This is a genomic window from Streptomyces sp. NPDC054961 (genome assembly GCF_053609145.1).
This window is the reverse complement of record NZ_JBSGWY010000016.1, coordinates 1-49,794: the sequence shown is the minus strand read 5'-3', so window position 1 is coordinate 49,794 and position 49,794 is coordinate 1. Positions and strand designations below refer to the sequence as shown.

Genomic DNA, 49,794 nt, shown 5'->3' with positions numbered 1-49,794 from the left:
GGGGTCGCTCTCGCCCGCGCCGGCGCGCGGCGGCGCCGGGGCCGCGGCCCGCGGGGGCGCCCCGCCCCCGCGGGTCGGGGGGCGGGGGGGGGCGCCTGGTGCGGGCCCGCCGGGACGGCGGGACGCCGGATCGCCGGATCGGGTCAGACGGCCGGGACCTGTCCGGCCGGCTGCGCCGCCGCACCGGCCTCCTGGGAGGGAGCGGCTTCCTTGGAGGCCGCCGTCGAGGTGGCCCCGGCCGGGGTGCCCGCCGGTACGGACCCGTCGGTGGCCCGGGGGCCCTGGCGGCCGCGCAGGCCCACTCCGCTGATCAACGCGACCAGGCCGAAGGCCACGGCGCCGATGGTGAAGGTGAGGGTGAAGCCGGATTCGGCCGGCAGCGCGGGAACTCCCGCCGGGAGGTGGTCGATCGTCTTCGACGCCAGGATGGTGGTGACGATGGCGCTGCCGATCGCGCTGCCCGTGGAGCGGGAGATCGAGTTGATGCCGTTCGCGATGCCGCTCTGGTGGTGCGGAACGCTCGCCATGATGACGGCGGGCATCGCCGCGTAGCCGAAGCTGACGGCCGCGCCGACGATGAGGCCGGCGCCGATCACCGAGGCGGTGTGGCTGTGGTCCAGGGCCAGCCAGCCGAAGCCGGCGGCGCCGAGGGCGGCGGCCAGGGCCAGGGCGACGCGCGGGCCGCGGTGGCGGACGATCTGGCCGCCGATCGGGGAGGCGAGCAGCGAGACGATCGCGCCGGGCAGCAGGAACTCGACGGAGGCGCGCAGGATCGAGGCGTCGAAGCCGTAACCGGTCAGGGCCTCGGGCATCTGGACGAGGTAGGAGACGCCCAGGAAGTTCGCGAACATGCCGAAGCCGACGAGGATGCCGGCCAGGTTGGCCATCAGCACCGGACGGTGGACGAACATCCGCATGTCGACGAGGGGCTCGCGGACCTTGAGCTCGGTCAGGACCCACACCGCGGTCATGACGGCGGCGCCGGCGAAGCTGCCCAGCGTGCGGCCCGAGGCCCAGCCCCACTCGTGGCCCTGGGAGATCGGCAGCAGGAGGAGCAGCAGGGCGATGCCGAGGGTGAGCGCGCCGAGGAAGTCCGTGCGTCCGCCGGTCTTGTGCCGGGTCGCCGGGACCAGGAAGACGACGGCGAGCAGGGCGAGCACCGCGAAGCCGGTGGCCATCCAGAAGGCGTTGCGGTAGTCCGCCCCGTCGCCGGAGGTCAGCAGTCCGGTGGCGACGAGCGCGAGCCCGCTGCCGAACGCGAGCGTGCCGCTGACCAGGGCCATCGCGCCGGGAAGCTTCTGCGGGCGGACCTCTTCGCGCAGGACGGAGAGGGCGAGCGGGAAGATCGCGGTGGCGGCGCCCTGGAGGACCCGCCCGAGGATCAGCAGCGGCAGCGAGGAGGCCAGCGCGGCGACGACGGACCCCGCCACCATGACGCCGAGCACGGCCACCAGCGTCGGCTTCTTGCCGTGCTGGTCGCCGAAGCGGCCGAGCAGCGGGGTGAAGACGGCGGCGGACAGCAGCGTGGCGGTGGTCACCCAGCTCACGTTCGCGGTGGTGGTGCCGAGGTCGTTGCGGATCAGGCCCAGGATCGGGACCGGCAGCGTCTGCATCATCGACACGACCATGGCAGCCAGGCTCAGGGCGAAGACGATGACCGTCTCGTTCCGGTGCCCGCCGTCCTGTGCGGTGGCGGTGGCGGAGGGGGTGGGGCTCATCAGGGAGGACCTTCTCAGTGCTTCAGATCACAGATGTTTGACTTCATCAACTACTTCGACTGCATCAGACGGTAGACCTCAATAGTTCAGATGGTCAAGTAAAAGGTTGATAATATGAAGCACCTTGAGTACGCTCGCAGCATGAGCGCCACCACCGATCACGCCGTCCCGACCAAGCTGGAGCTCCTGGAGCTGCTCGCCGCCATCGGCACCGCCCAGTGGCGCGACTTCGCCGCGGCCGCCGCCCGCCACGGGCTCACCTCCACCCAGGCCAAGGTCCTCGCCCAGCTGAAGGGCCCGCTGCCGATGCGCGGCCTCGCCGCCCTGCTGGTGTGCGACGCGTCGAACGTCACCGGGATCGTGGACCGGCTGGAGGCCCGCGAGCTGGTGCGCCGCGAGCCCGACCCCGTCGACCGGCGCGTCAAGAACGTCGTGGCCACGGACGCCGGCCGCGACGTGATCCGCCGCGTGCGCGAGGAGATGCAGGCCACGCACGGCGCCCTCGACGTCCTGGACGACACCGAGAGCGCGACGCTCCACGCCCTGCTGGAGCGGCTCCGCCCGACCCTGGAGAAGGACGCCTGAGACCGCTCTGCCCGAACGCGCTGGCCAGGGGAAACGTCACCTGACAGACTGCAACGGCTTCAGAACACTCCAGGAGGACACATGTCAGAAGAAACCGACACCCCGCAGAACGAGTCGCCGGCCGAGGAAGCCAAGCGAAAGTTCAAGGAGGCCCTGGAGCGCAACGCCGCCAATGCCCAGTCCCAGCAGTCGCACCAGAGCCGGGCGAAGATCCAGGGTTCCGGCGGCAACGGCCCCGGTGGCAAGAACAAGAAGGTCCGCCGCAAGACCGGCTGACCGCGGCGCGGTCGCGGTGACGCGACGGCGCGACAGCCGGCCTCGACGGGGTCAGGGACCACACCCGGTCCGGATCCGGTCGAGGGCGGCGCCCAAGAGAGGGCACGCACCCGAAGAGGGGCACACGCGCACCCGGGAGAGCGCACGTACGCGCCCGGGAGGAACGCGCGACGCGTGCGGGGAAAACGCACGCGCACGGGGAACGCACCCGTACGGGGATCACGCCCCCGACCGGCGGCCTTGAGTCAATCGGCCGATACCGGATGTCACCTGCGGGGCGGACTGTTGCGCCAGTCGGGTGACGGGCGATAACCCTCGGTGTCCACGGCAGTTGAGCAGCTCGTCCCGCCGAGGGCAGCTATCTCATGCGACCGTGCGACAGAAGAAGGATCCCCCACATGCTCAAGAAGTTCATGGCCACCGCAGCCGCCACCGCAGCCGTTCTGGGTGCCGGTGCCGCCGCAGCCTCCCCGGCGATGGCGATCGGCAACGACCACGGTGTCAACACGGTCAACGGCAACGAGGCTTCGCAGATCTACGGCAACCAGGAGACCAGCGGCAAGATGAGCCCGCAGCTGTCCGCCATCCAGGGCTCGCTGAACAAGCTCTGTGTCGGCCTGCCCGCGAAGGTCAACGCCCAGTCGATCCTGGCCGCGATCAACGTCGGCGTCCAGGACATCAACGTCCTCGCCAACCCGCAGAACCAGCAGTGCGCCGAGAACTCGACCCAGGCCAAGGGCGACGACTCCGCCTCGCACATCCTCGACAACATCCCGGTCCTCTCCGGCAACCTCTCCGCCGGCAGCTGACCCACGGCAACCGCGCCCGCGCCACATCCCCCGGGGTGTGGCGCGGGCGCGTTGTTTTGGTCTAGACCTTGACAGGTTCAGACCATTTTCGATTCAGTGGCCGTAGTCGTCCCCAAGAACACCCACGACAACTCCCCCCACTGAAGGAGCACTTCCGTGATACGCACCCTGCGCCGCCGCGCACTGTCGATGGCGGCCGCCGCCGCCGTCACCGTCGGCCTCGCGATCGCCCTGCCCGCCTCCCCCGCCGCCGCCGCTCCGGCCTGCGCCGGCGCGTGGGCCTCCTCCGCCGTGTACACCAATGGCATGAACGCCTCGTACAGCGGCCACAACTGGCAGGCCAAGTGGTGGACCCAGGGCGAAACGCCGGGGACCACCGGCCAGTGGGGCGTCTGGGCCGACCAGGGGGTGTGCGGCGCCGGAGGCCCGGTCGACCCGGACCCGGGCAACCCCTCCGGATTCGTCGTCAGCGAGGCCCAGTTCAACCAGATGTTCCCGAACCGGAACTCCTTCTACACCTACAACGGCCTGGTCGCGGCCCTGTCGGCCTACCCCGCCTTCGCCCACACCGGTGACGACACCGTCAAACGCCGCGAAGCGGCCGCCTTCCTGGCCAACGTCTCGCACGAGACGGGCGGCCTCGTCCACATCGTCGAGCAGAACACCGCCAACTACCCGCACTACTGCGACACCAGCCAGCCGTACGGCTGTCCGGCCGGGCAGGCCGCGTACTACGGGCGCGGCCCCATCCAGCTGAGCTGGAACTTCAACTACAAGGCGGCCGGGGACGCGCTCGGCATCAACCTGCTCGCCAACCCCTACCTGGTCGAGCAGGATCCGGCCGTCGCCATGAAGACGGCGCTGTGGTACTGGAACACCCAGAACGGTCCCGGCACGATGACGGCCCACGCGGCCATGGTCAACGGCGCGGGCTTCGGCGAGACCATCCGCTCCATCAACGGCTCCCTGGAATGCAACGGCGGCAACCCGGCGCAGGTCCAGAGCCGGGTGAACTCCTACCAGAGCTTCACCCAGATTCTGGGCGTGACCCCGGGCAACAACCTGAGCTGCTGAGGCAGCGGCCTACGGAGCCGCCCGGCCGCCGAGCCACCCCCTCAGCGCGCACGCAGCGTGGTGGCCAGCTGGGCGCGGGACCGGACGTCGAGCTTCTGGTAGATCCTCGTCAGGCGGGCCTCCACCGTCTTCACGCTGACGAAGAGCTTCGCGGCCGCCTCCTGGTTGCTCGCGCCCTGGGCGACGAGCAGCGCGAGGCGGGTCTCGGCCTCCGTGAGGGCCGCCAGGGCCGGCGTCCCCCCGTCCTCGCCCGAGGACGCGGACGGGGCGGGCGACGGCTCGCGCGCGAGCTCCGCCCAGGGGGTGGCGCCCGCCTCGGTGAAGGCGTCGGCGGCCGCCCGGAGCGCGGCGCGCGCGGGTGCCCGCCGGCGTCGGCGACGCTCCACCCGGGCCAGGGCGAGCAGCGTTCGGGCGCGCTCCAGCGGGAGTTGGAGGAGCGCGAAGCGCTGGGCGGTGGCCTCCAGCAGGGCCACCGCCTCCTGCGCCTCGCCCTGGGCGGACAGGCACAGCCCCAGGGCCCGGTCGAGGGCGGCGATCACGCTGGTCCGGCCGAGCGCCAGGGCCGTCGTACGGACCCGGGCCTGCAGCTCAGCGGCCTCCTCGAGGGCGTCGGCGGCGACCAGGGCCTCGGCGAGCTCCCCGTGCCAGCGCAGGATCGAGGGGTCCACCACCTGCTGGGCGGCCTCCAGTTCGGCGACCCGGCGCAGGGTGGCCACGGCCTTGGCGGCCTCGCCGGTGGCCAGTTCGACCAGTCCCAGCGCGTGCAGGCTGCGCGAGAGGAAGACCTGGTCGTGCTCCTCCTCCGAGGCCTGGATGCCGCGCCGGGCGTATCCGGCGGCCCGCGCGAAGCCGCCGCCCATCGCCTCGGCCATCGCGGCGACGTACCAGGCGGGGCCGGGCGAGAGTCCCGCCTCGATGGTGAGTTCCAGGGCGTCGCGGGCGTGCGTGCGGGCGGCCGCGCACCTTCCCCCGCGCAGTTCGACCTCGGTGAGGCTGCGCAGCACCTCGAAGACGTCCTCGGCGGATCCGGTGCGCCGCACGGCGGGCAGCAGCACGAGCAGCTGGCGCCGCGCGTCGGCGAGCCGGTCGTCGAAGAGGGCGTGGCGGACGGCCAGGTACTGCGGGGCGTTGCGCATGCCGAGCGGTACCTCGGGCGCGGGCAGGGCGAGCGCTTCGGCGAGGATCTCCTCGGCGTCGCGGTCCCCGAGGATCCGGCCCATGCGGGCCCGCACGGTCAGGGCCATGGCCTCGGCGACCTGGTCGCCTCCGGCGGCGGCCAGGACGCCGGCTTCGGCGGCGGCGTCCCGGGAGCGGACGGGGTCGCCGTCGCTGAGGTTGTGCTTCCAGGCGGTCCGCAGCCGGACGGCGGCCTGCAGCGCGGGATCGCCCTCGGCGTCGGCCGTGGCGTGGGCGAAGGTCTCGTCGAGGGCGCCGAGGGCCTGTCCGGCGGCGTCGATGACCGCGAGCCGGGCGCGGACCCGGTCGGCGGGCGAGGAGTCACGGGCCAGTACGGCGCGCGTGGCGCGTCGGGCCAGGTCGGCGCGGCCGGCCCAGCCCGCGTCCTCGGCGGCCCCGACGAGCCGGGCCAGTTCATCGCCGGGCAGGTGGCAGGGGGTGCGGTCGGCGGCGAGCAGGCCCAGTTCGGCGGCGAGCACCCGCTGGCCGCGACGACGGCAGACGGTGGCGGCCTCGGCGATCTCGGCGGCGAGCCACTGGTCGGGGGTGTCCACGGCGAGCGCGCGGTGGCGCAGGGCCTGGACGGGGTCGTCGACGGCGGCGGCGAGCGCCGCGTGCCCGGCGGCCCGTCCGGCCCAGCCCGCGTCGGCGGCCAGCGCGGTCGGCAGGGCCCCGGCCGTGAACCGGACCGCGCCGTCCTCCTCCACGGTGACCAGCGCGGCCCGTTCGGCCACGGCGAGCTCGGCCTCCGCGTCGGGGCGTCCGGCGCGGCGCAGCATGGCGGTGGTGGGGCGCGCGGCGAGGGCCGCGAGGAGCAGGGTGCGGCGGGCCTGGGCGGGTACGACGCTGAGGAGCCTGCGGGCCACCTCGCGGGCCTGGCCGGAGACGGGCAGCGGATCGGCGTGGTGGGCGCCGCCGTCGCGGGTCCCGGCGGCTTCGGCGAGGGAGTGGCCCAGGGCCAGGGCCAGGCGCGGGTTGCCTCCGCTGGCCTGGTGGATCCGGCCGGCGAGGCGGGCCGGGAGGCCTCGGCGGACCAGGAGTTCGGCGATCTCGTCGGTGCCGAGCGGAGGGACCCGCAGGTGGGGGGCGCCTGGTCCGCAGAGCGGTTCGGCGAGGGGGGCTCCGCCCTGGACGCACTCGGCGGCGAGGACCCGTACGCCCGGCGGGGTGAGGCGCAGCGCGAACCGGAGCAGGTCGGTGCTCTCGGCGTCGAGCCACTGCGCGTTGTCGAGCGCGAGGAGGACCGGGCCGCGGGCGGCGAGGGTGCGCAGCACCTCGACCACGGCGAGACGCAGGGCGACGTGGTCGCGGCCGGCGCGGGGTGCGTCGGTCTCCCGGCGCAGGAGGGCGATGGCGGTGCGCTGGGGTCCGGAGAGCTGCTCGAGGGCGGCGGCGGGGACGGAGGCGAGGAGGGCGGCGGCGGAGGCCTCGGGTATCCACCGGTCGGTGGCCTCGGGGGCGAGGCGGAGCACGGTCTCGTGGCGGAGCGCGGCGGCCTCGGTGAGGGCGCGCACCACCTCGGTCTTGCCCGCGCCGGCGGGTCCGGTGAGCAGGGCGCGTCCGTGCGTGGTCAGCGCGCGGTCCACCGCCTTGATCAGTTCACCGTGTCCCACGGTCGTGTCAGCGTGCCCCGTCGCCGCCACCACGCGCAGCCACCAGCCTCTCGGGTCCCCGTTTCTGTGCCCTTCCTGTGAGACGCGACAATACGAGGTCGGATGCCCGGCGGGCCCGGATTGTGACGCAGAATTCAGCCAGGTGACGGGAAAACCCGCAGGACCTGCCGATACGAGGTGTATCGGCAGGTCCGGCGGGCTGCTTGGTCCGTACTATCGCCCCGTCAGGGCGACCGGGTGTCCGGAATCACGGGGCTCAGAAGCCGAGGCTCCACGAGTCGATCTTGCCGGTGTCGCCGCCGGCGTTGTCGTTGACGCGCAGCTTCCAGGTGCCGTTCGCCACCTCGGAGGAGGCGTTGACCGTGTAGGTCTGGTTGATGTTGTCGGTGCTGCCGCCGGCGCGGTTGTGGAGCGTGTACACCGTGCCGTCGGGGGCGACCAGGTCGACCTTGAGGTCACCGATGTAGGTGTGGACGATGCTCACGCCGACCTTGAGGGCGGCCGGGGCGTTGCCCGTGACCCCGGTGACGGTGATCGGGCTCTCCACCGTCGTGTTGTCGCCGATGGCGAAGTCCGCGGTGTTCTCGAAGGACGGGGTGGCCGGGGTGGAGGTCACCGCGGTCACCGTCGCGGCCGCGTCGGCGAGGCCGGAGCCGCAGCCGCCGGTGCAGGTGCCGGCCAGCGGGCGGGCGTTCGCCTTGATGGCCGCCTCGATCTGCGCCGGGGTCAGCGAGGGCTTCGCGGCGGCGAGGAGCGCGGCGAGGCCGGCGACGTGCGGGGCGGCCATGCTCGTGCCCTGGTAGGGCTTGTAGATCTCGGCGCCGGGGGTGGTGGTGCCGGAGTTCAGCGAGGAGAGGATGCCGTTCTCGGGGGTGGTGACGGTGCCCGGCGTGTCGGTGGCGCGGCGGGTCTCGCCACCCGGGGCGGCGACGTCGATGATCGCGCCGAAGTTGGAGTAGAAGGAGCGGTCGCCGGTGCGGTTGCTGGCGGCCACGTTGATCACGTTGTTGCAGCTGGCCGGGGTGAAGCCGGCGGCGTCCGCGTTGCTGTTGCCCGCGGCCACGACGACGGTGGTACCGCGGCCGACGGCGGCGTTGATGGCGTTCTGGTAGCTGCTGGTGCAGGCACCGGAACCGCCGAGGGACATGTTGATCACCTTGGCGGGGGTGGCGTTCGCCGGGACCCCGGCGACGGTGCCGCCCGACGCCCAGGTGATGGCGTCGACGATGTCGGAGGTGGCGCCGCCGCACTTGCCGAGGACGCGCACGGGCTGGATCTTGGCGTTGTACGCGATGCCCGCGACGCCCTTGGCGTTGTTCGCCGCGGCCGCGATGGTGCCGGCGACGTGGGTGCCGTGCCAGGAGGAGTCACTGGCCTTGGAGCCGGCGCCGCACTCGTCGGCCGCGCTCCAGTCGCCCTGGTCCGCCGGGTTGCTGTCGCGGCCGTTGCCGTCGCGGGCGGCGCTGGAGGTGGAGATGAAGTCGTAGCCGGCGACGATGTTCGCGGCCACGTCGGAGTGGGCGACGTAGCCGGTGTCGATCACGGCGACGGTGACGCCGGAGCCGGTGGACTTGTCCCAGGCCGCCTGGACGTTCATGCCGGCGACGGGCTCGAAGAGGTCCCACTGCTTGGCGTACTCGGTGTCGTCGGGGGCGACGGCCAGGGCGTACGCGCGGGAGTCCGGCTCGACGTAGGCGACGTCGGGGTCGGCGCGGAACTGGTCCATGACAGCGGCCGCGTCGGCCGGGGCGGTCGCACCGCCGAGGCTGACGAGGGCGGCGCCGGTACCGAGGCGGCGCTCGAACGTCGCCTTCTTCGACGCCTTCTTGCCCTTGGCGGTCGCGTCGTCGGCGGCCGCGGTGTTGGAGCCTGCCTCGGCGGCGGAGGACTTGTACCCGACGATGAGGTTCTCGACGGGGGCCGCTCCGACGGGAGCGGCCGGGGCGACGGACGTCTGCGCGGCGCCGGGGGCGGGATCCGCGGTGGACAGCGCCATGGAGGTGGTGGCTGATCCGGCGAGCAGGGTGACGGACATCGCCACCACGGATATGAGCCTGCGTCTGGATGCGTGCACGGTGTTCCCCTTCGCGGGCCGCCACGGCCGGCGGGCCGCGGCGACCGGTTGGTGCAGTGTGGGAGGTGTACGTACCGGCGGCCGCGGGACCGGAACGGGCTTGGTCGAACCCGTCCGGCCACCGCTGCTCACCACGTTGCCCGCCGCGTCGTCGGGGCGGGGCAACGACGGTTCCGGCGACGTTCCGACCGCTCGCCTTCGCACCATGTGGGGTGGGCACGGGGGCAGTTGGGACGGGGAGGATCGCCGGTGGGCAGACAGTAGGCAACGCGGAGATGAACTCGATACGGGGAAAACCCTTGTCCGTCCCCTCCCCGACCCCTGCCCGGGCCCTCCCACGCCCCTTCCACACCCCCTGACCAGGCGCTTCCGGACTCCCGCCCGGCCCCTCCCGGGCCGTCCGTCCGGCCCCTGCCGCCCCTCCCACCCCTCCCGCGCCGTCCGTCCGGCCCCTCCCCGGCCGGGTCAGGCCGGCGGGTTGAGCTTGCGGAAGTACGTCCAGCTGGTCTCGTTCGGCTCGGTCCACTTCTCGGGCGCGTGGGCGAACTCCGGATGGTGGGCCGCGACGTACGCGCGGGTGCGGTCCGGCACCTCCTCGTAGGAGGCCAGTTTGCGGCCGCGACAGTGGAAGGTGAGTCCGCCCGCGCGCTGGCCCTGTTCCATCCAGGGCAGCCAGGGAGACATCCGGGTCCAGGACATGCTGGACGCGACGCCGGGCGCGTCGGTGGTGAGCACGGAGGCCGGGGCGAAGAACTGGAAGAGCTCCAGGGCGCGGTAGGTGTCGTCGGCCGAGTTCTCCGGGTACTGCTCGACGGGGAGCGGGGAGGGGTAGGCGAGCGGGATCTCCAGGCTGAAGCAGACCTGGTCGCCGAGCGCGGTCACGGGCACCGGGAAGGGACGCCAGCGCTGGTTCGCGGGATCGTTCCAGACGTGCACCACCGGCTTGTCCTGCCAGGTCTCCAGGATCTCGCGGGTCTGCGGGTCCAGGTAGAACGCGGCCTCGCGGGTGAGCAGTTGGTAGGTGCCGGGCGCTTCGTCCTCGACCAGCCGGGCCACGTTGAGGCCCTCGAAGCCGAAGAGGCGCCGGTAGGGCTCGCCGGGAGCCCAGGAGTAGACGTCGCCCGTCCACCAGAAGGTGACCTCGCTCCCGTCGAGGGAGGCACGGGTGCGGGCGAGGGCCTGGAGGAGATCTTCAGGAGTCATACCGGGAACTGTGCGCGGTCCGCCCGTGCCGGGCAAGGACCCGGTCGGCCATGCCTCACGCCCACCCCGTGGACGCCGGGTTGACGGACGCGGGGCGGGGCGCAAACGTGACCCGCATGGGGAACGAACGCCGCCTGCTCACGCTGCTGGTCTTCCTGGTCCTGGGGGGCGGGCTGACCGCCGCCGTGCTGGGGGCCGCACGGGCGGGCGCCGTGCGGGCGCCGGCGGCGGAGGCGGCCGGTCCCCGGTCCGGGGACGGCGTCGACATCCGGGAGGTCCCGCCGGGACCCGCCGAGCCGGCCGCGAGCGGGCCGGAGGCCTCCACCGGCCGGGTCTCGGTGGAGTGCGGGAGCAACGCCCCCGGTCACTACAACGAGGACAACCTGGTGGTCTCGCCGGGGCTGCGCTCCGGCGCCCACCACACGCACGCCTACGTCGGGAACCTGTCCACGGACGCCTTCTCCACCGAGGCCTCGCTGGACGCGGCCGCCACCAGCTGTCCCGGCGGCGACCGCTCCACGTACTACTGGCCGGTGCTGCGCCGCACGGACCGGCCGGGCACGCGGGCGCACGAGGGCTCGGCGGGCCACGGCAACGCGGGTGAGATCCTGCCGGAGGCCTCGGTCTCGGTGGAGTTCCTCGGCAGCCCGGTGAGCAAGGTGGTGGCGATGCCGCGCTTCCTGAACGCGATGACGGGCGACGCGGCGGCCTTCACGGCGGGCACCGAGGCCGACGTGCGGGCCCGGTGGGGGTGTTCGGGCTTCCCCGGCCGGTTCACCACCCGCTACCCCCGCTGCCCGGCGGGCGAGCGCCTCACCCGCACCCTCGTCTTCCCCAGCTGCTGGAACGGCCTGGACACCGCCAGCCCCGGACAGCGTTCGCACCTGGTGTTCCCGGCGGCGAACGGGGTCTGCCCGCAGGGCACCTTCCCGGTGCCGCGCCTGCGGATCTCCCTCGCCTACGCGCCGCCGCCCGGAACACCGGTCGCGCTCGACTCCTTTCCCGAGCAGCGGCACAGCCCGAAGACGGACCACGCGATGTTCGTGAACGTGATGACCGGGGCCCGGATGGCGGAGGTCGTGGACTGCCTCAACCAGGGGCGGGCCTGCCGCACCTGAGCGGACCGCGCGAGTGACGCAGGTCACGTGAACCGGGGGCGGGCGGGCGGCGTGTTCCGACCGCACCACGCACGCGAGGAAGACGGAGAGGGTGAGATGGCCGGACCACTGTGGCCCCGCACTCGGCGGGGCTCGACCGACGAAGCGCTGATCAAGTCGGTGTACGAGGAGCACGGTCACGCGCTCCTCGCGTACGCCACCCGGCTGACGGGAGACCGGGCCGCGGCCGAGGACGTCGTCCAGGAGACCCTGATCAGGGCCTGGCGCCACTCCGAGGTACTGGTCAACGGGAAGGGCTCGGTGCGCGGCTGGCTGCTCACGGTGGCCCGCAACATCATCACCGACCGCTACCGGGCCAGGGCGGCGCGGCCGCCCGAGGTCGCCGGCTCCCCTTCCCGGCCCCCGGTGGAGGCGGACCACGCCGACGCGGTGGTCGACACGATGACCGTCCTGGGCGCCCTCGACCGGCTGTCACCGGAACACCGGGACGTGCTCACGAAGTTGTACTACCGCCAGCTCAGCGTCGCCGAGACCGCCGACGCCCTCGGCATCCCGGCGGGCACGGTGAAGTCGCGCTCGCACTACGCGCTCAAGGCGCTCCGAGAAGTCTTCAGCGAAGGAAAACGAACGGGCAGGCCCTCCCAGCAGCCCGGCGGACTGCAGGAAGTGGTGGCATGAACCGGGAGCGGCACGAGGAGGAACTGTTGGGCCCGTACGTTCTCGGCGTCCTGGACGCCGCTGACGTCCGGCGGGTCGAGGAGCACGTGGGCGGCTGCGTGCGGTGCCGTCAGGAGGTGACCGCGTTGCGCGAGATGGAAGCGGCGCTGGGCGAGGTGCCGGCCGAGGCGTTCCTCGACGGGCCGCCCCAGGGCGGGGACCTGCTGCTCCAGCGCACGCTGCGGCAGATCCGCCAGGAGGCGGACGGGAGGCGCAGGCGCCGGGCGGCGTTCACGGGACTGGCCGTGGCGGCCTCGCTGACCGCCGTGTTCTGGGCCGGAACCCAATGGGGCGCGGGCGGCGCCGAGGACACGGCCCTGCCCCCGCCTCCGCAGCCGACGCCGACGGCCTCGGCGCAGCCCTCTCCGCCGCCCGCGGGGACCAAGGTGGCCTCCGCGACGGACGCGGATTCGGGCGCGACGATGACCGTGCAGGTGACACCGGCCGCCAAGTGGGTACGGGTGCACGCGGCGGTGACGGGGATCCGGCCGGGCGAGCGCTGCCGCATCGTCGTGGTCTCCCGGGACGGTACGCGGACTACGGCGGGCGGCTGGGTGGTGGGCACGGCGGAGCACGGCGAGGGCAAGGGCGCGGCGCTGGACGGCTCGGCCGCGGTCGATCCGGCGAACGTCCGGGCGGTGCTGGTGGAGAACGAGTCGGGACGGACCTTCGTATCGGTGCCGGTGGCCGCGTAAGCGGGCCACCGGGCCACCGGGCCGGAACGTGACGGAGCCCGGGAGCATGTCCAGCTCCCGGGCTCCAGCTTGCCACCCAATTGGCACACCGGCGGCGTTTAAGAGCCGCGGATCATTGTGAGATCGACGTGTTCTGCCTTTGAACTACAGCGCCACGAGAGAGGCGCCGGGGGGACTTGAACCCCCATCCGTCGATGTTCGTCCGCGCTCGGTCGATCCGGTGTTCGGCGGCGAATACTGAGACTGGAGCGAGAATCTGAGATTGACGGGGCCGCCTCTGCCGGGCTTGGGCCACCCCCGCACGTGTGCGGGGAGAGGGATTCGAACCCCCAACTGACACCCCTTCATCAGCTTCAACATCAGTTTCAGCTTGCGCTCATCGCGCACCCCCCGCTCGCGACGGGGGGCGAATGTGGGGCTACCTGAAGAGGTAGCCGAACACCGCGTCGCCGACCCGCTGATCGGTGACCTCGGTGTTGTTCGCCTCCTCGCGGGCGAACTTGACGGCCTGCTGGAGCTTCTCGACCCGGTCGAGGAGCTCGTTGACCCGCCGGGCGGGCAGCGCGCCGGAGAACTTCACGGTGGTCCAGTAGCCGACCGGCACGTCCTCGTAGTACACCTCGACCTGCGCCGGGTGCTTCTCCGTCGCCTCGGCCTTCACGTGGTTGCGCGGGACCTTCTTCGTGCGGATGGTGCGCACCGGCTCCGTCTTCCAGGAATCCGTCGAGGGGTCCAGGTTCCACGACTCGGAGGCGTCGAGCACCGGCAGCTTGCGCACGAAGGTGTGCAGGTCGGTGAGCTGCTTCTCCAGGAACAGCAGGTACGGGACGGGTACCTGCGCCAGCAGGACCGTGCCGTCGACGACCACGTCCGCGACGGCCGAGCGGTTCGCCCAGTCCTTCGTCGCCGTCACGTCGAAGAGCCGCGTCAGCGTCCCGGCCGTCGCCCGCAGGGCGTCCTCGGCCTTGATCTGCACCCGCGTGGACTCGGGCGGCAGCTGCTCGCCCTCCTCGTCCTTGGGCTGGTAGGTCCGGGAGATGCCGGCCAGCAGGGCGGGCTTCTGCACGTCCTGGTGAGCCTGGGTGAGCTCCTGGAGGGCCTTGGACTTGACGCCCTTTTCGACTGCGATGATCTGATTCAGCTTCGGCACACGGCGAACCTAACAACCCCGCCCCGTACGCACATCCGAATTATTCGGCGGCGTACGGGGCGTCGGTGCGCCGGGCGGTGTCAGGCCAGGCGGACCGGGAGGTCGAAGAGGTCGTTCTGGGTGAGGATCGGCTTGTTGCGGAGCTCGGCCGGGGCCACGGCCAGGGTGAGCTGCGGGAAGCGCGCGTACAGGGCCGGGAGGGCGACCAGGGCCTCCAGGCGGGAGAGGGCCGCACCCGGGCAGACGTGGGGGCCGTGGCCGAAGGAGATGTGCCGGTTCGGCGTGCGGGTGACGTCGAAGTCGCCCGCCGTCTCGCCGAACTGGGCCTCGTCGCGGCCGATGGCCCCGAAGGAGACGATCAGGCCGGCGCCCTTGGGCAGGATCCGGTCCCCGACCTCGACGTCCTCGGCGGCGAAGCGGATCAGGACGTGCGAGGTCGGGGTGGACCAGCGCAGCGTCTCCTCGATGACGTTCTCCCAGGGGACCTCAGCCTTGAGGACGAGGGCGCGCTGCTCGGGGTGGGTCTCCAGGGCGACGACCGCGTTGACGATCAGGCTGATGGTGGTCTCGTGGCCGGCGGCGACCATCAGCTGCAGGGTGTTGGTGATCTCCTCGGTGGTGAGGTGGTCACCGTCCTCGGAGGCCTCGATGAGGGCGCTGGTGAGGTCGTCGCCCGGGTTCTCGCGCTTGGACTCCACGATGCGCCCGAAGAGCGCGCCGAGGTCCGCCATCATCTGGGGGACTTCCTCGGGCAGCGTCTGGGTGGAGAAGAACTTCTCGAACAGGGCCTTCAAGCGCGGGTGTTCTTCGGCGTCCACGCCCATCAGGTCGCTGATGACGTTCATCGGCAGCGGGTACGCGAACTGCGCCTTGAGGTCGACGCTCTCGCCGGCCGGCAGCGCCGCCAGCTTGTCCAGCATGCCGGTGGTCAGCGCCTCGATGCCGGCGCGCAGCTTCTCCACCCGGCGCACGGTCAGGGCCTGCGCGACCAGGGTGCGCAGCCGGCGGTGCTCGTCTCCGTCCACGGTCAGCATGGAGCGGCCGGGGTTGGCGAGGCCGATCAGGGGCCAGTCCAGCGGGATCTCGCCGCGCTGCCAGGCGCCCCACACGTTGATGTCCTTGACGACGCGCGGGTCGGTGAGGAGCTTGCGGGCTTCCGCGTGGTGCGTGACGGCGTACACGGCGACGTCCCCGGGCAGGACCACCTGGACCAGCGGGCCGGCGGCGCGCAGCGCGGCGCTCTCGGCGTCGAGGTCGGCGACGAAGGGGTCCAGGGTGATGGGCGCGGGGCCGGCGTGGTCGATCGGGCACGTCATCGGTGGGCTCCAAGGGCGGGGGTGGGGGTGTAGGTGACGGGGAGTTCGGTGAGACCGCGCAGCCAGGGCGAGGGGCGGCGGGTCAGGTCCGAGGCGGGCACGGCGAGGTCGACATCGGGCAGCCGGTCGAGGAGGACCTCGATGCCCGTGCGCGCGATGACTTCCGCGACCTCCTGGGCGGGGAACGGGCAGCGGTGATCGCCGTGCCCGAAGGAGAAGAAGGCGTTGTTGCCGCCGGTGAGGGCGCCGGCGTCGGTGCGTACGTGCGGGTCGCCGTTGGCGGCGGCGAGACCGAGCAGGACGAGGTCTCCGCGGCCGATGCGCTGTCCGCCGAGGTGGGTGTCGCGGGAGGTCCAGCGGCCGGCCACGTTCTGGGTGGGGGTGTCCTCCCAGAGCACCTCGTTCATGGCCTCGCCGACGCTGTGCCGGCCGCCCGCGAGGGAGGCGGCGAAGCGGTCGTCGGTGAGCATGAGGCGCAGCGAGTTGCCGATCCAGTCGGCGGTGGGCTGGTGGCCCGCGGCCATCATGACCATGAGGTCCTGGGCGACCTCCTCCACGCTGAAGCCGGCCTGGTTGGCGAGCATCCGGGAGGCGACGTCGGGGCCGGGCTCGGCCAGTTTGGCGGCCAGCAGCGCGAACATCGACTCACCGAGGTGGCGCTGGCCGTCGAGTGCGCCCTCCCGCCCGTTGATCATGTCGTTCATGGCGGTGACGAGGCCGGGGCCCTGGGCGTCGGAGAATCCGTAGAGGCGGGCGAGGACCCGCAGCGGCAGCAGCATCGCGTACTCGCCGACGATGTCGCACGCGCCCTTGCCGCACAGCTCGTCGATGAGCTGGTCGGCGAACCGCTCGGCGTGGCCCTTGAGTTCGAAGGGGTCCACGGCCTCGAGGGCGTCGGAGATGACGGCGGCCCGTTCGCGGTGGCGTTCGCCGACGGTGTAGAGGATCGACGGCTGCTTGCGGCCGATCATGGGGAGCAGCGGCCAGTCGGCGGGGATGCGGTCCCACTGGTTCCACAGGTCGGAGTCCCGGGAGAAGAGGACCGGGTCGCTGGTGACCTGGTGCAGTTCGCGGTAGCCGAGGACCAGCCAGGCCGGTACGTCTCCGTCGAGGACGACCGGGGCGACGGCGCCGTGGTCGCGGCGCATCTCCCGGTACAGCTCTACGGGGTCGGTCTGGAACCGGGGACCCCCGAGGTAGACGGGCTGGTGCTCGGAGGCGGCGGGGCAGGTCACGGGGTGGGCTCCGGGGTCTGGGACAGGGGGCTCGGCCGGCTGCTCGGCCGGGTGCCCGACAGCGCGGTCTGCTGGAGGTGCTGGACGAGGGAGATCAGGACGTGCTTGCTGGACTCGCGGGAGCGGGCGTCGCAGAACACGAGCGGGACGGCGGCCGGCAGGTCGAGGGCTTCCCGGATCTGCTCCTGGGTGTGCTCGGGCCCGCCGAAGTCGTTGCAGGCCACGACGAAGGGAGTGCCGTGGTGTTCCAGCCGGTCGATGGCGTACCAGGAGTCGGCGAGGCGCCGGGTGTCGACGAGGACGACCGCGCCGAGGGTGCCGGAGAAGAGCCGGTCCCACAGGAACCAGAACCGCTCCTGGCCGGGGGCCCCGAACAGGTAGAGCACGTTGTGGGCGTCGAGGGTGATGCGCCCGAAGTCGAAGGCCACCGTGGTGGCGCTCTTGCCGGCGACCCCGTCGGTGTCGTCGACGGCCTCGCCGGCCTTGGTCATGGTCTCTTCGGTGTTCAGCGGACGGATCTCGCTGACGGAGCGGACCATGGTGGTCTTGCCGACGCCGAACCCGCCGACGATGACGATCTTCAGACCGTTGTCGGCGGTGCTGCGCAGGGCCGGACGGGGCTGGCGCGGTTCGACCGCCGCCGCGGGCACCGCGGCGGGGATGATCACGTCAGAGGTTGCGGAGTCCAACGAGCACCTGCTCCAGGATGTCGTAGTCGGGAAGGTGGTGCGCCGAACGCGGGTGCCGGGCGCTGATCCGTCCGGTACCGAGCAGGTCGGCCAGCAGGATCCGTACGATCGACACCGGCAGCCCGAGCTCGGCCGCGATCTCCACGACCGCCGTCGGGGACTGGCACATCCGCAGGATCGCCGCGTGCTCGGACTGCATGCCGGGCACCGGATCGCATTCGGCGACGACCAGGGTGACCAGGTCGAAGACGTCCGATCCGGACCGGCTGCGGCCACCGGTGAGGGTGTAGAGCCGGTCCGGGGAATCGTCCCGTCCCGGCCTGGGCCGGCTCACCCCCGGGGCCTGGCGATGAGGTGTTCGCCGAGCTGCTCGACCAGTTCGGACATGTTGTGGCCGACGAGGCCCGCGTCGGCGTCCTCGTCGGCGACGAGCGCGAGGTGCGCGCCCTCGCCCGCTTCGACGATGAACAGGATCCCGCCGTAGAACTCGGCCATGGCGGAGCGGACCCCGCCGGTGCCGTCGCCGAACTCGATGGACGCGCCGTGGGACAGGCTCTGGATCCCGGCGGCGATCGCGGCGAGCTGGTCGGCCTGGTCGACGGACAGCTCGGGCGTGCGGCACAGCTTGAGTCCGTCGCGGGAGAGCACGAGGCCGTGGCGGGCGCCCGGTGTGCGCTCCAGGAGGCCTTCCAGGAGCCAGTTGAGCGTCTCGTCGGTGGTGGAGCCGGTCATGATCGCGTGTTGCCTTCCAGGTCTGTGGTCTGCGCGGGCTGCTGCTCTTCGCCGGTTCCGGCGGCCCCGCCGGGGGCTCCGGCGGCGCGGACGGCCTCGCGGAAACTCCCGAAGCGCGCCGCGGACCGGGACGCCCCGGTGGGCGCGGCCGTCGTACGGGCTTCCGCGGCGGCCGCGTCCGGGCCTTCGGGGTGGGCCGCGGCCATGGTCCGGCCGCGGCGGCGCCGGGGCAGGCCGCTGTCGCCGAAGTGCGGGTGCTCACCCGTGGATTCGGCCTCGCCGGGTCCATCGGCACCGGAGCCGTGGGCGGCCTCGGGCTCGACGGGCGGGGCGGGCACGCCGGGCCCGGGCCCGACGGGCGCCGGTCCGGTCTCCGCGGCGGGTACGGCTTCGGCCGCGGGGGCGGCCGCCTGGGCGGGGATCGCGGGAGCGGGCGGGGGGACGGCGGTCCCGGGGGCCGGGGCCTGCGCCGGGCCGCGGCTGATCAGCTCCTGAGGGAGCATCACCAGCGCGCCCGTGCCTCCGCGCGCGGAGGGCCGGAAGGAGACCGTCAGTCCGTGCTTGCGGGCGAGGCGCCCGACGACCGCGAGACCGAGCCGGGTGCCGGACAGCCCGGCCAGGTCCAGCGACTCGGCGGTCACGGCCTGTTCGGCGCGGCGCAGCTGGAGCTCGCTCATGACGAGGCCGCTGTCCTCGACGGTGATGATGATCCCGGCCGGCACCTCTTCCACGTAGACGTGGACCTCGGCGGTCGGCGGAGAGAAGTTCGCGGCGTTGTCGAGGAGTTCCGCCAGCGCGTGCATGACGCCCTCGGCGGCGTGCCCGGCGACGGCCGCTTCGCTGGTGGAGTGCAGCCGGACCCGCTGGTAGCCGCCGATGCGGCCCATCGCGCCGCGCAGGATCGACTCCATGACGATCGGCTTCGCCCAGCGGCGGCCCGAACGGGCCCCGGTGAGGACGGCGATGGAGTCGGCGAGACGGCCGGCCTGAGCGGTGCGGTGGTCGAGGTGGAGGAGGTCGGTGAGGACGTCCTCGTCGGCGTGCCGGTGCTCCATCTCGCGCAGGTCGGCGAGCATTCCGGTGGCCAGGGCCTGCATCCGGCCGGCGGCGTTGGCCGCGGCGGCCATGGCGGCGGCCCGGCCCGACTCGGCGCGTCGCAGTTCGCCGCCGAGCCGCTCGCGGGAGGCGCTCTGGGCGGTGGCGAGGCCGTCGAGCTCGGCGGCGTGCGCCACCGTCAGCTGGTCGAGCACGGCGGCGTGCTCGCCCACGAGGCGGGAGCGCTCGGCGGTGTGCGCCGCCGTGTCGCGCGCGGCGTCGGCGACCATCCGGGCGATGTGCCCGTCACGGGCGACGAGTTCGGCGGTGAGTCCGGAGATCCGGCTCCGGTACGCGCGGGCGGTGCGGGAGTACCAGGTCACCGCGAAGGCCGCGACGGAGAGCAGCAGCACGCCGGCGCCGGAGAACCAGGCGAGGGGGGTGGTGATGGACGACGGGGCCGCGGCCACCGCCGCCGTGGAGAACGCGCCACCGGCGACTGCGGTGATCAGCAGGGCCAGCGCGGAGGGGCGAAGGGGGGAGGGCGACGCCGTCATCAATCAAAGCCTCATACCGGGCGTAAAGGGAGGAGAAGGTTCCTGCTAACAAGGCATCACTATAGGAGAGTTACTGATCGCTTTGGGCAGTCCCTGCCAAGTTTTTCACTCCATTATGGCCGATTAAGATCTCTCTATAGCCTTTTGCGTACGCCAGGAACCGCGTGACGGGCGGCCGGCGACCGCGCGCGAAATCCGTTTTCCCCCCTCCCGTCCCCCGGACACACTGACCCCATGTCGCGCATCACCGAACAGCTGCTCAGCGCCGTCGAGCCCCTCCCCCACCGGGACCGCCTCCGTCTCACCGCCACCACCGCCCGGGACCTCGCGGCAGCCGGCGAGCTGGACCCCGTACTGACCGAACTGGACGGCATGGGCCGCTACGAGCGGCGGCTGGCGGCCCTCGCCGCGTTCGCCGGCCGGCGGACCGGGCACCTCGCCGCGCGGCTCGCCGACCCCGACCCGGTGGTCCGCGGCTACGCCCTGCGGGCCGCCCGGACCGGGCTCGTGTCCGACGAGGCGATCGTCGCGGCGTACCCGGACGCCTCCGCCGACGTGCGCGACGAGCTGGCGCGTACGGCCCGCCGCAGCGGACGCACGGCCCTCGCCGAAGCCCTCCTCCCCCAGGTGCGCGCGCGGTGGGGAGACCGCGAGGCCGCCGCTCTGCTCGCCGGCTGCGGAACCGGGGCCGCGGCCCGGCTGCTGCCGGAGCTCGCGGACCGCGTCACGGACTGGGTCCGCCTCGCCCTGCGCCACCCCGGGCCGGTCCTGGACCAGGCGGAGGCCGAACTCGCCGCGCTCCCCTCCGAACTGCGGGACTCCTGGTGGACCCGCCGCTCCCCCGGGCTGGCCGCCGCCGCTCCCGCCGAACCGCTGCGCGTGCTCGGACTGCTGGAGCGGTACGGGCCCGCCGCCCCGCCGCACGCCCTGCGGGACCGGCTCGGCCTGTTCGCCGCCGCCGACGCCGAACGCCTCGTACGGTGGCTGATCGATCCCGCGCGCGAAGACCCGCGGTACGGACCCGTCCCCGCGGCCTCCGTGCTGCGCCGTCTCGTGCGGGCGGACCCGCCGTCCCTGCACCTCCTCGGGCGGCGCTGGCTACGCCGTCCCGAGCGGCTGGCCGCCCTGTTCAAGGCCCTCCCGCCGGGCCGCCGCGAGACCTTCTACGACGAGCTGACGCAGGGCCTCGCCCCCGATGCCCGGGATCTCGCGGTCGTCCTGCACCCGCTGCTCGCGCCCGAGCGGCGGTACGCCGAGGCGCGGCTCGCCGTGGCCCGCGAACGCGCGGCGGGACTGCCGCCGGGGGCGCTGCCGGGCTCCCTCGTCCATCTCCCGGTGGCCGAGGCCCGTCCCGAGATCCTCGCCGCGTGCGCCGGGCCCGACGCCGAACGGCGGGCGGACGCCTGGGCGCTGCTCGTCGCCCACGCGGAGGTCAGCGGCGAACCCGGTGCGGTCGCGGAGGTCCTCGCCCTGATCGCGGTCCGGCTGCGCAACGAGCGCGACCCCGTACGCTCCACCGTGCTCACGGCGCTGGCGCGACTGCCCGCCACCCTGCTGGATTCCCCGACGGCCCCCGGCCACCTGGAGGCCATCGCCCTGGACGCCCTCCGGGCCCGCGACTCCTCCTTCGCCACCCGGTCGGCCCTGCGCACGCTCGTCCTCGGCGTGCTCGACGAGCCCGCCGCCGGGGCCGGTCCGCTCGACTGGGCCCTGCGCACCCTGCGCCACCTCGTCGACCACCTCGGCGGCGCCCTGCTCGGCGGGCGCTCCTGGCCGCCGGGCCACGGACGGGAACCCCAGGTGTTCGAGGCGCTGCGCCCCTGGGCCGGCGGCGCCGCCGAGAAGGGCGACTTCGGCCCGCTGCTCAGACTCGCGGGATTCCTCGACACCACGTCCGCCCGGCTGCCCGGACTCCAGCGGATGCTCGCCGACGCCCTGGACCGTTGCGGGGACGAGGACGCCCCCGCGCTCGCCCGCGCCTGGCTGGCCGACCGGGCGACGCGCGAGGGGCGCACGGTGGAGCTGCTGGCCCGGGAACCCTCCGCGGCCGCGCTGCGACCCGTACGCGAGGTCCTGTCGGCGCGCCGCACCGATCTGCTGGACGTGCTGCTCGACGAACGCCCGCCGTACGGGCGGTTCCTGCGCGAGGACTCCGCCCGGCCGCTGCCCGTCCTCGCCCGGGCGTCCCGGTGGCTGCCGCGTCAGCAGGAGGCGGCGGCCCGCCTCGCGGCGGCGGCGGTCCGGGACGGCTCCGGGACGTCGTACGAGCGGACCTCGGTGCTCCGCGAGGCGGCCCTGATACCCGACCACGGCCTGGCCCTCGTCGGAGCATGCGCGCGCGGAACGGACATCGTGCGGGCCGAGGCGGCGCTGGCGGCCGCGGCCCGCACGGTGGAACCGGCCGCCGTCCTGGACGAGCTGCTCGCGCACGCCGGCGACGACCGCGCCCGCGTGGCTCTGTACGCCGCCGAACGGGCGGCGGCGGCCACCGCGCCCTCCGCGCTCGCGCCCCGGCTCGAGGCAGTGCTCTTCGGGTCGGCACTGCCCGGTGCGGCACTGCCCGGTGCGGCGCCCGACGGGGAACGGCCGGAGGCGGGCCGGGGTGCGAAGGTGACCAGCCGCAAGGAGGCCGCCCGGCTGGCGGTCCGGCTGCTCCCGCCGCGGCACGCTGCCGCGCTGCTGGGCCGGATCGGGCGCGACCCGGGCAGCCACCCCGATCTGGTGGCCGTCGCCATGCGGCTGGCCGTCGGACTGCTGCCCGACCCCGCGGCCTGGGAGCTGCTGGAGACCGCTTCCTCCGGTCCCCTGCCCCGTCGGCTCGCACTCGCCCACGCCGATCCGCTGGACGTGCCGCAGGAGCACCGGCCGCGCTACGCCCGGCTGGTGGCGGCGTCGGTCGGCGGGTTCGGCGAGGACCGGGAGGAACTCCTCTCCCATGCCTACCTGAGCCTGCCGAAGTGGGCGGCGTACGCGACCGAGGTGGCGGACACCGTGCGACGGGCGGTCTGCGACCTGTCGCTCCGCGAGGCGTCGTGGACCACCACGTCGGCCCTCGCCCGGATCGCGGTCTCGGACCTGCCCCACCCGGTGGGCGGCGCCGAGCCGGGCAGCCAGTTCCACCGGGCGGTGGCGGAACTGCTGGACGTCGTACGGTCCGGCGCACAGCCGGACACGGAGCCGGACCTCGACCTTCCGGCCCTGCGGCGGCTACGCGGCCTCGCCACCCGGCCGCCGCTGGCGGAGAGCCCCTCCGTGCGCGAGGCGGTGATCCGCCAGCTCGCCGACGAGCCGCTGCTGACCGGGGCCCGGGTGGCGTTGCTACTGCACGCCGTCGACCTGCGGGCGGACCCGGCCGATCCGCAGGGCCTGCGGGCGGCGTTGGGGGAACTGGTCACCGCCCTCCGAGGCCGGCCGGGTCTGGCCCGCGCGACCGCCCGCGACCTGAAGTCCGGATACGACCACGGGGATCCGCTGCCGGATCCCGCATCGGTCCTGGAGTGCGTACGCGGCCTCGCGTCCGACGGCGGCGCGGAGGCCGGGCTCTTCGCCGCCGCGCTCACCGCCGGCCTCGGCCGGCTGCACGGCTGGCCGGCGCCGTGGCGGGAGCTGCTGCGGGAGCTGCGCAGGCACCCGGAAACGGAGGTCCGCGACGCGGCGTTCGAGGCGGCCACACGGGAGGACTAGCGCGCCGCGTCGTCGGGAAGGCCGGCCGGGGCGGTCGGGGCGGTCGGGACAGGGGTGAAAGGCCTGTCGCGCCGGGCGTCCATGGGTCAAACTGCCGCCACAACGGGACACGAGGAGGGCACGTGGAACGAGGTCTCCCACGGACGCGGGCGATCGGCCCGGGCACGTCCCTCGCGGCCGTGGTCACGGTGCTCCTCAGGAGTCTGCCCCACCGGGCGGCTTCGGCCCTGTCCCCCGCCGCGTTCGTCCACCGCGTGGTGTGGTTCGCCGCCGTCGTAGCGTCCACGGTCGCGACGTTCGCGGTCATCCGGCTCCGTGACCCGTCCTGCCCGCCGGCGAAGTAGGGGCGGGGGCGCGGTGACCGGGCCTGCGCGGACGGACCGATCATCACATTGCGGTCCATGACATCCTGTGACGTCACAACTCGCCGGACGGGATCGGCGGACGTCCGGGGAATATGGGGAAGGTCCATGAGGCTCTGCTTCCTGGTGGAGGAGAACTACCGCCACGACGGCATGCCGAACGAGGTGGTCCGTCAGCTCACCGCGTGGGGCCACCAGGTGGAAGTGCTGCGGCCCGGTGGTTCGCTGCTGCGGATGTGCGATCTGGTACGGGCCGGGGACCACGACGCCTGGGTGCTCAAGACGGTGTCGGGCGGCCCGGGGCTGACCCTGCTCGAGGCGGCCGCCGCGGCCGGGATGACCACGGTCAACGACGCACGCGCGATCCGGGGCGTACGGGACAAGGCGCTGGCCGCCGCCATCGGGCGCGGCCGGGGCCTCCCCCTGCCGCCGACGTACGCGGCCGCCCGGCCGGAACTGCTGGCGCAGATCCCCGCCTCGGAGTACCCGCTGGTCGTCAAGCCCGCCGACGGCAGCTCCGGGCGCGCCGTGCACCTGGTGTCCTCGCCGGAGCGGTTGGCCGCGGTGCTCCCCGAACTGGCGGGCGAGGGCATGCTCGTCGCCCAGCCGTACGTCCCGAACTCCGGCATCGACATCAAGGTCTACGCGGTCGGCGGGGAACTCTTCGCCACGGAACGCCGTTCGCCCCTGCACCCGGACCGTGCGGTCCCGGAGCGCCTGGTCCCGCTGTCCGCCGAGATCGCGGAGATCGCCGCCCGGGTCGGGGCGGTCTACGGGCTCGACCTGTACGGGCTGGACGTGCTGCTGGGGCCCGACGGGCCGGTGGTCGTCGACGTGAACGACTTCCCGAGCTTCCGTCAGGTACCGGACGCCGCCGCGCGGGTGGCCCGAGCGGTCCTGAGCCTCGCGCGGACCGGCGGCTCGGGCGGGTCCGCCGGCGCGGGCGCGTCGGGCGGGGCGGGCGCGTCGGGCGGGGCGGGCGTGCCCGCCGGCTCCGGCGTACCCGGCGGCCCGGTCGACGCCCTGCCGCGCGGGGCGGCGGGGCTCCCCGTGTCGATCCCGGTGCAGGCCACGGCCCATGGCCCCGTCACGGCCACCGCCACCCCCTCGGCCGCCGGAGCCGCCGCCGCGGCGGGAGACGGAGCATGAGGATCGGCCTGATCACGGACAACCCGGGACATCCGCTGCTGTCGGCCGCCGCCGGTCTGCTGGGTGCCTCCGGCCACCGGGTGGAGGTACTGGATCCGGGCACGGACGACGAGCCCTCCGTGGCGCCCGCGGACGTGTACCTCCTCAAGGCACACACGCCGCGCGGGCTGGACCTGGCCCGGCGCCTGGAGCGTCGCGGGGCGGCGGTGGTCAACTCGGCCGCCGCGACCACACTGTGCCAGGACCGGACGCTGATGGCGGAGACGGCGGTCCGGGCCGGGATCCCGTTCGCGGGAACCCGCACGTTCGCCACGCTCGCGGGGTGGGCGGCCGGGGCCGGCCCCGCGGAGCTGCTGCGCTCCCCGGTGGTCGTCAAGAGCCGCCACAACCGCCGGGAGGACCTCGTGGCGCGGGTCGACGACCCGCCGGCGCTGCGCGAGTTGGCCCGCACGTGGCCCGACGAACCGGTGGTGGTCCAGGAGTTCGCACCGAACAGCGGATGGGACCACAAACTGTGGGCCGTCGGCGACCGGGTCTTCGCGGCCCTGCGCCGCTCGGAGCTCTCCCCGGAGGGCCGCGGACCCACGCTCCCGCTGCCGCACCTCCCGACGGGCTGGGCCGATCTGACCCGCCGGGTCGGCGAGGTCTTCGCCCTGGACGTCTACGGCGTGGACATCATCGCCACGGCCGACGGCGCCCCGCTGATCGTGGACGTCAACGCCTTCCCCGGCATCCGCCACCAACCCGGCGCCCCCGAGGCCCTGTCGGAGCTCGCGGTGCGGCGGGCCAAGGGCTAGCCAGACGGTTCCCGCCGGATCATCTGACCGTGGGTCACCGTGCGTCGTCGGCGGGCGCCCGGGGGCGCGCACGGAGCCGCCGCTGCCGAGCCGGGCTCGTCACCCGTCCCCGCACAGGACGCGGGGCGCCCGGCGCAGCGGCACGCTCGCGCTCCTCGTACGGCGGGACACCGTCCGGCCGCCGTTCCAGGGGCTGGACGACCGCTGGCTGTCCTGGACGGACGGACCGCACGAGGGGTTCCGCTCCGCGGTCGCCGCGGCCCTGAACTGGTTCGGCGGCCCGGCCGGAGCCGTCGTACCGCTCGCCCTGCTGCTCCTCCTGCTGGTCCGCCGCCGCTGGGTGCCCGCCGGCTTCCTGTTCGTGACGTACCTGTCCGGCAACGTGCTCGTCGTGCAGGGGCTCAAGCACCTGGTGGACCGGCCGCGACCGGCCGGTCCGCTGGTCCGGGTCGACCACGGCTCGTTCCCCTCCGGGCACGCGGCCGGCGCGGCGCTCCTCGTCGTCCTCGTCGGGGCGGCCCTCGTCCCGGCCGCCCGGCGCCGGGCGTGGTGGATCGGCGGCGCCGTCTTCACCCTGGCGATGATGTGGAGCCGTACGTGGCTGCACGCGCACTGGCTGAGCGACACCGCCGCCGGAGCGGCGGCCGGCGCGCGGACCGGGAGGCGGAACGGGCCCGGGAAGGGGCGCGGACCCGGGAAGGGGCGCGGGCCCGGGCGGCACGCGTTAGCGAGCCCCCGCCCCCGCGACCGTCCCCGTCCCCGCTCGCGCCGTCCGGCGGCGTCGCAGCACGAGGAGCGTCGTGGCCACGGCCCCGACCAGGGCCGAGAACGCGCCCACGACCGTCAGGATCCAGACCGGGACGCCGCCGGCCGTACGGAGTTCGTCGCTGTATTCGACCCGGCGGTACGGGGTGTCCGCGGCCGTGGCGCGCAGTTCGTGGTCGCCGTCGATCCGGGACGGTACGGGGAAGCTCTGGTCGATCGCCGTGAGGAACACCGGCGCGGTGCCGGCCAGTTCGGCGACCGCGCGCGTCGGGGTGATCCGCCCGGCGAAGGTCACCTCGGGCGCGTCCCCGCCGATCCGGGACGCGGGTTCCATCCGGTGGTCGGCCAGCACGTAGAGGCCGAGGGACTGCGCGGTCTTCGCCAGCCGGGACAGCCGCATCGGGTAGACGAGCCGCTCGCTGTCGAAGCGGATGAGCAGCGGATCCAGTGTGCCGCGCAGGGTGGCACCCTGCTCCCGGGGGACGAGGCGTACGGCGACGTACTCCCAGCGCTGGTCCACGTACGGCTTCAGCTCGGTGGAGAGGCCTTCGGGGAGTTCGAAGCCGTTGGCCTTCAGCCAGGTGCGGAGCGCGTCGGGGTCGGTCGCGGTCAGGCGGGCGACGTCGAAGTCGCCGAGCCGCTCCCGGCCCACGACGCCGACCCCCGGGTCCGCGCTGCCCGGCATCGGGGCTCCGGCCGTGTCCCGGTCACCGGAGGTGAAGGGCCAGTCGCCGTGGCGCGGCCAGAAGTACGTCCGGGTCCGGTACTCGGGCCCGGTCAGGTCCGCCAGTTGGGAGAACAGGTCGCTGTCGCCGAGGCTCACCGTGGCCCGCCCCGGGACCGGCATGATCCACGCGGCCCGCTTGGCATCGCCACCGACGGTGAACCGCATCGCTATCCGTTCGGTCCGGCCGTCCCAACGCACCACGGAGGCCTCCCGGGAGACCCCGATCCGGCCCTCGGCGCCGGGCACCATGGCCCCGCAGCCGCAGGCGTAGGCCGGGCCGATCAGCGAGCCCAGCTGGGTCGCGAGCAGCGCGAACAACAGCACGCCGATCCTTCGCCTCGTCCGCCGCGAGGCCGCTCGCCCGTTCTTCCACACAGTCGTTCCCATGCGGGCTGAGACGAAGCCCGCCTTGATCCGGTTCCGCTCGGCCGGGCGGGCCGTCCGGGCGGGCGGGCCGTCCGGGCGGACGACCGGACCGGGCGGCTCCGGCCACCTCTCCGCCATCTGCCCGTCACCCGGTCCTGTCACGATGCCCCCACCCTGGAGTTGTATGTACAACTCACTCCGGGATGACGACAGGAGCCCCGATGCCCGCCACGGCACTCACCCGTCCACCCGCGATCTGGCTGCGCGACAACTGTCCCTGCGGCGACTGCCGCGATCCGCGCACCGGCCAGAAGCTGTTCCAGATCACCGAGTTGCCCGACGGCCTCGCCGTCGGCTCGGCGCACGAGGCGGTGGCCACCGACGGCGGGCCCGGCTGGGAGGTGGTGTGGCACCCGGACGGGCACCGCTCCGTCTACGCGGCCGACTGGCTCGACGCCCACGCGCCGGAGGGAACACCCCTCGCCGCGCCCGACGGAACACCCGTCGCCGCGCCCGACGGCCCGGCTCGCCGCGCCGGGGACGGCCGCACCGAGGCGGACAAGGAGCTCTGGGCGGCGGACGACCTGGCCGGGCGGTTCCCCGAGGCCGGGTGGGACGCGTACATCGGTTCCCGCGAGGTCCGCGCGAGGGCCCTGGCCGACGTGGTCCGGCTCGGGTTCGTCGTCCTGCGTGACGTGCCGTGCCGGGACCGGATGGTGCTGGACGTAGCGCACACCTTCGGCTTCGTCCGCCCGACGAACTACGGCGAGCTCTTCGAGGTCCGTGTCGAGGCCGACCCCGGCAACCTGGCCTTCACCGGGGCCCGGATCACCCCGCACACCGACAACCCGTACCGGGACCCGGTGCCGACCCTGCAACTGCTGCACTGCCTGCGCAACGAGGCCCGGGGCGGCGAGTCCGGTCTGGTCGACGGCTTCCACGCCGCCGCGATCCTGCGCGAGCGGGAGCCGGAGGCCTTCGGCGTGCTGACCCGGGTCCCGGCGGAGTTCGCGTTCGCCGACGCGCGCACCGCACTGCGGGCCCACCGGCCGCTGATCGACGTGGACCCGCTCGGCCGCATCCGCGAGGTCCGTTTCAACAACCGGTCCTTCGACACCCTGCACCAGCCGGTCGCCGTCCTGGAGGAGTTCTACGCCGCCTACTGGCTCTTCGCCGAGCTGCTGGAGCGGCCGGAGCTGCGGATCGGCTTCCGGCTCGTGCCCGGAGACTGCGTGGTCTTCGACAACACCCGTCTGCTGCACGCCCGTACGGCCTTCGCCGAATCGGGCGGACGCCACCTCCAGGGGACCTACGCCGACCTCGACGGCCTGCTCTCCACCCTTGCCGTACTGCGCCGCGAAGGAGCCCGTGCGTGAACCGGGCCGAACCCCTCCCGACCGGACCCACCGGCCCTACCGGCCCCACCGGCCCCACCGACGCCACCGACCCGATCGGCGCGCTGGCCCGCCTCTTCGAGGGCGAGGGCAGCGCCGAGTACTTCGGCGAGGCCGTCACCCAGGCCGGTCACATGCTCCGGGCCGGGGCCCTCGCCGAGGCCGCCGGGGCACCCGGTCACCTGGTGGCGGCCGCCCTCCTCCACGACATCGGGCACTTCCACGGCGTCGTGACCGGCCACGACCTGATGGAGGGCGGACAGGACAACCGGCACGGCCACACCGGAGCCGACTGGCTCGGCCGCTGGTTCGGCCCGGAGGTGACCGAACCGGTCCGGCTGCACGTGGCCGCGAAGCGGTACCTCTGCGCGGTCGAGCCCGGCTACTTCGATCTCCTCTCCGACGCCTCCGTGCACACCCTGCGCGTCCAGGGCGGCCCGATGACCGCGGAGCAGGTACGGGCCTTCGAGGCGCTGCCGGGGGCTGCCGACGCGGTGGCCCTGCGGCGCTGGGACGAGCAGGCCAAGGACCCGGGGACGGACGTCCCGGGCTTCGGCCACTTCCGGCCGCTGCTGGAGGAGCTCCTGATCAGGGGCTGAGCCGCCGGCCCAGGGCGCCGGCGGCCGTCGTGTGCACGGTGAAGGCCACCGTCCCCGGCAGGTACCGGTCCTGCGACCACTCCACCGGGACGCCCGCCAGATCGGTGGACCGGCGCCGCTCGCGCAGCAGCGCCTCCCCCGTCCGGCAGCCCAGCAGCCGCGCGTCGTCCGCGTCGGCCGCCGCGATGTCGATGGTGTGGTGGGCGTCGGTGAACAGCACTCCGTGCGCGGCGAGCCGGTCGGAGTAGGAGACCGTGTCGAACGGCATGGCCGCCACCAGGGCGCCGACCGCCTCCGGATAGGTGGTGCGCTCCACCATCACCGGGGACCCCGACAGCGTGCGCAGCCGCAGCACGCGGTGGACGGGCGAGCCCGCGGGGATCCTCAGCTGCTCCGCCTCCCCGGCGTCGGCCTCGCCCCGGTCCACGGACACGGTCCGGCCGCCCGGTTCCCGCCCCAGCGAGCGGGCCCACCGGGTGAAACTGCGGAGCTCCGCCACCGCCCCGTCGCGCGCCGGGCCGCCCCCGAGCACGACCCGGCGGGTGCCGCGCCGGGAGGTGACCAGTCCGTCGGTGCGCAGCGCGGCGAGCGCCTGGCGGACCGTGCCCCTGGACACCTCGTAGCGGCGGGCGAGTTCGTCCTCCGCGGGCAGCCGGGAGCCGGACCCGTACTCGCCCGCCGTGATCGCCGTCCGCAGGTCCGCGGCGACCTTCCGGTAGAGCGGTGTCCTGCGGTCGGGTTCGCGCGGTGCCTCATTCACGGTCCCAGCCTGCCACGGCCGGCCCGGCCCCGTACCGCAGCGCACGCGCCGGGCGGGCGGGCCGCGGGCGCCCTTCCCAAGGGCGCCCGCGGGCGGCAAGGTGAAGTCGTGATCACTACCTTCTTACGTGACGACGTACAGGGCTCGCTGGCCGTGACGGTGGAGCCTGTGGATGATCCCTCCGCGATCGGCAAGCACGCCGGAGCCCGTGGATTCCCTAGCTGCACGGCCGTGGTGGACTACCCGGGGAAGGGCTACCGGGCCCTCTTCGGCTGGGTCCAGCTGGTGCGCTCGACGGACAACGCCTCCGCCGGGACCGCCTTCGACATGGATCCGTTCTACCTCTTCGAGGATGCGCCGTCCCCGTACGCGTTCTTCGGCGTCAATCCCACCTTGTTCGACGCGCCGTCCCGCGACAGGCGGGATCCCCTCGACTGGACGGCCCACAGCTACCTCGCGTGGACGCCGATGGACGACACCGAACGGCGGGTCCTGCCGCTGGTCGGCTTCTCCTGGGGGTTCGACGTGGACGCGGACGGCCGCATCGCGCTGAAACCCGTACAGGCGTTGTCGCCCGAGGACTGGGAAGCCCACCTGTCCTACCTCGGGACCTCTCATCCGGGCTGGGTGTTCGACCCGTGGCGGCCCGAGCTGTGACGGTCCGTCCGTTCGGCCGTGCCGTGTCCCGCGCGGGCCCGGCCCGGCAGGGGGGCGGGGCGGCAGGGGGGCGGCCCGGCAGGGGGGCGGGGCGGCCGCGCGGCGGAAGGGCCGAGGCCGGCGGGGACACCGCCGCTGACCTGGCGATGCGCGGCCGCGGCGGCCCTGGACCGGACGCCGCCCTGATCCCATACTGCTCTCGTGAGAACGACGGACAAGCAGCCCCGCACCAGCCCGCTGGTACCCGACGCGGTCGCGCGGGAGATCGCCCGGCACGACTGGGACGGCATCGACTGCGGCTGCGGCCGCCCGGCGGGGCATCTCGTGGACACCTTGTGGGACGCGGCCGAGGGACACCCGGCCGCGTTCCACGCGCTGGAGGGCCACGCCTTCCACACCGGCCGGCTGCGGCCGCCCGCGCCGGCGGTGTCCGGGGTCCTGATGGCCGTCTGGTCCGCCGGGCCGCCCCGGCAGTCGACGCGCGAGGCCCTGCTGTGGGCCCTGCTGCGGCTGCTCGGCGCGGAGGACGACGGCTCCTCGCACGAGGCCGGGCTGTACGGTCAGTGCGCCGCCCACATCCGAGCGGCCCTGCCGAGCCTGCGCTCCGCCGCGGAGCACCGGCCCGACTCCGTCTCGGCCGCCTACGCGGACGGTGTCCTGCGCCTCCTGGCCCTGGACGGCTGACCCCGGGACCGGGCCGCGCCCGGGGACGGCGGCGGGGGGGCGGGGAGAGGAGTCCGGCGCCCTCAGACCTCCAGCCGCGCGGTCAGACACGCTCGCAGGGTCGCCGGGGTGACCTCCGTCAGGGAGTGCGCGAAGGTGCGTACCGGGGAGGGCGGGACCGGCAGGAGGGACGGGACCACCAGGAGGCCGCAGCCCGCGGCCTCGGCGGAGGCCGCGCCGTCCGGGGAGTCCTCGACCGCCACGCACGCCTCCGGCGCCGCGCCCAGCCGCTCCGCGGCCGCCCGGTACGGGTCCGGGTGCGGCTTCGTCAGGGCCGTGTCGTCGGCGGACAGCGTGAAGGCGAAGGGAACGTGGGCCAGCGAGCCCCCGACCACCGAGTCCACGACCAGCCGGGGCGAGGCGCTGACCAGTGCGAACGGCACTCCTTCGGCTTCCAGGGCGGTCAGCAGCCGCTGCGCGCCCGGCCGCATCGGCGCGCCCGCCTCGACCCGGCGGAAGAAGCTATCGGTCAGGTCCCGCGCCAGCTCCGCCGGGTCGCCCGCGCCGGCGGCCCGTACGAGGTGCGCCGCGGTGTCCTGGACCGCGCGGCCGACCACCTCGGGCGCGTCCGCCTCGGTCAGCGCGTACCCGAGGCCGGCCGCGACCTCCCGGGTGGTCTCCCACCACAGCACCTCGGTGTCCACGAGGGTGCCGTCCATGTCGAACAGGACCGCGGCGAGTCCGTTCACGAGGCGGCCCCGGCGACGACGAGTACGGGGCGTTCGGCCAGTCCCACGGCCGCCCGCGCGCCCGGTACGAGGGCTCCGGCGTCGCGCGAGGGCAGGTCGGCCTTGACCCGGGTGCCGCCCGGCAGGTCCAGGTGGACGCGGGTCACCGAGCCGAAGAACGAGGCGGAGACGACGGTCGCGGTGCCTTCCGCGTCCGGCGACACCGTGATGTTCTCGGGGCGCACGAGAACCTCGACGTGCGAGGTCGAGGGCACCGGGCCGTCCACGGGCAGCCGGGAGCCGGCCACCTCCACCGTGCCGGAGCCCGCGAGCCGGCCGGGGAGCCGGTTCATGGTGCCGACGAACTCGGCGACGAACGGCGTCGCGGGCCGCTCGTAGAGCTCGGCGGGTGCCGCGCACTGCTCCAGGCGGCCGGCGTTGAGCACGGCGACCCGGTCGGCCATCGAGAGGGCTTCCTCCTGGTCGTGCGTGACGAACACGGTGGTGATGCCGAGGGAGAGCTGCAGGCGGCGGATCTCCTCGCGCAGGCTGGCCCGTACCTTCGCGTCGAGCGCGGAGAGCGGCTCGTCGAGCAGCAGGACGCGCGGGCGCAGGGCGAGGGCGCGGGCGAGCGCGACGCGCTGCTGCTGGCCGCCGGACATCTGGTGCGGGTAGCGGTCGCCGTGGTCGGGCAGGCCGACCAGGTCGAGGAGTTCGGCGGCGCGCTCGCGGCGCTGCGCCGCGCCGGCCTTGCGGACGCGCAGGCCGAAGGCGACGTTGTCGCGGGCGCTGAGGTTCGGGAAGAGGCTGTACGACTGGAACACCATCCCGGCGTCGCGGCGGTTGGCCGGCACGCGCGTGATGTCCTGCCCGTCGAGGAGGACTTCGCCGGAGTCGGGCTGCTCGAAGCCGGCCACGACGCGCAGTGCGGTGGTCTTTCCGCAGCCCGACGGGCCGAGGAGGGCGACGAGTTCGCCGGGCTCGATGGTGAGGTCGAGTCCGTCGAGGGCGACCGTGGAGCCGAACGCGCGGCGCAGGCCGCGGAATTCGACGCGGGCCCCGGCGGGGGCCGCGTCGCTCTTCGGCGGATTCCCGGCCTCGGTGGGGGTGGGGGACATGCGGGTCAGGACTCCTTGCCGGAGGTGCGGGAGGTACGGGAGGCGGCGGGCGCGGCAGACACGGTAGCGGGGGCCGTTCCGGCCCGGGAGAGCAAGAGCAGCAACAGCCAGGTGATGAGGAGGCTGAGGACGGAGACGGCCACCGACATGCGGGCGTGGGCTCCGGAGATCGACACGATCCACACGGCGAAGGGCTGGAATCCGAGCAGCGAGGCGATGGTGAACTCGCCCAGGACCAGGGCCAGCGTGAGGAAGGCGGCTCCGGCGAGGGCGGCCCTCAGGTTGGGCAGGAGCACGCGCAGGACGACGTACGGCCAGCTCGCGCCGCAGCTGCGGGCGGCTTCGACGAGGGTCGGGACGTCCACGGCGCGCAGTCCGGCGTCGAGGGAGCGGTAGACGAACGGCAGGGCCAGGACGGTGTACGCGAGGACCAGGACGACGGGGAAGTCCGGGTTCTGGACGGCGAGGAAGGTCTGGTAGAGCGGGGTCCTGGCGAGGTGGTCGGGTCCCCAGCGCAGCACGGTGGTGATGCCGGTGACCAGGGCGATCGGCGGTACGACGAGCGGCAGCATGCACATCACCTCGACGACAGGGCGCAGCCGCGGCGAGCCGACGCGTACGGCGACCAGCGCGGGCACCGCCAGGAGCAGCGACAGCAGGATGGTCGCGGCGGCGAGGCCCAGCGAGAGCAGCAGGCTGCTGGTGAATCCCTCGGCGGAGAGCAGCTGGGTGTACGCCTCGAAGCTGATGCCCTGGCCGGGTACGTGCACGGTGAAGACGAAGGAGGCGAGGAGCGGGAGGAGGAAGTAGGTGCCGGCCAGGCCGAGGACGGCTCCGCGCCACACCCGGGGGCGGGGGCGGGACCGGCGCGCGGCGCGGGGCCGCTCCTCGGCCGGCGTCCGGGCGGAGCCGGCGGCGGCCTCGGTGTCGGGGGCGCTCGGGGCGGGGGCGCTCGGGGCGGGCGTCGGGGTCATCGCAGCCATCGGGCGCTCCGTCGCTGGAGGGGCAGGTAGACCGCCATGACCAGGCCGGCGATCACGGTCATGTCGAGGCCGAGGGCCAGTGCCACGTTCTCCTGGCCGGTCAGCACGTTCCCGGACAGCGCGTCCGCGATCTTGAGGGTGACCAGGGGGACGGAGCCGCCGACGAGCGCGGCGGCCGTGGCGTGCGCGGCGAAGGCGGTGCCGAAGAGCAGCACGAACCCGCCGAGCAGCGAGGGCGCGAGGACGGGCAGGCCGACGTGGCGCCAGAACTGCCGTCCGGTCGCCCCGTTGTTCTGGGCGGCCTCGCGCCACTGCGGGCGCAGCCCGTCCAGCGCGGGGACGATCACGAGCACCATCAGGGGGGTCAGGAAGTAGAGGTAGACCACCGTGAGGCCGGTGAAGGAGTAGAGGTTCCAGCCGAGACCGGTGAGGTCGGCGAGCTGGGTGACGACTCCGGAGATGCCGGCCGTGGCGATGAAGGCGAAGGCGAGCGGGACCCCGCCGAAGTTGGCGAGGACTCCCGAGGCGGTCAGTGCCGCGCCGCGCAGGGTCCGCGAGCGGGAGGTGACGACGGCCTGCGCGATCAGGACGCCGAGCACGCCGCCCACGAGTGCGGTGAGGGCGGAGAGCTGGACGCTGCCGACGAGCGAGTCGAGGTACGGGCCCTGGAGGGAGCGCGTGAGGTGCTCGCCGGTCAGCCGGGTGGCTCCGCCCGCCGGGTCGCTGCGGGTGACCGCGCCGAAGGCGATGGCGCCCAGCGGGATGCCGAAGCAGAGTCCGGTGAAGGCGAGGAGGGGGAGGGCGGCGAGCCAGGTGCGCGGGCCGCGCCGCCGGCGGCGGGTGGTGGCGCCGCCGGCGGTCCCCGTCGTGTGGGGGGTGGTGGTGGAGTCGGACATCAGCTGAGGGCCTTGTCCCACTTCTCGGCGAGGGTGGCCTTGGCCTGGTCCAGCTCCGCGGAGGCCGGGAAGGTCGGGGTGCCCTGGACCTGCGGGAGCCGGGTGACGGCGTCCTTGTCGACGGTGCCGTCCTGGGTCATGACGGGCAGCAGCACGGGGCGGGCGTGGCCCTTGAGCCACAGGTTCTGGCCCTCGGTGCTGTAGAGGAACTCCATCCACAGACGGGAGGCGGCGGGGTGCGGGGCGTCCTTGTTGACGGCCTGCGAGTAGTACTGGGCGTAGACGCCGTCGGTGGGGATGGCGACCTTCCAGTCGACGCCCTTGCCCTTGAACTGCTCGGCGTAGCCGGCGTTGAGGTAGTCCCAGTCGATGGAGATGGGCGTCTCGCCCTTCTCCACGGTGGCCGGGGTCGACTCGACCGGGATGAAGTTGCCGCTCTTCTTGAGCTGGCCGAAGAAGTCGATGCCGGGCTGGATGTCGCCGAAGGAGCCCTTGTTGGCGAGGGCGGCCGCGTAGACGCCGCCGAAGGCGGAGCCGGACTTGGTCGGGTTGCCGTTGAGGGCGACCTTGCCCTTGTACTCGGGCTTGGCCAGGTCGGCGAAGGACTGCGGGCAGTTCGGGACGCGGGCGGCGTCGCATCCGATGGAGACGTAGCCGCCGTAGTCGTTGTACCAGCGGGCGTCCGCGTCCTTCTGGGAGGCCGGGATCTTGTCCCACGCGGTGACCTTGTACGGGGCGAAGAGGTTCTCTCCGGCGCCGCTGCGGGCGAAGGCGATGCCGAGGTCCAGGACGTCGGGAGCGCGGGTCTGGCCCTTGCGGGACTTGACGGCCGCGATCTCGTCGGCGCTGGAGGCGTCCGGGTTCTCCGCGCTGATCTTGACCTTGGGGTACTTGGCCTGGAACGCCTTCTGGATCTCGCCGTAGTTCGCCCAGTCCGCGGGCAGCGCGATGACGTTGAGCTGGCCCTCCTTCTCGGCGGCCGCGACGAGGCCTTCCAGGCCGCCGAAGTCGGCGACGGAGGTGGCGGCGCCGGGCTGGGTCTTGTTCTTGCCGTCGGCGGCGGTGCTCTGGTCGGGTGCGGCGCCACACGCGCTGAGCGTGGTCAGGACGGCGGCACTGAGCAGGACGGCCGCACCGCGACGGGCGGAGGAACGGAGCACGGTCTCTCCCGGAGACAGGATCTTTGACGGGGGGTCTACTTGTCTGAACAAGTTGACCCCAGTTCGCCCTGGGTCCCTGTACGCGCGGTGAACGGCGGCTGTCTGGTGGTCCACGTCTCGACGAAGACCGGAAATGGCCGGATGCGCACGTGACAGGAGACCGACATGATGATCTTCGTCGCGGGTTCCTAAGGTGGCGGCAAGAGTGGCCGCCGGCGCACCGCGCGGACGGCGCGGACGGCGACGCAGGCAGCGCTGACGGCGCGAACACATCCACGGCAGGGGGCACGGAAGAGCATGGCCATGGCTACGGTGCGATATCTGGAGATCGCCGAGGCGCTGCGCCGGTCGATCGTCTCGGGCGAGTACCCCGTAGGCGCCCTGCTGCCCTCGGAGAGCGATCTGGCCGCACGGTGGTCGGCCTCGCGCGGAACCGTCCGCCAGGCCGTGGCCACCCTCGCCGCCGAGGGGCTGATCGGGTCCCGGCAGGGCGCCCGCCGGATCGTCCTGCGCCACGAACGCAAGCACAGCTTCGGCGAGCTCAACAGCTTCGCCCAGTGGGCGGAGGGCGTGGGCCACCGGGCCGCGAGCCGCTTCCTGTCGCGCACCCGCCGCCCGGCCACGGCTGAGGAGGCGGAGCGCCTCGCGCTGCCGCCCGGTACCGGGATCCTGGCCGTCCTGCGGCTGCGGCTGCTCGACGGGGAGCCGACGATGGTCGAACGGACCGCGTACGCCGACTGGGTCGCGGCGGCGGTCGAGGCGATGCCGCAGGACTGCCGGTCGGTGATGGACGGCCTGGCCGACGGTTCCGGGATCGTCGCCCATTACGGCGAGCACCTCATCGACGCGCTCGCGGCAGGCAGCGAGGACGCGCGGCTGCTCGAAATCCGGCGCGGCAGCCCGCTTTTGCGCCAAAGACACGTCTCCGCGACCCGGACGGGCCGCCCGATCGAGTGGTCCGACGACCGCTACCGGCCCGGCAGCGTCACCTTCAGTGTGAGCAACTCGGCAGTAGCGACACCCTTGGAGCGGAGGGCCGGGGACCGCTAGGACGGGGGACCGCGAAGGCCGGGGACAGCTAGGTCCTGTCCGGCGGATCATCTGACGGTCGCCTCGCGTGGGGGTCATTGTTCGGTTTGTGGGGCGGGGCGATCTGACGAATGACGAGTGGGCGCGACTTGCGCCCCATCTGCCGAAGTCCGGAGGCCGGGGCGGGCATTGGAGTGACCACGACGCACTCGTCCCGACCACTTGGGCGGCGATAAGGCATACACCTCCCGCCGTAATCGCCGCTACCTACGCAGACGCCAGATCAAACACACCATCCCGGAACCGAAGGACCAGCGAGCCAACCGCAGGCGCCGAGGAAGCCGAGGAGGCCGAGGAGGCCGGCCAGCGGGCCTTGACAAGGAGAGATACAAGCGCCGCAACGAGGTCGAGCCCACGATCAACCGGCTCAGGCACTTCCGCGCCGTGGCTACGCGCTACGACAAGCGCGCCTACGTCTTCCACGGCACGGTCACCGTGGCGTCCCTCCGCCTGTGGCTCAGCCCGTGATCGGGCGGATAAAACGGTGGCTGCCTGATTCGCTTGCCTGCCACGATCTGGGGGTGACCACGTTGTTCATGATGGTCGGCCTGCCAGGGGCCGGAAAGACCACACGGGCTCGGCAGCTCGCCGCAGAGCACGGCGCGCTGCGTCTGACGCCCGACGACTGGATGATTCCCCTGTTCGGCGAGGCGGAGGCGGACGGGAAGCGCGATGTGCTGGAGGGGCGCATGCTCTGGCTCGCCCTGGAGGCGGTCAGACTGGGCACCGACGTCGTCGTGGACTACGGCTGCTGGTCACGGGACGAACGGTCCGCGATCCGCTGGCTGGTGGAGGCCGAGGAGGCGTGCTTCCGCATGGTCTACCTGCCGGTGGACGAGGAGACCCAGCGCACCCGTATCGCCCACCGCTGGGCGACCACCCCCGAGGAGACGTTGCCGATGTCCGAGGCCGACATCCTGCACGGGCGCGCGCATTTCGAGGAGCCCGACGCGGCGGAGCTGGAGGGCCGCAGGGGCGCCGGCCCGCCGCCCGGGTGGGCCGACTGGCGGGAGTGGGCCGCCGACCGGTGGCCGTCGTTCGCGTGACTGCTACGGCCCACGACAACTCAGCCGTACCGGGTGTGCCTGCACCAGCCCGAGATGATCCGCCGCACAGCCCCTAGGTCCGTTCGGCGCGCAGCGCGGCGGCGGTCTTCTTCATACGGAGGACTCTGCCGCTGTACGGTCGCCAGCGGAACTGCCGGAATGCTGAACGGGTCGTAGGGGAAACTGACGAGAGAGGTGCACCGGCTGCGCGTCCTGCAGGCCGTGGCCGAGCACGGCAGCTTCACCAAGGCCGCCGGAGCGCTGCTCCTGACGTCCTCCGCCGTCTCCCAGCACATCGCCGCCCTCGAGCGCGGCCTCGGTCACCGGGTCGCGGTGCGCGGTGCGCGCGGGGTGACGCTCACCGAGGCGGGCCGCCTGCCCGTGGAGGCGGCGGAGACGATATCCGCCGAGCTCGAGCGGACGTCCACGGGTACGGACACGGACACGACAGGGCCCGGTACCGGCGGCGGTGCGAGCGGCTGATCCGCCGGCTGGCCGCCACGGCCAAGGGCGACCTCCACGCGGTGCGCCTCCTCGCACGCCATCCCTTGCTGCCCCTCGACGTCCTGATGCCGATGGCGGAGCCCGACCGGATGGGGCCGGATCCGCTCCCCCGGATCTGCGCGGCCACACCGGACGAGCTCGCGGAACTGTCCGCCTCCGCGCGACCGGGCGTACGGATGCTCGTGGCGCAACGGCGCGACCTCCCGGCCCGGCTGCGCGATGCCCTGGCCGACGACCCGGACGCGGCCGTGGCCAAGGCCGTCGCCTCGCACCCGGGCCTTCGCGAGGACCGGCTGCGCGCGATGGTCGCGCGGTACGGCGTACAGGTCCTCGCGCGGGTGGCGGCCAACCCGGACGCCCCACCGGCCCTGTTGGAGGACCTGGTCCGCCATGATCCGCCGGCGCGACGGGTCTTCCGCGAGGTCGTGGTGCACCCGAACGCCACGGAGGCGGCGCTCCTGCCCTGCCTCCACGATCCCAAGGCCCAGGTCCACGCCGCACGTCACCCCGCCCTGTCCCCGCCGGTTCTCGTGGACCTGCTCACCCACCCGTCCCCGGACGTGGCCGAGTCCGCGGCCGCCAACCCCTCGCTCCCCCGGGCGGTGATGGAGGAGCTCCTCGCACGCGAACGCCTCTGCGTGGAGAGACGTCGGCGAAGGCGTGGTGCCCCTGCTCCCCGATGGCCTGGGAAAGCCGTTCGCCCTCGGGGGTGTTGCCCGGTGCGCCGTCGACCGGCGTCGGCGCCGCCCGCGGTGCGGCGGGGTCGTGGGCGGGGCACGCCGAGGGGGACGTGAACCGGATCTCCCCGGCGGACCCGACCTGGTCGCGCTGCACCGCGTCGCCGCAGCCGACGAGCAGGATGGCGGTCCCCAGGGCCACGAGGGCGGCCACCGCCACCGTCCTGTCCACACTCGCGTTCACCACGCCCGGACGGCCCAGGCCTCGAGTGGCGGTTCGGCGCATCATCGTTCCTCCTCGCGTCGCGGTGCCGGAGCCGGCGCGGCTGTGACGCACGGTCCGGCCGACCGGTTCCCCGCGCGTCCTCCGGTTCGGCAGCGTGGCCGTCCGGCGGCTCGTCCCGGGCACGCGGGCCCGGGACGAGGACGACCACGGCGAACCGGCGACCGCTCGTGCGGGGCCTGCCGCGGCGGGTCCTCGGCCGTTTTCCCGTCCGTCCCGGCCACACAACCGGGCGGCCCGGTGTGTACGCGGCCGCCATGGCCGGGGCGGGTCCGCGGTTCCTAGGGTCGGTCGGGTCGGCCCGACCGCACACCGGTCCTGGCCGACGGCACCGAACCGGACGACGGCGACGGCGGGTGCGTGCGCGAGGGCGAAGGCCCAGGCGGAGGAGGACCTGTGATGGGGCTGGACAAGGAGGTCGCGAGCGCGGCCGAGGCGGTGGCGGACGTCCACGCGGGGGCCTCGCTGGCGGTGGGGGGCTTCGGACTGTGCGGGGTTCCGGGCGTGCTGATCGGCGCGCTCCTGGAGCGGGAGGGCGCGAACGCCCTGGAGGTGGTCTCCAACAACTGCGGGGTGGACGACTGGGGCCTCGGCCTGCTGCTGCGCGCGGGCAGGATCGACCGCATGACCAGCTCCTACGTCGGCGAGAACAAGGAGTTCGCCCGGCAGTACCTGAGCGGTGAGCTGGAGGTGGAACTGGTCCCGCAGGGCACGCTCGCGGAGCGGCTGCGGGCCGGCGGCGCGGGAATCCCTGCGTTCTACACGCCCGCCGGGGCCGGTACGCAGGTCGCGGAGGGCGGGCTGCCGTGGCGGTACCGGGCCGACGGGGGCGTCGCGGTGGCCTCGCCTCCCAAGGAACTGCGCCGCTGGGGCGACCGCGAGTACCTCTTGGAGGAGGGCATCACCACCGATTTCGCCCTGGTGCGGGCGGCCGCCGGAGACCGGCATGGCAACCTCGTCTTCCATGCCTCCGCGCGCAACTTCAATCCCCTGGCCGCGATGGCCGGACGGATCACGATCGCCGAGGTGGAGGAGCTGGTAGAGCCGGGCGAGCTGGACCCGGACACCGTCCACCTGCCCGGCGTGTTCGTCCAGCGGGTGCTGCGCGTGCACCCCGGTGATCCGGCGGCCGAGCGGCGCGTCGAGCGCCGTACGGTCCGCCGCGACGGCGCACCCCACACCGACCGCACCGACCGCATTGACCGCACCGACCTCTCCGTACGGTCGGCCGACCAGGAAGGCGGCGTGTGACATGGCCCTGACCCGTGAACAGATGGCGGCCCGCGCCGCGCGCGAGCTGCGGGACGGTACGTACGTGAACCTGGGGATCGGGCTGCCGACCCTCCTCCCCAACCACCTCCCCCCGGGGGTCGAGGTGGTGCTCCAGTCGGAGAACGGAATCCTCGGCGTGGGCCCGTACCCGTCCGCCGGGGACGTGGACCCGGACCTGATCAACGCGGGCAAGGAGACGGTCACGGTGGTGCCGGGGGCCTCGTTCTTCGACTCGGCACTGTCCTTCGGCATGATCCGCGGCGGCCACGTCGACGCCGCCGTCCTGGGCGCGATGCAGGTGTCCGCCGCGGGCGATCTGGCCAACTGGATGATCCCCGGGAAGATGGTCAAGGGGATGGGCGGCGCGATGGACCTGGTGCACGGTGCGCGCCGGGTCGTCGTGCTCATGGAACACACCGCGAAGGACGGCACGCCCAAGCTCGTGGAGCGGTGCACGCTCCCCCTGACCGGACGGGCCGTCGTCCAGAGGGTGATCACCGACCTCGCGGTCGTCGACATCACCCCCGAGGGGTTCCTGCTGAGCGAACTCGCCCCCGGGGTCGGCCTGGAGGAGGTCCGCGCGGCGACGGGGGCCGAGCTGAGGGTGGCCGCCGGACTGGGCGGACGCGCGGGTCGTGAGGCGTGTTGGCCAGGCTCCTGAGGAAAGGGCCCGCTTCGCGGAGCTGCGCTAGTAGTAGCCCTTCGTGCCGTCGAGCAGCTCCCGGACGATGTCCGCGTGCCCCGCGTGTCGCCCCGTCTCCTCGACGAGGTGGATCAGCATCCAGCGGAGGTTGGCGCTGCCGTCGCGGAAGTCCGGGTGGCGGCCGGCGTCGTCCAGGTCGGCCGCGGCAACGATCTCGTTGCTGCGGGCGCACTGGGCCTCGTACTCCGCGAGGAGTTCCGCGAGGGGGCGGCCGTCGGTGTGCCAGTCGGCGTTCTCGCTCGACTCGTCGAATGCGGGGTTCTGCTTCTTGTCGCCGCCGAGGAACAGCACTTCCAGCCATATGTGCTCGGTCCAGCGCATGTGGGAGATGAGACCGGCCATCGTCATGTCCGGTGAGGTCGGAATGACCGGGCGGCGCGCGTCCTCGTCGCTCAGCCCTTTGCATTTCCAGCGCAGGATCTGCCGCTGCAGGTCCAGCCAGCCGATGAGCGCGGTGCGTTCGTCCGCTTGGCGCGGGGGGCGTTCCAGTTCCGATGACATGCCGGCGCACGCTACCAGGGCGGTCGGGAAGGGCACCCGCGATTTACGATCTTGGTCACGGTTGCTTCGCGGTTCAAGGCGCCGGCCCGGCGCCCTCACACATCAAACCTCAGTAGCAGCGGGCCAGTGGCTCCCGCAACCCCTGTGGACCGGTCAAGCGGTGGCTGGATTGTGTCGGTCCGTGCCATGCCGCCGCGGACCGGGCCACTTCTACGGTGACGGACACCGCGGGCCCCGGCCCCAGGTCGCGGACCCGCGGACCACCCACGTCACCTCGAGGAGCCGCCATGTCCGCGCGCCCCCGCACGCAGTCCGGATCTCCGCCCGGATCGCCGCCGGGATCCCCGCCCCGAGCGCCGTACGGACCCCCGTCCGGCCACGTGAGCCCCCACGCCCGCCCACTCCCCCGCCCCCTCTCCCGACAGCTGCTCGCGCAGGGTCTCGTACGGGCCCTCGTACGCGTGCTCGCGCTCGTACTGCTGGCCGCCGGCGGCGTCCTGGCCGGGCCCCTCGCCCCGGCCGGTGCGGCCGTCACCCTCCAGCAGGTCTCTGCCTTCGGCGCCAATCCGGGGCAGCTGGCCATGTACGCGTACCGCCCGGCCTCCCTTCCGGCCCACCCGCCCGTGGTGGTGGCCCTGCACGGCTGCACGCAGAACGCCCGGACCTACGCGGACAACTCCGGACTGCCCGAACTCGCCGACCGCAGGGGCTTCGTCCTGGTCTTCGCCGAGACCACGTCCGCGAACAACCCCAACAAGTGCTTCAACTGGTTCCAGACGACCGACAACCGGCGCGGCCAGGGCGAGGCCGCCTCCATCCGGCAGATGGTCGCGTACGCCGCATCCGCCTACTCCACCGACCCGGCCCGCACCTTCGTCACGGGCCTGTCCGCCGGGGGCGCCATGACCCCGGTGATGCTCGCGGCCTACCCGGACGTGTTCGCCGCCGGGGCGGTGGTGGCCGGACTGCCCTACGACTGCACGAAGGACACCGGCCCCTACGCCTGCATGAGCCCCGGCGTGGACAAGAGCCCGGCCGCCTGGGCGCAGCTGGTGCGCGACGCGTACCCGGCCTGGAGCGGCCCCTGGCCGCGGGTGGCGATCTGGCACGGGGACGCGGACACCACCGTCGCCCCGCGCAACGCCGACGAACTGCGCGACCAGTGGACCGCGTTGCACGGTCTGCCGCAGACGCCCGACCGCACCTCGGCCATCGGTCCCGACGCCACCCGGCGCGAGGAGTACCTCGCCGGGGACGGCACGGTGGCCGTCGAGGTGGACCGGGTGCCCGGCATCGGGCACGGCACCCCGGTCGACCCCGGCTCCGGCCCCGAGCAGTGCGGCCGCACCGGTGCCGCGTACTTCCTCGCCTCGATCTGCTCCAGCCACTGGATCTCGGGGTTCTTCGGGCTGGACGGCTCCGGTCCGGGCCCCGGACCCGGTCCGGGCGATCTGCCCGCGCCCACCGGCCTGGCGTCGACCGGGGTCACCGACACCAGCGTCACGCTCACCTGGAACCAGGTGGCGGACGCTTCCGGCTACGCGGTCTTCCGTGACGGAACCCAGGTCGCCACCCCGGCCGTGCCCCCGTACACGGACACCGGCCTCGCCCCCGGTACGAGCCACGCGTACACGGTGGCGGCCCGCGACGCCTCGGGGACCGCGGGCACCCGCTCCGGGCCGGTCACGGTGAGCACGACGGGCGCGGCCGCGGTCTGCTGGACGGGAGCGAACAACTACCAGCAGGTACAGGCGGGACGGGCCACCACCGAGGGGGGCTACGTGTACGCCAAGGGCTCCCACCAGAACATGGGCCTCTACAACGTCTTCGTCACCCACACCCTGAAGGAGGCGCCCACCGGCTACTTCGTCATCGCCGACGCCGCCTGCCCCTGAGCCCCGTGCGCTAAGCCCCGTGCCGCTGAGCCCCGTGCCCCGGCGCACGCGCGCCCGCCATGGCGCCCGTCCCCACCGGGGCGGCCTCGATCATGGCGGGCGCAGCCGTGTCGACGCCGGCGCACCCGCCCGTAGCCTCCGGCCCAGTCCCCCCGTCCGCACTCCCCCAGGAGGCTTCCGATGCCCTCGGCCGTCCGTTCCACCACCACGACCAGGCAGCCGGCCAGGGCGGTGACCGCGGTCACGGCGGCCGTCGCCGCCGTGACCGCCGCCGCCGCGGCCCTGCTGACGCTCACCGCACCCCCGGCCAGCGCCCTCGGCACCGGCACCGGTACCGGCACCGGCGAGTCCCACTGCGCCCGCCGAGCTCAGCTCCACGTACCGGGAGCCGAGCACCAACAGGCCGACTGTCTGGATGAGTTGACGACCGCCGGGACCGCGCTCACCGGGCACACCGATCCCGCCGACTGGGCCGGCCTCACGCCCAAGGACCTGGCCGTCCCCACCGGCGTCCCGGGAATCCAGATAGACGGCTACTTCCCCGACACCTCCACCACCAACACCAACCACGGCTGGAACCACGACGCGCAGTTCGTCATCCGGCTCCCCGACCACTGGAACGGCGGGCTCGTCGTCGCCGGATCCCCGGGCGTGCGCGAGCAGTACGCCAACGACCGGGCCATCGGCGACTGGGTGCTCTCCCGCGGCTACGCCTTCGCCGCCACCGACAAGGGCAACACCGGGGCCGCCTTCCACCGCGACGGCCAGGCGCCCGGTGACGCCATCGCCGAGTGGAACACCCGGGTCACCCAGCTCACCCGGGCCGCCCGCGCGGCCGTCGCGCAGCGCTACCACCGGCCGCCGTCGCGCACCCTGGCGACCGGCATGTCCAACGGCGGGTACCTGGTGCGCTGGCAGCTGGAGAACCATCCGGAGCTGTACGACGGCGGGGTGGACTGGGAGGGCACGCTGTGGCGGGCCGACGGCCCGAACCTGCTCACCTTCCTGCCCCCGGCCCTGTCCGCCTACCCCGTGTACGCGGCCGGCGGGCCGGAAGCCGAGCAGGCCCACGCGGCCATGACCGCCGCCGGCTTCCCGGCCGGTTCGGAGTTCCTGTGGCCCTTCCACCACAGCTACTACTGGGACCTCACCCAGCGGATCTACCGCGAGGAACTCGACCCGGACTTCGACGGCCCGACCGAGGCCGGCACGCCCTTCTGCCGGCCCGGCATCCCCGGCGCCCCCGCCTGCGACGCCGACTACGCCTACGCCGACCGCCCCGCAGAAGTCCACCGCGCCGTCGCGAAGATCGCGCTCACCGGCCGGATCGGCAAGCCGCTGATCACCCTGCACGGCACCCTCGACGTGCTGCTCCCCATCTCGAAGGACTCGGACGTCTACGCCGAGATGGTCCGGCAGGCGGGCCGGGGCGCCCTGCTGCGCTACTACCGCATCGAGGGCGGCACCCACGTGGACTCGCTGGTCGACGCCTTCCCCGACCGGCTGCGCCCGCTCACGCCCTGCCACCGTGCCGCCTTCAGCGCGCTGGAGGACTGGATCGGCCGCGGCGTGCGCCCCCCGCTCGGCCACACGGTCCCCCGGGATCCCGCCGCCGACCCGGCGACCCTGCTGACCAGTTGCCCGCTCGGCGACTGACGACCGGACACCGGCCACCGTCGGCCGAAGGCGGGACGGCCGAAGGCGGGACGGCCGATGACGACGGCGGCGGCACGCATGGCGTCAGCCTCCATACGGACGGGACGGAGTATGGGCCGGGACACCGTGGGCGCCGTCCCGGCCCCTCCCTACGCTTCGAGCCATGACGAGCGAAACTCCTTCCCTTCCGCAGCTGCGGGGGCGCGTCGCCCTGGTGACGGGCGGCGCCAGCGGTATCGGCCGGGCCTGCGCCGTGGCCCTGGCCGAGGCCGGGGCCACCGTGCACGTGGTCGACCTCGACGAGAGGGCGGCCAAGGCCGTGGGCGCCCCCCGGGGGGGGCCCCCCCCCCGCCCCCCCCAGGCCCCCCCCCCCCGCCGAGGGGGGGGGGCCCCCCCCCCGCGCCCAGCGGGGGGAACACCCCCGGGGGCCCCCCGCGGTGCCGGGGGGCCCCCCCCCGGGGCCCCCCCCCGGGGGGGGGCCCCCCGCCCGGGGGGGCCCCCGCGGGGGGGGGGCCCCCCCGGCGGGGCCCCCCGGGGGGGGGCCCCACGCCCACGTCGCCGACCTGGCCGATCCCGCCGTCATCGGCGGGCTGCCCGCCGCCGTCGACATCCTGGTCAACAGCGCCGGGATCCAGCACGTCGCCCCGATCACGGAGTTCCCGCCCGAGCGCTTCGCCCTGATCCAGCAGGTGATGGTCACCGCGCCCTTCCTCCTGCTGCGCCACGTGCTGCCGCACATGTACGCCGCGGGCTGGGGCCGGGTGGTCAACATCTCCAGCGTCCACGGGCTGCGGGCCAGCGCCTACAAGTCGGCCTACGTCGCGGCCAAGCACGGGCTGGAGGGGCTCAGCAAGGTCACGGCGATCGAGGCCGCCCCGTACGGGGTCACCAGCAACTGCATCAGCCCCGGCTACGTCCGCACCCCGCTGGTCGAGGGCCAGATGCGGGACCAGGCCGCCGCCCACGGCATCGGCGAGGGCGACGTGCTCTCCGAGGTGCTGCTGACCCGGTCCCCGATCAAGCGGCTGATCGAGCCCGAGGAGGTAGCGGCGGCCGCCGTCTGGCTGTGCGGCCCGCACACCGGCTACGTCACCGGCTCCTCGCTCCCCCTGGACGGCGGCTGGGGCGCCAACTGACCCCGTCCGGGTGACAGCCCGTGCGCCACGGCGCCGGGACGCGCCGCGGCTCACGTACGGCCGCGTACGGTCCCGCACGTGACCGATGCGAGCAACGCGAACGCGAACCAGTCGAGCGACCGGACCGCCCCGGCCGACCCGGACAACCTGAACATCACCACCGGACCCGGCGCGCTGAGGGTCTTCGTCCTCGCGGGGTCCTCCCGCGAGGACTCCGTGAACACGCGGCTGGCCTCGCTCGTCGCCGCCCAGGTCGAGCGGTCGGGCGCCGTCGTGGACCTGGCCCGGATCGGCGATTTCGCCATGCCCTCCTACGACGGCGACGCCGAGGCGGCCGACGGCCCGCCCGTCGGCGCGGCCACACTGCGTGAGCGGCTGCTCGCGGCGCAGGCCCTGGTCATCGCCTCGCCGGAGTACAACGCCTCCGTGCCCGGCGTCGTGAAGAACGCCGTCGACTGGGTCTCCCGGTTCCGGCCGCAGCCCTTCAAGGACAAGCAGACGCTGCTGGTGTCCGCCTCCCCGTCGATGATCGGCGGGAACCGCGGCCTCTGGGCGCTGCGCGTCCCCCTGGAACACCTCGGGGCGCGGGTGTACCCGGACATGTTCAGCCTCGCCAGCGCGCACACCGCCTTCGGCGACCAGGGTGACCTGACCGATCCGGGCCTGCGGGAGCGGCTGGCGGACACGGTCGACTCCTTCCTGGCCCTGGCCGAGGCCGATACCCGCTACCTGTGCCTGCAGCGCCGCTGGTACGAGTTCCTCGGCGACGAGAGCAGTGCTCCGGTGACCCAGCGCGCGGAGGGCTGACCGGCTCTTCAGGGGGCGCTTGAAGGCCCGGCACGGGCGCGGGTTAGCATATGAGCGCCGCCTAGCTCGAAAGATAATTCCTGTGACTGTCAATGACGACTCGTTCACCAATTGGAAGAACCGCGAGGAGATCGCGGAGTCGATGATCCCGATCATCGGGAAGCTGCACCGGGAGCAGGACGTCACCGTCCTCCTCCACAGCCGCTCCTTGGTGAACAAGTCCGTGGTCAGCATCCTGAAGACCCACCGGTTCGCCCGCCAGATCGCCGGCGAGGAGCTCTCGGTCACCGAGACGCTCCCGTTCCTGCAGGCGCTCACCACGCTGGACCTCGGTCCTTCGCAGATCGACATCGGCCTGCTCGCCGCGACCTACGCGGCCGACGACCGCGGTCTGTCGGTGGCGGAGTTCACCGCCGGGGCGGTCGCAGGTGCCACGGGTGCCAACAAGATCGAGCGCGGCTCCTCGCGCGATGTCGTCCTCTACGGTTTCGGCCGCATCGGCCGCCTCGTCGCGCGCCTGCTGATCGAGAAGGCCGGTTCCGGCAACGGCCTGCGCCTGCGCGCGATCGTCGTCCGCGGGGGTGGCGAGCAGGACCTCGTCAAGCGCGCCTCGCTGCTGCGCCGCGACTCCATCCACGGCCAGTTCCAGGGCACGATCACCGTGGACGAGGCGACCAGCACCATCGTCGCCAACGGCAACGAGATCAAGGTCATCTACGCCAACGACCCCTCCGAGGTCGACTACACGGCGTACGGGATCAAGGACGCCATCCTCATCGACAACACCGGCAAGTGGCGCGACCGCGAGGGGCTGTCCAAGCACCTGCGCCCCGGTGTCGAAAAGGTCGTCCTGACCGCTCCGGGCAAGGGCGACGTCCCGAACATCGTGCACGGCGTCAACCACGACACGATCAAGCCGGACGAGCAGATCCTGTCCTGCGCCTCCTGCACCACCAACGCGATCGTCCCGCCGCTGAAGGCGATGGCGGACGAGTACGGCGTCCTGCGCGGCCACGTGGAGACGGTCCACTCCTTCACCAACGACCAGAACCTGCTGGACAACTACCACAGCGCCGACCGCCGCGGCCGTTCCGCGCCGCTCAACATGGTCATGACGGAGACCGGCGCCGCCTCGGCCGTCGCGAAGGCGCTGCCCGACCTCAAGGCCCCGATCAGCGGCAGCTCGATCCGCGTCCCGGTGCCGGACGTCTCGATCGCCATCCTGAGCCTGCGCCTGGGCCGCGAGACCAACCGCGACGAGGTCCTCGACTACCTCCGCGACGTCTCGCTGACCTCGCCGATGCGCCGCCAGATCGACTTCACCACCGCCCCCGACGCGGTCTCGAGCGACTTCATCGGCTCGCGCCACGCCTCGATCGTCGACGCCGGCGCCACCAAGGTCGACGGCGACAACGCGATCCTCTACCTCTGGTACGACAACGAGTTCGGCTACTCCTGCCAGGTGGTCCGGGTCGTCCAGCACGTCTCCGGCGTGGAATACCCGACCTACCCGGCCCCGGCGGCCTGATCCCCGCCCGGACCCGCACGCCCCGCGGGGGGCGCCCCCCCCCACCCCGCGCGGGGGGGGCGCGGCGGGGGCGCGCGGGGGGGGGGGGGGGGGGGCGCGGGGGGGGGGGCGGGCGCC

44 protein-coding genes and 4 pseudogenes are annotated in these 49,794 nt (G+C 73.7%); 29 read left to right on the top strand and 19 right to left on the bottom strand.

All coding sequences use genetic code 11. The features are described 5' to 3' along the window. Window positions 1-143: 143 nt before the first annotated feature. A complete protein-coding gene (locus ACWF9Z_RS16725) occupies window positions 144-1,718 on the bottom strand; it encodes an MFS transporter (RefSeq protein ID WP_453602785.1) in 1,575 nt (524 codons plus the stop codon). Window positions 1,719-1,859: 141 nt separating this feature from the next. Here ACWF9Z_RS16725 and ACWF9Z_RS16720 point away from each other — a divergent pair, with 141 nt between their 5' ends. The 4 genes from ACWF9Z_RS16720 (at window position 1,860) to ACWF9Z_RS16705 (ending at window position 4,462) form a co-directional block, all read left to right on the top strand. After that, a complete protein-coding gene (locus ACWF9Z_RS16720; RefSeq protein ID WP_453602783.1) occupies window positions 1,860-2,303 on the top strand; it encodes a MarR family winged helix-turn-helix transcriptional regulator in 444 nt (147 codons plus the stop codon). Window positions 2,304-2,384: 81 nt separating this feature from the next. Further along, window positions 2,385-2,579 (top strand): DUF5302 domain-containing protein, encoded by a 195-nt coding sequence (locus ACWF9Z_RS16715; protein WP_356649919.1) that lies wholly within the window; start codon window positions 2,385-2,387, stop codon window positions 2,577-2,579. Window positions 2,580-2,977: 398 nt separating this feature from the next. Then, on the top strand, window positions 2,978-3,388 hold the full coding sequence (locus ACWF9Z_RS16710) for a rodlin (protein ID WP_453602781.1): 411 nt from the start codon (window positions 2,978-2,980) through the stop codon (window positions 3,386-3,388). Between the two features lie 189 nt (window positions 3,389-3,577). After that, entirely contained in the window at window positions 3,578-4,462 is an 885-nt protein-coding gene (locus tag ACWF9Z_RS16705) for a glycoside hydrolase family 19 protein (RefSeq protein WP_453602943.1), read from the top strand. A 41-nt stretch (window positions 4,463-4,503) separates the two neighbouring features. Here ACWF9Z_RS16705 and ACWF9Z_RS16700 read toward each other — a convergent pair whose 3' ends face one another. From ACWF9Z_RS16700 to ACWF9Z_RS16690, 3 genes are all read right to left on the bottom strand, one after another. Continuing rightward, window positions 4,504-7,251, bottom strand: a complete 2,748-nt coding sequence (locus ACWF9Z_RS16700; protein ID WP_453602779.1) for an AAA family ATPase — start codon at window positions 7,249-7,251, stop codon at window positions 4,504-4,506. A 256-nt stretch (window positions 7,252-7,507) separates the two neighbouring features. Further along, on the bottom strand, window positions 7,508-9,286 hold the full coding sequence (locus ACWF9Z_RS16695; protein ID WP_453602942.1) for a S8 family peptidase: 1,779 nt from the start codon (window positions 9,284-9,286) through the stop codon (window positions 7,508-7,510). Between the two features lie 504 nt (window positions 9,287-9,790). Beyond that, a complete protein-coding gene (locus ACWF9Z_RS16690) occupies window positions 9,791-10,528 on the bottom strand; it encodes a DUF1838 family protein (RefSeq protein WP_453602778.1) in 738 nt (245 codons plus the stop codon). A gap of 116 nt (window positions 10,529-10,644) precedes the next feature. Between ACWF9Z_RS16690 and ACWF9Z_RS16685 the strand changes: the two genes are divergently transcribed. The 3 genes from ACWF9Z_RS16685 to ACWF9Z_RS16675 all read left to right on the top strand — a co-directional run bounded on the left by ACWF9Z_RS16685 (window position 10,645) and on the right by ACWF9Z_RS16675 (window position 13,058). Then, window positions 10,645-11,646, top strand: coding sequence for a DUF1996 domain-containing protein (locus ACWF9Z_RS16685; RefSeq protein WP_453602776.1), 1,002 nt, complete (start codon window positions 10,645-10,647; stop codon window positions 11,644-11,646). 96 nt (window positions 11,647-11,742) lie between these two features. After that, a complete protein-coding gene (locus tag ACWF9Z_RS16680) occupies window positions 11,743-12,324 on the top strand; it encodes a sigma-70 family RNA polymerase sigma factor (RefSeq protein ID WP_453602775.1) in 582 nt (193 codons plus the stop codon). After that, window positions 12,321-13,058, top strand: a complete 738-nt coding sequence (locus ACWF9Z_RS16675) for a zf-HC2 domain-containing protein (RefSeq protein ID WP_453602773.1) — start codon at window positions 12,321-12,323, stop codon at window positions 13,056-13,058. Before ACWF9Z_RS16680 ends, ACWF9Z_RS16675 begins: the two co-directional genes overlap by 4 nt. Window positions 13,059-13,476: 418 nt before the next feature. On the opposite strand, the gene ACWF9Z_RS16670 is transcribed toward ACWF9Z_RS16675, so the two are convergent. The 7 genes from ACWF9Z_RS16670 to ACWF9Z_RS16640 form a co-directional block, all read right to left on the bottom strand. Continuing rightward, entirely contained in the window at window positions 13,477-14,208 is a 732-nt protein-coding gene (locus ACWF9Z_RS16670; RefSeq protein ID WP_356654487.1) for a DUF7873 family protein, read from the bottom strand. Between the two features lie 80 nt (window positions 14,209-14,288). Continuing rightward, window positions 14,289-15,524 carry a cytochrome P450 family protein gene (locus ACWF9Z_RS16665; protein WP_453602771.1) on the bottom strand — a complete coding sequence of 412 codons (1,236 nt, stop codon included), beginning with the start codon at window positions 15,522-15,524 and terminating at the stop codon, window positions 14,289-14,291. Beyond that, the gene (locus ACWF9Z_RS16660) at window positions 15,521-16,759 is read right to left on the bottom strand and encodes a cytochrome P450 (RefSeq protein ID WP_453602769.1); all 1,239 of its coding nucleotides are present in this window, start codon (window positions 16,757-16,759) and stop codon (window positions 15,521-15,523) included. Before ACWF9Z_RS16660 ends, ACWF9Z_RS16665 begins: the two co-directional genes overlap by 4 nt. Then, the gene (locus tag ACWF9Z_RS16655) at window positions 16,756-17,448 is read right to left on the bottom strand and encodes a GTP-binding protein (RefSeq protein WP_453602767.1); all 693 of its coding nucleotides are present in this window, start codon (window positions 17,446-17,448) and stop codon (window positions 16,756-16,758) included. The genes ACWF9Z_RS16660 and ACWF9Z_RS16655 overlap by 4 nt, the downstream gene beginning before the upstream one ends. Continuing rightward, entirely contained in the window at window positions 17,429-17,782 is a 354-nt protein-coding gene (locus ACWF9Z_RS16650) for a DUF742 domain-containing protein (protein WP_453602765.1), read from the bottom strand. Before ACWF9Z_RS16650 ends, ACWF9Z_RS16655 begins: the two co-directional genes overlap by 20 nt. Next, a complete protein-coding gene (locus ACWF9Z_RS16645) occupies window positions 17,779-18,180 on the bottom strand; it encodes a roadblock/LC7 domain-containing protein (protein WP_356654479.1) in 402 nt (133 codons plus the stop codon). The genes ACWF9Z_RS16650 and ACWF9Z_RS16645 overlap by 4 nt, the downstream gene beginning before the upstream one ends. Beyond that, entirely contained in the window at window positions 18,177-19,772 is a 1,596-nt protein-coding gene (locus ACWF9Z_RS16640) for a sensor histidine kinase (RefSeq protein WP_453602763.1), read from the bottom strand. Before ACWF9Z_RS16640 ends, ACWF9Z_RS16645 begins: the two co-directional genes overlap by 4 nt. Before the next feature lie 234 nt (window positions 19,773-20,006). On the opposite strand from ACWF9Z_RS16640, the gene ACWF9Z_RS16635 reads away from it, so the two are divergent. The 5 genes and pseudogenes from ACWF9Z_RS16635 to ACWF9Z_RS16615 all read left to right on the top strand — a co-directional run. Beyond that, window positions 20,007-23,456, top strand: a complete 3,450-nt coding sequence (locus tag ACWF9Z_RS16635) for a hypothetical protein (RefSeq protein ID WP_453602762.1) — start codon at window positions 20,007-20,009, stop codon at window positions 23,454-23,456. A gap of 122 nt (window positions 23,457-23,578) precedes the next feature. Next, window positions 23,579-23,800: a hypothetical protein gene (locus ACWF9Z_RS16630; RefSeq protein WP_453602760.1), complete on the top strand. Its 222-nt coding sequence runs from the start codon at window positions 23,579-23,581 to the stop codon at window positions 23,798-23,800. Window positions 23,801-23,926: 126 nt separating this feature from the next. Continuing rightward, complete coding sequence (locus tag ACWF9Z_RS16625; RefSeq protein WP_453602758.1) at window positions 23,927-24,967, top strand: ATP-grasp domain-containing protein; 1,041 nt, start codon at window positions 23,927-23,929, stop codon at window positions 24,965-24,967. Beyond that, the gene (locus ACWF9Z_RS16620; protein WP_453602756.1) at window positions 24,964-25,764 is read left to right on the top strand and encodes an ATP-grasp domain-containing protein; all 801 of its coding nucleotides are present in this window, start codon (window positions 24,964-24,966) and stop codon (window positions 25,762-25,764) included. Before ACWF9Z_RS16625 ends, ACWF9Z_RS16620 begins: the two co-directional genes overlap by 4 nt. Before the next feature lie 340 nt (window positions 25,765-26,104). Further along, window positions 26,105-26,359: pseudogene (locus ACWF9Z_RS16615) on the top strand (phosphatase PAP2 family protein); the annotation flags it as partial. Window positions 26,360-26,488: 129 nt separating this feature from the next. Here the strand turns inward: ACWF9Z_RS16615 and ACWF9Z_RS16610 are convergent. Continuing rightward, on the bottom strand, window positions 26,489-27,574 hold the full coding sequence (locus ACWF9Z_RS16610) for a DUF2330 domain-containing protein (protein WP_453602940.1): 1,086 nt from the start codon (window positions 27,572-27,574) through the stop codon (window positions 26,489-26,491). A gap of 269 nt (window positions 27,575-27,843) precedes the next feature. On the opposite strand from ACWF9Z_RS16610, the gene ACWF9Z_RS16605 reads away from it, so the two are divergent. Continuing rightward, window positions 27,844-28,998 (top strand): TauD/TfdA family dioxygenase, encoded by a 1,155-nt coding sequence (locus ACWF9Z_RS16605; protein ID WP_453602754.1) that lies wholly within the window; start codon window positions 27,844-27,846, stop codon window positions 28,996-28,998. Continuing rightward, the gene (locus ACWF9Z_RS16600; RefSeq protein WP_453602752.1) at window positions 28,995-29,615 is read left to right on the top strand and encodes a phosphonate degradation HD-domain oxygenase; all 621 of its coding nucleotides are present in this window, start codon (window positions 28,995-28,997) and stop codon (window positions 29,613-29,615) included. The genes ACWF9Z_RS16605 and ACWF9Z_RS16600 overlap by 4 nt, the downstream gene beginning before the upstream one ends. Here ACWF9Z_RS16600 and ACWF9Z_RS16595 read toward each other — a convergent pair. Continuing rightward, window positions 29,605-30,375 carry a GntR family transcriptional regulator gene (locus ACWF9Z_RS16595; protein WP_453602750.1) on the bottom strand — a complete coding sequence of 257 codons (771 nt, stop codon included), beginning with the start codon at window positions 30,373-30,375 and terminating at the stop codon, window positions 29,605-29,607. The genes ACWF9Z_RS16600 and ACWF9Z_RS16595 overlap by 11 nt on opposite strands. Before the next feature lie 108 nt (window positions 30,376-30,483). Between ACWF9Z_RS16595 and ACWF9Z_RS16590 the strand changes: the two genes are divergently transcribed. Together ACWF9Z_RS16590 and ACWF9Z_RS16585 are read left to right on the top strand one after the other, a co-directional pair. Beyond that, entirely contained in the window at window positions 30,484-31,032 is a 549-nt protein-coding gene (locus ACWF9Z_RS16590) for a hypothetical protein (RefSeq protein WP_453602749.1), read from the top strand. Between the two features lie 201 nt (window positions 31,033-31,233). Next, window positions 31,234-31,716 (top strand): hypothetical protein, encoded by a 483-nt coding sequence (locus ACWF9Z_RS16585; protein ID WP_453602747.1) that lies wholly within the window; start codon window positions 31,234-31,236, stop codon window positions 31,714-31,716. Window positions 31,717-31,778: 62 nt separating this feature from the next. On the opposite strand, the gene ACWF9Z_RS16580 is transcribed toward ACWF9Z_RS16585, so the two are convergent. Genes ACWF9Z_RS16580 through ACWF9Z_RS16560 form a run of 5 tightly spaced genes read right to left on the bottom strand, consistent with a single transcriptional unit; the run spans window position 31,779 to window position 36,580 of the window. Beyond that, on the bottom strand, window positions 31,779-32,444 hold the full coding sequence (locus tag ACWF9Z_RS16580) for an HAD family hydrolase (protein WP_453602745.1): 666 nt from the start codon (window positions 32,442-32,444) through the stop codon (window positions 31,779-31,781). Further along, window positions 32,441-33,541 carry an ABC transporter ATP-binding protein gene (locus ACWF9Z_RS16575; protein ID WP_453602743.1) on the bottom strand — a complete coding sequence of 367 codons (1,101 nt, stop codon included), beginning with the start codon at window positions 33,539-33,541 and terminating at the stop codon, window positions 32,441-32,443. The genes ACWF9Z_RS16580 and ACWF9Z_RS16575 overlap by 4 nt, the downstream gene beginning before the upstream one ends. Before the next feature lie 5 nt (window positions 33,542-33,546). Then, complete coding sequence (locus tag ACWF9Z_RS16570) at window positions 33,547-34,515, bottom strand: ABC transporter permease (protein ID WP_453602938.1); 969 nt, start codon at window positions 34,513-34,515, stop codon at window positions 33,547-33,549. Continuing rightward, window positions 34,512-35,420, bottom strand: a complete 909-nt coding sequence (locus tag ACWF9Z_RS16565; RefSeq protein WP_453602741.1) for an ABC transporter permease — start codon at window positions 35,418-35,420, stop codon at window positions 34,512-34,514. The genes ACWF9Z_RS16570 and ACWF9Z_RS16565 overlap by 4 nt, the downstream gene beginning before the upstream one ends. Continuing rightward, complete coding sequence (locus ACWF9Z_RS16560; protein ID WP_453602739.1) at window positions 35,420-36,580, bottom strand: ABC transporter substrate-binding protein; 1,161 nt, start codon at window positions 36,578-36,580, stop codon at window positions 35,420-35,422. The genes ACWF9Z_RS16565 and ACWF9Z_RS16560 overlap by 1 nt, the downstream gene beginning before the upstream one ends. Window positions 36,581-36,883: 303 nt before the next feature. Here ACWF9Z_RS16560 and ACWF9Z_RS16555 point away from each other — a divergent pair, with 303 nt between their 5' ends. The 7 genes and pseudogenes from ACWF9Z_RS16555 (at window position 36,884) to ACWF9Z_RS16525 (ending at window position 42,112) form a co-directional block, all read left to right on the top strand. Then, complete coding sequence (locus ACWF9Z_RS16555; protein ID WP_453602737.1) at window positions 36,884-37,630, top strand: GntR family transcriptional regulator; 747 nt, start codon at window positions 36,884-36,886, stop codon at window positions 37,628-37,630. Window positions 37,631-37,813: 183 nt separating this feature from the next. Further along, window positions 37,814-38,137: pseudogene (locus ACWF9Z_RS16550) on the top strand (transposase); the annotation flags it as partial. Between the two features lie 53 nt (window positions 38,138-38,190). Then, window positions 38,191-38,715 (top strand): AAA family ATPase, encoded by a 525-nt coding sequence (locus tag ACWF9Z_RS16545; RefSeq protein ID WP_453602735.1) that lies wholly within the window; start codon window positions 38,191-38,193, stop codon window positions 38,713-38,715. Window positions 38,716-38,910: 195 nt separating this feature from the next. After that, window positions 38,911-39,198, top strand: coding sequence for a LysR family transcriptional regulator (locus tag ACWF9Z_RS16540; protein ID WP_453602734.1), 288 nt, complete (start codon window positions 38,911-38,913; stop codon window positions 39,196-39,198). A gap of 41 nt (window positions 39,199-39,239) precedes the next feature. Then, window positions 39,240-40,013, top strand: a complete 774-nt coding sequence (locus tag ACWF9Z_RS16535; protein ID WP_453602732.1) for a hypothetical protein — start codon at window positions 39,240-39,242, stop codon at window positions 40,011-40,013. Window positions 40,014-40,578: 565 nt separating this feature from the next. Further along, a complete protein-coding gene (locus ACWF9Z_RS16530) occupies window positions 40,579-41,430 on the top strand; it encodes a CoA transferase subunit A (protein ID WP_453602730.1) in 852 nt (283 codons plus the stop codon). Between the two features lies 1 nt (window position 41,431). After that, the gene (locus tag ACWF9Z_RS16525) at window positions 41,432-42,112 is read left to right on the top strand and encodes a CoA transferase subunit B (RefSeq protein ID WP_453602728.1); all 681 of its coding nucleotides are present in this window, start codon (window positions 41,432-41,434) and stop codon (window positions 42,110-42,112) included. A gap of 27 nt (window positions 42,113-42,139) precedes the next feature. Here the strand turns inward: ACWF9Z_RS16525 and ACWF9Z_RS16520 are convergent, their stop codons facing one another. Further along, window positions 42,140-42,655 (bottom strand): DinB family protein, encoded by a 516-nt coding sequence (locus tag ACWF9Z_RS16520; RefSeq protein ID WP_453602726.1) that lies wholly within the window; start codon window positions 42,653-42,655, stop codon window positions 42,140-42,142. A gap of 581 nt (window positions 42,656-43,236) precedes the next feature. On the opposite strand from ACWF9Z_RS16520, the gene ACWF9Z_RS16515 reads away from it, so the two are divergent. The 6 genes and pseudogenes from ACWF9Z_RS16515 (at window position 43,237) to ACWF9Z_RS16490 (ending at window position 49,677) form a co-directional block, all read left to right on the top strand. Continuing rightward, complete coding sequence (locus ACWF9Z_RS16515) at window positions 43,237-44,550, top strand: extracellular catalytic domain type 1 short-chain-length polyhydroxyalkanoate depolymerase (RefSeq protein ID WP_453602936.1); 1,314 nt, start codon at window positions 43,237-43,239, stop codon at window positions 44,548-44,550. A gap of 180 nt (window positions 44,551-44,730) precedes the next feature. After that, the gene (locus ACWF9Z_RS16510; protein WP_453602724.1) at window positions 44,731-46,206 is read left to right on the top strand and encodes a tannase/feruloyl esterase family alpha/beta hydrolase; all 1,476 of its coding nucleotides are present in this window, start codon (window positions 44,731-44,733) and stop codon (window positions 46,204-46,206) included. Between the two features lie 163 nt (window positions 46,207-46,369). Further along, window positions 46,370-46,471: pseudogene (locus tag ACWF9Z_RS16505) on the top strand (3-hydroxybutyrate dehydrogenase); the annotation flags it as partial. A 274-nt stretch (window positions 46,472-46,745) separates the two neighbouring features. Then, window positions 46,746-47,342 (top strand): annotated as a pseudogene (locus ACWF9Z_RS16500) (SDR family oxidoreductase); the annotation flags it as partial. 174 nt (window positions 47,343-47,516) lie between these two features. Further along, window positions 47,517-48,149, top strand: coding sequence for an NADPH-dependent FMN reductase (locus ACWF9Z_RS16495; protein ID WP_453602934.1), 633 nt, complete (start codon window positions 47,517-47,519; stop codon window positions 48,147-48,149). Window positions 48,150-48,231: 82 nt separating this feature from the next. Further along, entirely contained in the window at window positions 48,232-49,677 is a 1,446-nt protein-coding gene (locus ACWF9Z_RS16490; protein WP_453602722.1) for a glyceraldehyde-3-phosphate dehydrogenase, read from the top strand. The last annotated feature ends 117 nt before the right edge of the window (window positions 49,678-49,794 follow it).

Coding starts and splice junctions, on each gene's coding strand:
- ACWF9Z_RS16725 (WP_453602785.1), bottom strand. CDS start 1,718: ATGAGCCCCACCCCCTCCGCCACCGCCACCGCACAGGACGGCGGGCAC.
- ACWF9Z_RS16720 (WP_453602783.1), top strand. CDS start 1,860: ATGAGCGCCACCACCGATCACGCCGTCCCGACCAAGCTGGAGCTCCTG.
- ACWF9Z_RS16715 (WP_356649919.1), top strand. CDS start 2,385: ATGTCAGAAGAAACCGACACCCCGCAGAACGAGTCGCCGGCCGAGGAA.
- ACWF9Z_RS16710 (WP_453602781.1), top strand. CDS start 2,978: ATGCTCAAGAAGTTCATGGCCACCGCAGCCGCCACCGCAGCCGTTCTG.
- ACWF9Z_RS16705 (WP_453602943.1), top strand. CDS start 3,578: ATGGCGGCCGCCGCCGCCGTCACCGTCGGCCTCGCGATCGCCCTGCCC.
- ACWF9Z_RS16695 (WP_453602942.1), bottom strand. CDS start 9,286: ATGTCCGTCACCCTGCTCGCCGGATCAGCCACCACCTCCATGGCGCTG.
- ACWF9Z_RS16690 (WP_453602778.1), bottom strand. CDS start 10,528: ATGACTCCTGAAGATCTCCTCCAGGCCCTCGCCCGCACCCGTGCCTCC.
- ACWF9Z_RS16685 (WP_453602776.1), top strand. CDS start 10,645: ATGGGGAACGAACGCCGCCTGCTCACGCTGCTGGTCTTCCTGGTCCTG.
- ACWF9Z_RS16680 (WP_453602775.1), top strand. CDS start 11,743: ATGGCCGGACCACTGTGGCCCCGCACTCGGCGGGGCTCGACCGACGAA.
- ACWF9Z_RS16675 (WP_453602773.1), top strand. CDS start 12,321: ATGAACCGGGAGCGGCACGAGGAGGAACTGTTGGGCCCGTACGTTCTC.
- ACWF9Z_RS16665 (WP_453602771.1), bottom strand. CDS start 15,524: ATGACGTGCCCGATCGACCACGCCGGCCCCGCGCCCATCACCCTGGAC.
- ACWF9Z_RS16645 (WP_356654479.1), bottom strand. CDS start 18,180: ATGACCGGCTCCACCACCGACGAGACGCTCAACTGGCTCCTGGAAGGC.
- ACWF9Z_RS16640 (WP_453602763.1), bottom strand. CDS start 19,772: ATGACGGCGTCGCCCTCCCCCCTTCGCCCCTCCGCGCTGGCCCTGCTG.
- ACWF9Z_RS16635 (WP_453602762.1), top strand. CDS start 20,007: ATGTCGCGCATCACCGAACAGCTGCTCAGCGCCGTCGAGCCCCTCCCC.
- ACWF9Z_RS16625 (WP_453602758.1), top strand. CDS start 23,927: ATGAGGCTCTGCTTCCTGGTGGAGGAGAACTACCGCCACGACGGCATG.
- ACWF9Z_RS16620 (WP_453602756.1), top strand. CDS start 24,964: ATGAGGATCGGCCTGATCACGGACAACCCGGGACATCCGCTGCTGTCG.
- ACWF9Z_RS16605 (WP_453602754.1), top strand. CDS start 27,844: ATGCCCGCCACGGCACTCACCCGTCCACCCGCGATCTGGCTGCGCGAC.
- ACWF9Z_RS16575 (WP_453602743.1), bottom strand. CDS start 33,541: ATGTCCCCCACCCCCACCGAGGCCGGGAATCCGCCGAAGAGCGACGCG.
- ACWF9Z_RS16570 (WP_453602938.1), bottom strand. CDS start 34,515: ATGACCCCGACGCCCGCCCCGAGCGCCCCCGCCCCGAGCGCCCCCGAC.
- ACWF9Z_RS16565 (WP_453602741.1), bottom strand. CDS start 35,420: ATGTCCGACTCCACCACCACCCCCCACACGACGGGGACCGCCGGCGGC.
- ACWF9Z_RS16555 (WP_453602737.1), top strand. CDS start 36,884: ATGGCTACGGTGCGATATCTGGAGATCGCCGAGGCGCTGCGCCGGTCG.
- ACWF9Z_RS16530 (WP_453602730.1), top strand. CDS start 40,579: ATGGGGCTGGACAAGGAGGTCGCGAGCGCGGCCGAGGCGGTGGCGGAC.
- ACWF9Z_RS16525 (WP_453602728.1), top strand. CDS start 41,432: ATGGCCCTGACCCGTGAACAGATGGCGGCCCGCGCCGCGCGCGAGCTG.
- ACWF9Z_RS16520 (WP_453602726.1), bottom strand. CDS start 42,655: ATGTCATCGGAACTGGAACGCCCCCCGCGCCAAGCGGACGAACGCACC.
- ACWF9Z_RS16515 (WP_453602936.1), top strand. CDS start 43,237: ATGTACGCGTACCGCCCGGCCTCCCTTCCGGCCCACCCGCCCGTGGTG.
- ACWF9Z_RS16510 (WP_453602724.1), top strand. CDS start 44,731: ATGCCCTCGGCCGTCCGTTCCACCACCACGACCAGGCAGCCGGCCAGG.